Here is a 57,671-nt window from a genome sequence, read left to right on the forward strand (position 1 = left end):
CTGGTAAATGCAATTGGCAATGGCGTGGCTGACGACAAGGCAGTGTATGCCTATGTACCCGCCATGATCCGTTACTACCTGAATGAAGAGCCGATCCTGTCCAATGTTCCTACCTACCAGCTGGCCGACCCTGATGCCAGAAAATTTACATTTGACCATATCCGTGAAATGGTAATCAAACGTACCAATCAGTCGGGCGGTTATGGCATGCTCATGGGCAATTCAGCCACCGATGAAGAAATTCACAGCATGATACAATCCGTTGAAGAAGACCCGCGCAACTTTATTGCTCAACCGATTATTCGTCTCTCCACCGTCCCTTGTTTTATCAACAACCGATTTGAGCCTCGACACGTAGATCTGCGACCCTTTGCGTTATTCGGTCCGGGCGGCGTCAAAATTGTACCCGGTGGCCTGACCCGCGTTGCCTTACGGGAAGGCTCACTCGTAGTTAATTCCTCACAGGGCGGAGGCAGTAAAGACACCTGGATCATCAACTAAACAACCTTAGAAACATCTATGTTAAGCAGATTAGCAGACTCCTTATACTGGCTCAACCGTTATCTCGAAAGAAGCGATGCCATCTTACGTATCCTGCATGTGAACTATACCTTATGGCTTGATAAAGGTGATCATGCTGTTCATTTCTGGCCACAACTGACCAATATGTTCAGTACAGCAGCTGAAGCAAAAAAAGAATTCTTCGATCAGCATCCACTGCAATTGGTACAACACCTGATCTATGATACTTCCAACGGAAATTCCATCCGAGCGATGGTAATACGGGCAAGGGAAAATGCAAGAGGCGCACAGGACCATATAACGAAAGAAGTTTGGGAACAGGTGAACCAGTTTTACCACCTGATCAACAATCCCCTGTTACAACAAAAACTGATGCGAAACGATGCGCTGAATGTATTGGCTGAACTAGGCACCCAAATGACACTCTACACCGGTATTACTGACAGCACAATGCCCCGGAATATGGGATGGAATTTTATGACCCTGGGGAAATTCATGGAAAGAGCAGTTATCAGTATAGAACTGGCAGACCGCTTTTTTGCTGAGGTTGATTATTCGCTTGAACAATCAAGAGATGTCCTGTTCTGGCGAACCTTGCTGCTCTCCTTGTCGGGATATGAATTATACCTGAAAACCTACCGTAGTCCTTACCATAACCAGCATGTAGCTTCGCAGGTATTGTTCAGTAAACAGTTCACCCGTTCAGCCAGTTATTGTTTCGACCGCATTGGCTTTTACCTGGATAAAGTAATAAAAGACAATTACAGTGAAGAAGCAGGTAGCCTTTACCGTGAGTTTGGCAGACTGCATAGTAAAATTGAATACGCCGATTTATCGGTATTAAAGGAAAAAGGATTACAACAATATATGCAGGAAATAAAACGCGACCTGTTTGATTTCAACCAGCGTTTCAGTCAGCTCTTCTTTTCATACGCTTAACTTAGCTCATGCCAACATTTAAGATACATCATATCACCAGTTACGAATACGATCGCCCAGTTACCGAAAGCCATAACGAAATCCGGATCTTCCCTTATGCCTGCGAAGAGCAGGAAATACTGGAGCATGACCTGCAGATTACCGGAAATCCCTCTATGTTGAACTACACCGATTACTGGGGCAACCGCATCGGGCAATTCAATCTTAACCAGGCACATTCGGAACTGGTCATAGAGAGTAAACTGGTGGTTCGTACCAAGGTTCCGGTGGACCGTACCTTGGTGTACAATACGGGCTTCGAACAGTTGCAACAGGAGATCAGTCAATCCTTGCATTTATTGGAATTAACCAAACCGGAATTGATACAGCGCCAGGAAGCCATACAGGAAATCGTTCGCCAAATTTACCAGCCCTGGAAATCCGTTGCCGCTACCGTTCAGGACTGCAGCCAGTTTATATATCAATATTTTCAATACATCAAAGGCATCACGGATATCGAAACAACAGTAGATCAGATCATCGAACATCGCTCGGGCGTTTGCCAGGATTTTGCCCATGTCATGTTGCAGGTCCTGCGAACCCTGAAGATCCCGAGCCGATATGTAAGCGGCTATATCTGTCCGAATAAAAACGGCTTACGCGGTGAAGGTGCCACACATGCCTGGGTGGAAAGCTGGATACCAAATTATGGCTGGAGTGGGATTGACCCCACCAACAATATCTGGGTCAGTAATACCCATGTAAAACTGGCAGTAGGCCGAAATTTCTCCGACTGTTCACCCGTAAAAGGAACTTTTAAAGGTCCGGCTCATCAAAACCTGTATGTATATGTTTCGGTTGGTTATGAAGATGGTCATCGCTTTGAAGAACGGAACCAGGTAAATACGCCCCCCGGCAATGGCAACCAGGATTTCCGGCCAACAGTAGATCAGGCCGGCAGACACCAGCAATAGAATGGTATAATCCGGCTATTCCAGTACATTTGTCCACTAAGATTTGTACCATGCCGGTTCCATTAGCAGAGCGATTACGCCCCCACAAGCTGGATGAATTAATCGGGCAGGAACACCTCACGGGAAAGGGCAGTATCCTGCGGAATGCCATTGAACAGGGAAAGGTTCCGTCCATGATATTATGGGGACCACCCGGTGTGGGCAAGACAACTATTGCCAATATCATTGCACATACACTGGATTGTCCATTTTATACCTTAAGTGCGATTTCATCCGGCGTAAAAGAAGTGCGTGAAGTAATCGAGCTGGCTAAATCACAGGATCGCGCCATTTTATTTATCGACGAAATTCATCGCTTCAATAAATCGCAGCAGGATGCACTGTTGGGTGCAGTCGAGAAAGGCACCATTACCCTGATTGGCGCCACTACTGAAAATCCTTCTTTTGAAGTGAATAGTGCCTTACTAAGCAGGAGCCAGGTATATGTACTGAAAGCCTTGACTGAAAAGGCTATGATTCAGTTGCTTCAGGACGCACTGAAACGGGATGAATGGTTACAGCAAAAACAGATTCAGTTAAAGGAAACAGCCGCCCTGATCCGGATTTCGGGTGGAGATGCCCGTAAGTTACTGAATCTACTGGAGCTTGTGGTACAAGCGGCGGGTGATGCGAGCCCGGTAATAATCACCGATGAATGGGTGATGCAGGTAGCTCAACAGAAAATCGCGCTCTACGATAAACAGGGAGAGCAGCATTATGATATTATTTCCGCGTTTATAAAATCTATTCGCGGCAGCGACCCTAACGGTGCTGTATACTGGCTGGCGAGAATGCTTGCAGGAGGAGAAGATATCAAATTCATTGCCAGGCGGATGGTAATACTGGCTTCTGAGGACATTGGTAATGCCAATCCGAATGCGTTGTTGTTAGCCAATGCCTGTTTCGATGCCGTTCACAAGATTGGCAACCCGGAAGCCAGGATTATTTTATCACAATGCGCGGTTTACCTGGCGGGATCAGCTAAAAGCAATGCGAGTTACCTGGCAATAGATGAGGCCATCGCACTGGTGCAACAGCATGGTGATTTGCCGGTTCCCTTGCATTTGCGCAATGCTCCCACCAAACTGATGAAGAACCAGGGATATGGGAAGGGTTACCAGTATTCGCATGATTATGAATTGAATTTTTCGCCACAGGAATACCTGCCGGATGCGCTAAGCGGTCGCCCTATTTACAAACCCGGCAGGAATGCGAGAGAAGAGGAAATCCGTAAGTTCCTTAAACAAAGATGGAAGGATAAATACAACTATTAATAACTTTCCGGTTATGAAAAAAGCTCTGATATTGTTAGCCTTAACGGCTGCAGGTTATGCAACTGTTGCGCAAACTATTGTAAGTCGCGACCCCCTGATTGAGAAAATGGTTTCACAGGTTTCTGCTGATTCATTACAAGCCTATATAGATCAGTTAGTGAAGTTTGGCACCCGCCATACCATGAGCTCTACTACAGACCCCAAACGGGGAATTGGGGCGGCCCGCAACTGGGTGGTTCAGAAATTCAACCAGTTTGCAGTTAAAACAAACGGAAGAATGACCGCCTATGTAGACACCACTACCCTTCAGCCAGATGGTCGCCGTATTAATCAGCAGGTTAACCTGGGCAATGCTATGGCCGTATTAAAAGGTACCGATCCGAATGATAAGCGTATATTTTTAATCAGTGGTCATCTCGACAGCCGGGTTACAGACGTTATGAATGCAAAAGCGGATGCGCCTGGTGCCAATGATGATGCCAGTGGTGTAGCAGCAGTAATTGAATCTGCCAGAATTTTAAGTCAAACAGCGTATCCTGCGACCATCATTTTTGTTGCAGTAAGCGGGGAAGAGCAGGGTTTATTGGGTGCAGGTTTTCTCGCCGAAAAAGCCAAAAAAGAAAACTGGCAGATTGAAGCCGTTTTAAATAATGATATCATGGGCAGCAATAACAGCAATGAAACCAATATCATTGATAATACCCGGCTGCGTGTGTTCAGTGAAGGACTTCCTGCCTACGAGCTTGATAAAAAAGCAGGATCCATTCGTGGTATGGGCCTGGAGAATGATGGCCCCTCCCGGCAGTTGGCACGATATGTAAAAGAAGTTGGAGAACGTTATGTGGATCATCTTGAAATCAAACTTATCTATCGCAACGATCGTTTCCTGAGAGGCGGTGATCATACTCCCTTTGTGCAAAGAGGATTTGCTGCAGTCCGGATTACAGAAATGAACGAAAATTTTCTACACCAGCACCAGGATGTAAGAATAGAAAAAGGTGTGCAGTATGGCGATCTGCGTGAATTCATGGATTTCGAATACCTGAGAAAAAATACAGCTGTAAACCTCGCCTGCCTGGCGAATCTCGCGGGTGCACCGGGTGTTCCGGCAGAAGTGAAGATTGATGTAAAAAATCTTACCAACTCCAGCTATCTGTACTGGAAAGCTCCTGTAACAGGGAAAACCAAAGGCTATTATATATTAATGAGAGAAACCAGTGAAGCTCATTGGCAGAAAAAAATATTTACAACAGAAACATCGATCCGTCTACCTTATTCCAAGGATAATTATTTTTTTGCGGTTCAATCGGTAAGTGAAAACGGACAGGAAAGTTTACCGGTAGTTCCAACCGTTGGGAGATAAAACAGCAACATGAAGATTCAATGGCAACTCAAATCCTTTGAGGAGTTAACCCCGCATCAGTTGTATCAATTATTAAGACTTCGAAGTGAAGTATTTGTAGTAGAACAGCAGTGCATCTTTCTCGATATGGATAATAAAGACCAGCACTGCTTTCATTTATTGGGCTGGAAAGGGGAATTACTGGCAGCCTCTACCCGATTGGTGCCACCGGGAATTTCCTATCCCGAAATGTCTATCGGCAGGGTAGTAAGTTCTCCTCAGGTTCGGGGAACAGGGATTGGACGGGAACTGATGGAAGTATCTGTCAAAGCCTGTTACGAACTTTGGGGTAACGCTCCCATTCGCATTGGAGCACAATGTTATCTGGAAAAATTTTATCAATCATTAGGCTTTGAGCCGGAAGGAGAAATCTACCTGGAAGATGGGATTCCTCACATAGAAATGGTAAAAATGCCATCGTAATATCGGAGCGTAGTTTTACGAAGGTTAAAAAAAAGATTACGAAGCTTATACGAGAGCCGACCAAACCTCGTTAATAGTAGTAATCCAAGTAACCGTTCGAAAACAAAATCTGATATTCATGAAACAGCATTTACCCCTATTCCTGCGTAAATGTGCCTTATCTCTTGTTGCTCTTGTAACTACGCAGGCAAGTTTTGCACAACTCGGAATCTTCAACGAGTTCGAGGCAGGCATAACAATTGGACCCTCCAACTTCCTGGGCGACCTGGGAGGAAACAGCGGAAAAGGAACTACTTTTCTAAAAGACAATAACTTTTCACAAACCCGTTTTTTTGTTGGTGCACATATAACTGCGTACCAGTCTCCATTACTTGGACTGAGACTGGCCGCAAACTATGGTACCATTGCAGGAGACGATGCCGCAATTAAAGGACAGGGGGGCTGGGAAGAAGCCCGCCGTTTTCGCAATACTGATTTTCGTTCAAGGGTTTTGGAAGGTATGTTGGTAGCAGAAGTTTATCCAACTGTATTATTCGAATGGGATCCGGAAGACCTGTATCGAAAATTTCGCCCCTATGGCGTAATCGGTGTGGGTGTGTTTAATTATAACCCCCAGGGTACAGACCCCCTTACCGGTGAATATGTAAACCTGAAACCACTGAGCACAGAAGGGCAGGGATTTGCCGAGCATCCTGATCGTAAGCCTTACAAATTAACCCAGCTCAATATCCCGATGGGATTAGGTGTAAAGTATTTCCTGAGTGATAAAACAAGTCTCTCTTTGGAAGTACTTCACCGTAAAACATTTACCGACTATATTGACGACGTAAGTACCAATTACATTGATCCGGATTTGTTTGACCAGTATTTTGGAGTAGGTACTCAAAAGGCACAGCTTGCCCGGAGAATGGCCAATAAAACAGACCAGACAAATGGAGCATCGGCAGGTTATGGCCCAGGTGATAAAAGAGGTACGCCTACACAGAATGACGCCTATTATTCATTCAATTTCAAACTCAGTTTCAAACTGGCAAGAGCTACGAACTCGGATCGACAAATGAGGTGCCCGACATTGCTGCGTTATTAATCAACGATGTAATCAATAATCCGTTCCCATGAAATGCAGGATCCTGAAACGGCAACTGTGGATGATCATGGCGAGTTGTATGGGAAGCATAGTTGCGATGGCTGGAAACAGTCATCAACCGACAGACAGAGACAGTATTATTATTCAAAAACTAAACAACAATCACCGGCATTCAGTTAACATCTACACTAACACTTCTCAAAAGGTATTATTCTTCAGTGCACAGGGCGACGACCAAAGCACTTACAAGTTGCTCCTCTTCAAACAGAAAGGAGTACTGGTAAAGCAGAGTAAGATCAAGAACCGCGAGACAACGGTAGTCAGCAAACCGGAAAAGGGACGCTACTATTATGAAGTATTCAGTGATGATGTCCTGATTGAAAGCGGAACCATTGTAGTACAATAACATGTATCCATAAGCTTACCGATAAGAAGGCAGGGAAATTGATAAAATCCAATAATCCGGTTTTAGAACCTGATCCGTTCCCTATTGTTTGTACCCTTTATATGCAACGATTTTATTAAGACTACCTGCCTCCCCTTATCGGAAAAAAAGTGAGATGTGAGATGTGAGACGTGAGAAGGGATATATCTTTCGTTTTACATCTCACTTCTCACTTTTCACTTCTCACATCTCACGTCTCACTTCTTCTTCATCTCCTCCTTCAAAAACCTGGCAGTATGGCTTTCTTTCACTTTTATGAGCTCTTCGGGGGTGCCTTCGAATAAAACCTGGCCACCACCATCGCCGCCTTCGGGACCAATATCGATGATATGATCAGCAACCTTGATTACATCCAGATTATGTTCAATAACCAGAACCGTATTACCACGATCCACTAATTTATTGAGAACATCCAGCAGGTGCTGAATATCCTGAAAATGCAGACCGGTAGTGGGTTCATCCAGTATGTAAAAGGTTTTGCCTGTATCTTTCTTTGATAATTCAGTTGCGAGCTTGACACGTTGTGCTTCTCCCCCACTAAGTGTAACTGCACTTTGCCCGAGTGTGATATAACCAAGTCCCACTTCCTGCAACACTTTAATCTTCCGGTACAGATAAGGTACTGCCTGAAAAAACTCCACTGCTTCATCCACCGTCATATCCAACACATCACTGATGGATTTACCCTTGTATCGGATCTCCAACGTTTCCCGATTGTATCGTCTGCCATTGCATTTTTCGCAATGCACATACACATCCGGAAGGAAGTTCATTTCAATCACCCGCATGCCTCCACCCTCACACATATCACAACGACCACCTTTTACATTGAAGGAGAACCGTCCCGCTGCATAGCCCCTGATTTTAGCCTCTGGTACAGCGGCAAAAAGCTGCCTGATTTCGGTAAAGAAACCGCAGTAGGTAGCAGGATTGCTACGCGGTGTGCGGCCAATCGGCGACTGATCGATCTCAATCACCTTATCAATATGTTCAAGTCCTTTTATGGATTTATATTCCAGGGGTTTCTGTTTGGACTCATAACAATACTGTGATAAAATCGGATAGAGTGTATCATTGATCAGTGTACTCTTACCACTTCCGCTCACACCTGTCACCAGGATCAATTTTCCCAACGGAAACTTCACTGAAACATTCTTCAGGTTATTCCCTTTGGCACCTTTGAGATCAAGACTGGCACCACTTCCCTTTCTGCGCGCCTCCGGCACATCAATATTTTTTTTACCGCTTAGGTATTGCGCTGTTTCAGAATTGGAATCCAGCACTTCTTTAGGTGTTCCCTGGGCAACAATTTCGCCACCGAATTTACCAGCACGCGGACCAATATCAACCAGGTAATCCGCTGCCATCATAATGTCTTTATCGTGCTCTACTACCAATACACTATTGCCAATATTGCGCAGGTTCTGCAATGCTGTAATCAGCCGGTGATTATCCCGTTGATGTAAGCCAATACTTGGTTCATCCAGTACATAGGTGATGCCCTGCAACTGAGAACCAATTTGCGTGGCTAACCGGATTCGCTGGGATTCACCCCCACTAAGGGTTTTCGTAGCACGGTTCAGTGTTAGATAAGAAAGCCCTACATCCAGCAGAAATTGAAGTCGCTCACGGATTTCTTTCAGAATATCTTTTGCGATCACCCGCTGTTTGGGTGTAAGTCGTTGTTCAAGACCATTGAACCAGATAAGCAGTTTATCCAGGTTATACTGACTGATCTCTGCGATATTTTTCCCATCCACTTTAAACCAGAGACTTTCTTTTCTCAAACGGGCACCAGCACACGAAGAACAGGTGGTGAGGTCCATAAAACCTTCTGCCCACTCCCGAATGCCATCGGAACTGGCGGAAGCAAACCAGCGCTTCAGTTGTGGAATAACACCTTCAAATTCTTCAGCGTATACCCGATCGGCGGCACTGAGCTCATCAAAATCGAAATCAGCTTCTTCTCCCGGTTTTTCAGTAGCATAAAGTACCATATTGAGCTGAGCATCCGGTAAATCTCGAACCGGTTTTTTCAAATCAATTTTATGTTTTTTTGCCAGTTGCTGTACCTGTTTGTAAACATAGGCTTCCCGCTCTTCACCCAGAGGCGCAATGGCTCCTTCTTTGATGCTTTTGCTCCAATCGGGGATGATCTTCTCCATACTCACCTGGTAAACCGTACCAAGGCCTTTACAGGTTGGACAAGCACCATAGGGAGAGTTAAAGGAGAAACTATTGGGAGAGGGTTCTTCATAGGAGATGCCGGTGTCTTCACACATCAGCTGGCGACTGTATTGAACTACCTGGTTACTGTCGTTTAACAAGAGAAAGAGCAACCCCTTTCCTACCTGCATGGATTTCTGCACACTCTGACTAAGGCGCAGTTTCATATCGGGTGTAACAGCCAGTCGATCCACCACTACTTCAATATCGTGAATCTTATAGCGATCCACCTGCATCTTCGGCACCAGGTCTTTCACTTCCCCGTCTACCCGCACTTTGAGGTATCCTTTCTTGCGGATATCTTCAAAAAGTTCGCGATAATGCCCTTTCCGGCCTCGAACCAGTGGTGCCAGCAGTGAAATTTTTTGCTTGGCGTATTTACTGAAAATATTGTCAACGATCTCCTCTTCGGAAAACTTGGTCATCTGTTTTCCGGTATTGTAGCTATACGCATCGGAAGCACGTGCATATAGCAGGCGCAGGAAATCGTACACTTCGGTGATGGTACCCACAGTGGAACGAGGGTTCTTGTTGGTCGTTTTCTGTTCGATCGAGATAACCGGAGAGAGACCGGTAATGCGATCGACATCCGGACGTTCCATATCACCCACAAACTGGCGGGCGTAGGCAGAGAAACTTTCCATGTAACGGCGTTGCCCTTCATTATAGATAGTATCAAACGCGAGGGAAGATTTTCCGCTACCACTGACACCGGTAAAAACCACGAGCTGGTTTTTCGGCAATTGTATATCGATATTTTTCAGATTATGTTCTCTTGCGCCGGTAACTTCGATCATTTCCAACACTTCTGTAGCGCCCACCTTCTTTTTTTTCATAATGCAAATCTAAGACCTCAGACAGATGAATAAATAAGTATCTGACAGCTATAAATACAGTTGTCGGGATGCTAAAGTTTGGAAATATCAACTAATTCTCCCTACCTTTGCGCCAGTTCTTTAGAGCATCGCTTATCAAGAAAGGCAGAGGGAAATGGCCCGATGAAGCCTTGACAACCTGTTCTCCGTTTAACAATGGAGAGTAAGGTGCCAAATCCAGCCCGTAAGGGGACAGATAAGTCAGATGAATGGCTTTTGCAGAAATACAACTTCTTCATAGAGCTCTTCTGATGATTTATCGGGAGAGCTTTTTTTATACCTGCTCCTCCCGATTTTGCTTGGTAGGTGGTGTCGCTAACAACCTGTTTTTCAATTTTAAAACTGTTTAACAATGCAAGCGACAACACAATTATTGCACAGCATCCCGGTGGATGCACAAACCGGCGCTATCGCCGTTCCGATTTACCAAACCAGCACTTTTGTGCAGGAAGCTCCGGGCGTCAACAAAGGATTTGACTATAGCCGGACCAACAATCCAACCCGCCAGGAATTGGAAAAAATTGTAGCCAAACTGGAAAAAGGTTCCGTAGCTGCAGCTTTCTCAAGCGGACTGGCAGCCATTGATGCAGTAATCAAACTGCTGGAATCAGGAGATGAAATCATCGCCGTAAATGACATTTATGGAGGCGCCTTCCGCCTGTTTGAGAAAGTCTACAAAAAGTTCGGTATCCGGGTGAGCTATGTAGATATGACCGACCTCTCCGCAATTCATCGGGCCATCACCTTGAAGACCAAACTGATTTGGTTGGAAACGCCTACTAATCCCACTTTGAAAGTGGCTGATATCCGGGCAATCGCTGCCATTGCCAGGCGGTACAAATTGCTCTTTGCCGTTGACAATACATTTGCCTCCCCGGTTTACCAGCAACCCTTGTTGCTGGGAGCGGATCTCGTGGTGCACAGTGCTACCAAATTTATTGGTGGGCACAGTGATGTCATAGCCGGACTGGTAATTGCCAAGGATCCTGAAATCGGTCAGCAGATCAAGTTTTATCAGAATGCCTGCGGAGCGGTATTGGGCCCGTTTGACAGTTTCCTCCTGATACGCGGACTCGAAACGCTGCACATCCGGTTAAAGCAACATACAGAGACTGCCAGCCGGGTTGCTGCTTATTTGAAAAATCATCCGGAAGTTGGAGAAGTTTTTTATCCCGGTTTCGGAGGAGTAGTGAGCTTCCGGTTGAAGAAGGACAGCAGTGCCGCAGCACTTCGATTTGTTGGCGCAACCAAACTATTTCACCTTGCGGAAAGCCTGGGAGGTGTAAAGAGCCTCGTAAGTCATCCGGCCAGCATGACACACAAAACGGTTGATCCAGAACAGCGCAAAGCAGCTGGGGTTACAGACGGACTCATCCGGCTTAGTGTTGGCCTGGAAGACGCCACCGACCTGGTAAACGACCTGGAAGATGCTTTCCAGGCAGTAGGAGAAAAAAGCAGCTCCAGAAAAAAAACTAAAACAGCCTTACTATCTATTTAACTTTAAGCAAGAGAACCCACCATGAGTTATCACAAACAATTAACGATCGGATTATTCGGATTTGGTGTTGTTGGAGAAGGATTGTACAAAGTGTTGCAACAGACGCCTTCCCTGAGTGCCCGGATAAAAAAAGTTTGTATTAAAGACGCAACAAAGCAGCGAAATGCGCCTGCCAGTTTATTCACCACAGATCGGGAGGAGCTATTGAATGACGAAGAAATCAATGTAATTGTGGAAGTAATCAATGAAGCGGAACCCGCTTTTGAAATTGTGACCCGTGCGTTGAAAAACGGAAAATCAGTGGTGAGTGCAAGCAAAAAAATGATTGCAGAACACCTGCCTGAACTGCTTGAGATACAGAAAAATGTTTCAACCAGTTTTCTCTATGAGGCAGCGGCCTGTGCATCGATTCCGGTTATCCGGAACCTGGAAGAATATTACGACAATGACTTGCTGCATGGCATCAAAGCCATCGTAAATGGATCTACCAATTTCATCCTGACCAAAATGTTTGAGGACAAACTGGATTTCCAGCAAGCACTTTTACTGGCACAACAACTGGGCTTTGCGGAATCGGATCCATCCCTCGATGTGGAAGGATATGACGCCCTTAACAAATGGACCTTCCTCCTGACACATGCATATGGAATTGTGGAGCATCCGGACAAACTGCTGTTTACCGGCATACAAAATATTCACGCCATGGATGCCCGGGTAGCAGGGGAAAAAGGTCAGCAGATCAAACTGGTGGCACAGGCGCAGAAGTTACACAATGGTAAAGTAGCCAGCTTCATATTACCGCAATTCATTCAGCAGGATGATCATCTCTCTTTTGTAAAAAACGAGTACAATGGAGTGGTAATTGAAAGCGGATTTGCCGACAAACAATTTTTCTATGGAAAAGGGGCCGGCAGTTTCCCCACTGCATCTGCAGTACTGAGCGATTTGTCTGCACTTCGTTATGAATACAAATACGAATACAAAAAACTTTATCATCACCAGCCTAACAGTTTAACGAACGATTTCTACCTGCGGGTATACCTGAGTTTTACCGACTGGAAATATGTTCCCCGGGAAAAATTCGAATGGATCGAAGAATGGCATGCCAGGGAAGAGCGCAAGTACCTGGTGGGTGTATTGCACGTAAAAGAGCTGATCGAAAATGACTGGTGGAAACAGAACAACACCTCCCTGATCCTGACGCCTCAACCTATCATTGAAGACGTTGCGATTCAGCAACTCAAGAAAAAAAGCCTGGAACTTGCAGGAGTAGCCTTCTAGCGAAACAAGAGATAAGCAACAATCAACGTAACCAATATATTAAATCCCTGTGCGATCAGAAATCCGTACAGGGGTTTTTTATTGTCCTGGTGGAAGAGATCAGCAAATTTAGTTTCCATTCCAATACTGGTAAAAGCCAGCACAAACCACATGGTCTGGATATTTTTAAGCGGTTCTTTTACAGCAGTTATCGTTTCACCAGAAAGCACAAACGAAAATAACAGAGAGGCAAAAACGAAACCAAGCACAAATTTTGGAAATCGCTCCCAGATCACTGAAAGCGTAGGTTTTTCTATGGCCTGATTTTCCTTTCGGGAATAGGTCCAGTAGACAGAAATAGCAAATGCTGCCAGTCCGAGTAATACATTCTGCGAAAATTTTACAATGGTGCTGATCTTTAATGCCTCCTCTCCTACCAGGGTGCCGGCGGCCACAACAGCACCGGAAGTATCAATACTGCCACCCAGCCAGGCACCGGTAACCGCTTCCGGCAGTTGCAACCATTGAGCGATATAAGGCATGCCAATCATCATGGGAATTGCCGTCACCAGTACCAGGGAGATTACATAAGAAAGTTTTTTAGTATCGCCACTGATGGCACCGGCGGTAGCTATAGCCGCAGATACACCACAAATGGAAACGGCACTGGAAATCATCATGCGCATATCATCTTCCACGCCTAATTTTTTACATACCCAGAATGCAAAATACCAAACGGATAAAACCACGATCAGTGCTTGCAGCAACCCGAGCGACCCTGCTTTCAGCATATCACCGAAAATGATGCTGGTACCCAATAATACCAGTCCGATTTTCACAAACAATTCCGTTTGCAATGAATTCCTGAACCATTGTGGCAGGTTAACAAAATTCCCAATGAGTAAACCCAGGCAAAGGCTAAAAATCACCGCTTCCAGGTTGAGGTCTTTTATCTGTTTGTTTCCTGCCAATATCATGGCAAGGATGGAAACAAAAAACACAACAGGAAAACTTTGAACAAGCGCACGAATGGGTTTCCCAGCAAGCCAGGTGCCTGTTACAGCGATTGCATACATGATGAGAAAAAGGCCTGCAATTGCAACTATGTTATCCGAACTCAATAGTTTGGCCACAAAGGCAGTTGAATCGGACCAGGAGAATGCGGGTTTAGGAATCGTGAATCCTGCAACAGCGAGCAGAATGATAATGGCACCCAGCCAAACGGCTGTCCAGTCTTCGTTTAAAATAGGTTTTGCTACTTTTTCCGCCATAATTAACCTTGTTTAAAAATATCTTGTAAAACCTGATTTGCTGCATGATAACCACACATGCCGTGCACACCTCCTCCTGGTGGAGTGGAAGAAGAACAAATATAGAGACCTTTTGTACTGGTACGGTAGGGCGACCAGCGCAAGGCTGGCCGGGTAAACAATTGAAAAATATCCTGCACACCACCATTGATATCGCCGCCGATATAATTCGGGTTATAGTCCTGCATGGCTTTTGTATTCATGGTATGCCTTGACAGGATTCGATCTCTGAAACCAGGCGCAAAACGCTCCACCTGTTTTTCGATTGCTTCTGTCATATCTTTCTGAGAACCAAAAGGAACATGGCAATAGGCCCAGGCAGTATGTTTACCTTCCGGTGCCCTTGTATTATCAAAAAGGGAAGGCTGCGACAGCAGAACAAAAGGTTTTTCAGGATGAATACCTCTTGCGGTTGCCGCTTCATTCCAACTGATTTCCTCAAATGTATTTCCAATATGCACCGTACCCGCCAATTTGATTTCTTCATCCTGCCAGGGAATGGGAGCATCCAACGCCCAATCTATTTTGAAAACGCCCATGCCATACCGGTAGCGATTGAGCTGCCATTTGTAAAAATCAGAGAATTTATGACCCGCGATTTGCAAAAGCTGCCGTGGCGTGCAATCAAAAAGAACGGCTTTCGAAGAAGGTAATTGTTGTAGTGAATTTACCTCAAAGTTGGTTTCTATAACACCCCCGAGTAACCGAAAATGAGCCGCCATGGCATCGGCAATGGATTGAGAGCCGCCAACAGGGATAGGCCAGCCAACTTTATGTCCTGCTGCCAGCAATACCAGCCCAAATGCACCAGTAGCCCAATTCGAAAGGGGTTGCATGCTATGAGCTGCCATTCCTGCTACCAAAGCTTTTGCCTCCGCAGATTTAAACCTATTGGCGATCCAACTGGAAGGCTGGATTGCTTTCAATCCGAATCTCAGGATAGTTCCGGGTTGATTTGGCCAGCTAACCGGTGAAAGAATAAATCTCTTCACCGCTTCAAAATCATTCAACAGTGGCTTGATGAGGTTGGTGTATCGATCCTGATCAATACCCAAGGTCGAAGCAGTAAGTTCCATGGAGGATCTTAAAAAGACCGTCCTTTGATGATCAAGCGGATGAGCACCACATATCCCGGGATTCACCATTTGAAGTTGGTAATCTGACCACTTAACAGAAGCAAAAAAGGGTGAGATAGCGAGTAAAGGATGAACAGCGGAACAGATATCATGTTTAAAACCAGGAATAGTACATTCAACAGTACGCATCCCTCCTCCGATCGTTGCTTTAGCTTCCAACAGAAGCACTTTACAGCCAGCCTCCTGAAGAGTAATAGCAGCAGCAAGCCCATTCGGTCCTGCGCCAACGACTACAGCATCAAACTCTGTTGAAGCAATCATATCAGGCGGGCTGGTAACGGACCTCAGTTGCTTTTCCTGATTGTCCGGTTGGGGTAATGATATAGGCAACAATGACCAGTTCGGCTCCTTCAAAATGCATATCGGTACGCCAGCCCCATTGTTGCGGAGGCTCCTGTTGATCGGGGAAGGAACCCAGTACTTCAAAATCCTGATCGTTTGGATTTCCTTTACTGAACATAATGGCTGTACTCATATGAAAGCTGTCAACCCAGGCCACCTGGAACTGATTGGACTGCAAATCAAATCCAATGAGATAAAGTCCTTCAATATCGCGGTCTTTAAATCGAGTGGTATACCGATGCAGTAAAAACCGTCCATCCAGGACCGGCTCAATGGTTCCTTCAATGGGAGATTCATCCGATAACTGACCTGCTTCCAGCCATACCCTGCTGACACCTTTCCATTTACCAACAAAGGCCTGCAAGTCCTTGTGTTTTCCTCTCTCCTGAGAGATGGCAAAGCTCATTTTTTCCATACTTCAAGTTAAGCATGTTTCGGTATTATCGGCTTATAAATGATCACATGCTTTCTTCTTTTATTCCACCAGATCAAAAAACCGGTCAGTGGTAAACTCGCGCAAATCAGGCTGGCAATGAACGCCAGTATTTTCCCGGGCAAACCGGCAATGGCACCAATATGAATATCATAATTAGCTTCCACCAACTGTTCTCCGGCATTCTTTTCGATATCCATACGTTTGCCTAGCAATTTGCCACTGAACTGATCAAACTGAAGCTCATCGCGGTTATGATAAGTTTCTTCATGGCCATAACCATTTATTTTCAAAACAGCGGAAGGATCAGCAGCAGCTGGTAATACATTAAACCTTTTGGCATTCGGCAATATTAGTCGGGCTTCAGCCAACGCTTTGTCTAACGCGGTCTGGCTTAGAACTGCCGCTGGTTGTTGTTTCAGTAATAAGCTGTCCGCAGAAACTGTTTTCAAAACACCTGGTGCAGCAGTAGTACGGGCAGCAGCTACATATACAGTTTTTTTAAACCATTGAAACGACCATACCATTCCTGTAAGCGCCAGTATAAGTGAAGGGATAAGCAGGTAGAAACCCAATACATTATGGAGATCATAATTCAGGCGTTTGAATCTGGCTTTCCATTTTACCGTAAAAGCCTGTTGCTGCTGTTTTTTATTCCATTTTTTAGGCCACCATAAAATAAGTCCGGTAATCAGCAATACCACAAAAATAAAGGTACTCCAGCCGACAATCGGTTGGCCATACGGCGTATTCAACAATAAACTCCAGTGCAGGTATTTAATGATGATAAAAAACTCCTCAAGGTAGTTTGTTCTACCGGTAACCTCGCCTGTATAAGGATTCAGGTGTACGCTTTGATAATATTTTACTGATCCGGCAAACGTGATCGCGTCTTTATCACCTCCTTCGAAAGCCATAAATTCCCAGGTCTTACGCGGATCAGTGGGAATAGTGAAATTCCGGATTGTAACACCTTCTCCAATTTCCTTACGGGCAATCTCAAGCAAGGTGGAGGCAGGGAGCGTATGGCTCCATTGTCCTTCAGGAACATAGAGTTTTTCCCTGTAAACCACCTCACTGATTTCTTTCTGGAATACAAAAATGCATCCCGTAATACTTACGATAAAAACAACCAGCCCGGACGCGAGTCCGAGCCAGAGGTGTAAGTTTGCTGCCCACCAACGGGCACTAAATTTTCTATTTTTTCCCAATTGAATATATTTATAATCCAATACTAACTGTCATCAATAAGCGACGAGGCATTTGTGGCTCAATGGTAGTCCAGCCTTTGTAGTACCTGGTATTAGCCAGGTTATCACCCTTCAAGCCAATACGGAACAGTTTTGCCTGGTAATACACAGTTGCATTAAGAATTGTGTACTCTGGAAGTATGAACTGACCGGTGGTGCTATTGTTGGTTACAATATTTTCACTGGCATAATTAACTCCCATTCCAATTCCGAATCCTGCCAGTTTGCCTGATGGCTGTGTATAACTGGCCCAGGCATTTCCTAAATGTGCCGGTCCGGAACCAACTACCCTACGACCATCCAGGGTTGGGTTTGTTTTTTCATTGCGACTGTCATTATACGCATATCCTGCAACTACTGATAAACCGGGAACGGGATTTGCCTGGAGTTCCACTTCAACCCCTTTACTTCTTTGTTCTCCGTTTTGCACTGTAATATTGTAAACTGTACCTTCCCGTTCAACACTTTCCGGACGTGTGATATTGGTAACATGAATATTGTAATAGCTGGCTGTCAGGAATAATTTACGGTTGAACAATTCCATCTTTACACCCGATTCAAACTGGTTGGCCTGCTGGGGGTTAAATGTTCCATCAATATCAGGTAATGGCTGCACCACCGGCGCCAAATTCCGGAAACCATTCATATAGTTGGCGAACAGGCTGATTTTTGAAGGAATCACCTGGTAAACCAATCCGAATTTGGGTGATAGAGCATTTTGAGAATACGCTCCTATTGCGTTACCATCACTCATAAAATTGCGGGTACCCTTATTTTCAAAATGGTCGAAACGAAGACTCATCATGGCCATCAGTTCCGGGGTAATATTTACCACATCCGATATATATACGCTATAGGTGTTGTTAAGTGCTTCATTCTTCACCGTGCCTCCCTGTGCAGCCAGTCTTGCATCCAGCGCAGGCCGGGTCAAACTTCCATAGGTTGATCCTGCTACACCAGGGGCTTTCACATTCAACACATCAAATACTGCATAACCGGTATTATTATTGGTTGTTTCCAGACGCATGAAATCAAAACCAACCACTACCCTGTTCCGGATCTTGCCAATGGTAAAATCACCATTGAAATTCTGTTGGAAGTCAAAGCTATTTCCCTGACCATTTTGGCGGGATGCCAATCTTGACAGGAGTGAATCATTGTCGGCCCCAAGAAACATAACATAGGAATAGTACCCATCTGTACGCCGGTTACTTGTTGAAACGACGGTTTGGGAGGTCCAGCTTTTATTGATTTTATACAATGCTTCCGCCTGTAAATTGGTGGTAGGTGTTTTGATCGTCAGATCATTGCTGGTATAGGAACGGGAGAAATCCATGTTCAGTTGATCGGGTGTTCTGGCCTGGAGATTTCTTGCCCGATTCAAAAATACCATCAATGGATTGGTGCTTTCTCCATGGAAGAATTCGGTATGCAGGTTCAATTGGAGTTTATCACTAACCTTATGTGTTAAGGAAGGAGCAACATAAAAGTTTTTTCTGAAGCCCGCATCCTGCCAGCTATTTTCTGTGTGATAGGCTGTATTAACACGCATCAGTGTTTTACCTTCTTTATCAAGTGGTGTATTGATATCAGCAGTAACCCGATGTAATCCAAAACCACCGGCGGTGTAACTGATTTCACCTCCAAAGCGCTCATATGGCTTCTTGGTAACGATATTAATCAGACCTCCAAATGAGATCAGTGAACTTCCAAACAAGGTACCTGAAGGACCTTTGATTACTTCTATGCGTTCAACACCTGCAGGATCGAGTCCGCCGTTGGTAAGTCCGGGTAAGCCATTCACCATTGTTGGCTGCACAGAAAAGCCACGTAGGGTAAAATAGCCGGCACCATCACCCGCACGCCCCGTAGCACTCCACAAACGATCCATTCCCGTTGTATTTTTTAATGCATCGTCTACATTCACCAGCATCTGTTCCTTCATTAGCGCCTTGTTGACAGTGCTGATGGATTGCGGATTTTCAAGAACAGCCAGTGGCATTTTAGCAGCATGAAGAGAGGCAACCGGAGCAAACCTGTTTCGGGCGGATTTAACCACAATTTCTTCCAACTGGGCATTGGAAATTTCCAATTGCAGTTGCACGTTGGTTGTTTTACCCTCTTCTACTGTTACTGATTCTACCAGGGTTTCATAACCAACAAGTGAAACTTCCAGTGTATACTTTCCAGGCTTAAGCCGGCCAATAGTAAAAGAACCATTATCACTGGTAATGTACGACTTCCCGGTTTCACGAATGAACACAGTAACCATGGCGGCTGCACGCTGATCATTTGTCTTTATTTTTCCTTCAATCCTGCCAAAATCATCTTCTGCTACAGAACCAGTTGATATAGTAGTTGCTACCGGTAACTTCGCTGCATCCGGTGTTGCGAGCTGTTGTGCGTGTAAGTCTATCCATGAAGTAGTACCAATCAATCCCATTAATGTTGAGGCTATTGTTCTGCGTATTCTAAATTTTGTATATATCATCTCAGGTTTTAATTTGTTATAAGTAATTGAAAACAAATGCTGTTTAAATCGTTTGCAAAACTCGCCAACCACCAATAATGAGCTGTTTCGAAATCGGGAAAAGCCAGTTACGAAATCGGGAAAATAAATCGTGCGTGATTTGTAAAGATTCGAACGCAAAATGATCCTATTTATCTCCCATGGTGATGTTTTATAAGTAGGCATATCGCTTAAATTTGACAACATAGAAATAATTCCAATACCTCCCTGTAACTCCAAATTGCCCTTTACATTCACGCATAAAAAAACGGACATGAAAAATTGGTTAAGTGGCTTGCTGGCTGCAGTACTGGCAGTTGGTCTTACCGGATCAATAATGGCTCAGGCTCCTCTGGTTGAAGACCTGGGATACAAAGGAGGAAACATCAAAGGCATCAAAAAACTGGACAAGGCGTTACATTTCCTGGTAATTGGCGACTGGGGCCGGAACGGAGAAAACTACCAGAAAGAAGTAGCAGCTGGTATGGGTAAGGCGGCCCATGATCTGGACGCTGATTTCGTTATCGCTACGGGTGATAATTTTTATCCCTATGGTGTAGCCAGCACCAGGGATTATCACTGGATCAGTTCCTTTGAATCCATTTATCGTGCGCAATCACTTCATGTACGCTGGTATCCGGTACTGGGCAATCACGATTATATATCTAACCCCGATGCACAAGTGGAGTATAGCCAGATCAGCAGTCGCTGGAGCATGCCATCCCGCTATTACAGCAAAAAATTCCGGGAAGCTGATACGGCAAATTCTGTATTAATACTTTTCCTGGATACGGATCCAATTGAAAAGGAAATGCGCGGGCATGCTTACGACTCAATTAAATACCGGAAAGGATATGTGCAGCAACAAAAGGAATGGATAATACGTGAACTGTCCCAATCCAAAGCAAAATGGAAAATCGTAGTAGGACATCATCCGCTCTATACCGGTGGATGGAGAAAAGATTCAAAAGATGTAGCCAACATGAAGGCTTTCCTGGAGCCCTTGTTTCACCAGTACAAAGTAGATCTGTATATCGCCGGGCATGAACATCACCTGGAGCATGTTAAGCCAGCCGGACCAACGCATCATATCATTTCAGGTGCGGGATCAGAAGCAAGACCGGTTCAATTACATCCGAACGGCGGAAAATTTGTAGCTGCCACCCAGGGATTTGCCACATTTTCTGTTACCAACAAGGAGATTCTTGTACAATTCATTGACTATAAAGATCAGATCATCCACACCGTAAGTTTACCAAAATGAAGAAATTAGTTGCGCTTTTACTAGTGGTATCCGGACTACTACCAAACCCGTCAAAAGGCCAGGAAAATCAACCAGCCTATACGATCCATTCTCATAACGATTACGAACAAACGATTCCATTCTGGACCGCTTATTATGCGAAAGCAGGTTCCATAGAAGTGGATATCTACCTGGAAATGGGTCAGATTCTTGTTGGCCACGACAAAGAAGATCTACGCCCCGAAAGAACCATCCAGGCATTGTACCTGGATCCTATCCGCCAGCAACTGAAGCAGCACAAAGGGTGGCTGGGAGCCGACAGCAGCTACCGGGTACAGTTACTGGTAGATATCAAATCACCTACGAATCCCTGCCTCGATACTTTAATTGCCATTCTGAAAACCTATCCCGAGATCATAGGCAGCAGGCAAATACAAATCGTATTATCTGGAAATAAACCACCGGTAGCGGATTTTGGCAAGTATCCGGCATTTATTCTGTATGATGGATTGCCCTGGGAAAAATATGATCCTTCTATAACCAACCGTGTACCCTTACTGAGCGCTAATCTTCGTAAGTATACCAATTGGAACGGGAAGGGAATCATCCCTGCAACTGAGCGGGCAGCATTGGAAAAAGTGATCAGGGAAACCCATCAGCTCGGAAAAAAAATAAGGTTCTGGAATGCCCCGGATTTTATCAATGCCTGGTATGAGCTTGGTAAACTAGGAGTGGATTATATGAATACGGATCATATTCCGGAACTGGCCGGTTTCATGGAAAAATTTAAAAACTCAACTTTCATCAATAACCAACCAGCCAGTTCGGTTTATCAACCCAGCTACCTTTCTGATGGCGCTAAAAAAGCGCCCAAAAATATTATCCTGCTGATTGGCGATGGAATGGGATTAGCGCATATTCATGCAGGTTATACAGCAAATTTCAACAAGCTGAACCTTTATCAGTTCAGGGCAACCGGTTTATCACTCACCAGTTCATACGATAGTTATATCACCGACTCTGCACCCGGCAGCACCGCTTTTTCTGCAGGCATCAAAACTAATAACAGGGCTGTTGGGGTGGATCATACAGGGGTGGCTGTTCCCCTGCTGCCTGTTTTTATGAAAGCAAAAGGGAAAAAGACTGCCGTTATTACTACCGGCGACGTATCGGATGCCACTCCTGCTGATTTTTATGCGCACCAGTCGGAACGCAACAGCAGCGAGGCAATATTGAGAGACCTGGCAAAGGAACCGATTGATCTGCTGATGGGAGCCGGACAAAGTAATTTTCCATCCATTATAAGTTCAGCATTGCCAGCATTTAAACTGTCCGAAACGGTAAGCGCATTATCCCCTACAGCCAGTGGAAAATGGATCGTGCTGGAAGAACGTGCCGGAAAATCCATGTTAAGAGGAAGAGGGAACTGGGCTGTTGAAGCATTTAATAAAGCGATTCAGTTTTTATCCGGCAGCCAAAAAGGATTTCTGCTGGTACAGGAAGGCTCCCAGATTGACAATGGTGGACACAACAATCATCTCCCAACCCTGGTAGCAGAACTACTGGATTTCGATCAGGTAGTAAAAGCGGCCCTGGAGTTTGCCGATAAAGATGGAGAAACCCTGGTAATTGTAACAGCCGATCATGAAACGGGAGGGCTTACATTGGTAAATGGAGATCCGGCAAAAGGCAGTGTTAGCGGTCATTTCAGCACCAATGATCATACTGCCACACCGGTACCTGTATTTGCTTATGGCCCACGTTCCTATTTATTTACCGGTATTTATGAGAACACCGCGATTCATCACAAAATCAAGGAAGCGCTCAAATAAAAAAATGGCAGGAAGTATTCCTGCCATTGCTAAAGAGAATTAATATCCGGGATTCTGAACCAGGTAATTCGGAATGTTGGAAGCACCGTCGATCGCAGTTTGAGGAATCGGGAAGATTCTTTTCTGCGGATTGTTATCGGTTTTCTCCGTCCAGGTTCCTTCATATTTACCAAAGCGGATCATATCGGTACGACGCACCATTTCCCAATACAATTCAAAACCTCTTTCGCGGTACAGAATATCCAGGTTCATTTCTGTAAGCGCCGGAATGGTACCACGGGCAGTCCTGGCAGCACGAACGATATTTACGTCTGCGAGTGCACCTGCCGCATCTCCTTTCCTTAATTTGGCTTCTGCTCGCATTAAGTAAATATCAGCGAGGCGCAGAATAACAATATTCGCTTCACCAAAGTTCCGACCACTAACAGACTTGCGGCTAAACTCATATTTCTCTACACGATAACCAGTGGGGTAATTGCTGCCTTCTGTACTGAAATCAATTTCCTTGGTAAAGTTTACTGCCAGTGTTGGGCGATTACGGGTATCGTGAAAAAGAGGCCCCACTTTCATATCACCATTCGGACAACGGAGGAATACCCCATTGCGACGAATGAGTCCGTATTGCTGACCACGCAGTATTCCGCGGTTGATATGAAAATTTGCTGCTGGCACACAAGTATCATTTGCATTGGAATAAATCGTGAGATTTTCTTTGTAAAAACGCTGATCTGCTGCAGCAGGATCAACAGGTCCGTAGGCATTCTCCCAGGTTTCATAAAAATCAGAAGTAATACCAGGGCCATCTGTTCCATTTGCTCCGGGAAACTCCGGCAAAGGAAACTGATCGCCTGAAAGTGAGAAATAAGCAAGACGGTTGTGACCATTCAATTCTGCCCGCTGATCAACAGCAAAAATGATTTCCTTGTTGGTATTATTATCATCATCGAAGATGTCAAAATATTCCGGGGAGAACTGGTATGTTCCACTGCTGATAATCTTATCACAGTATTCGATTACTTTATCCATATCTGCCGCTCCGAAATTGAATTGATTGGCATAAATGTCAGAATATACAGGAGCGTTCAGATGTAATCTTGCCAACAAGCCCCATACAGCAGCTTTACTAAGTCTTCCATGGGTAGGCGTATTACCCAGCAATGGCTCAACTGCCAACAACTCAGACTTTATGTATTCTACAGCTTCTGCTCCGCGAAGAATGGTGGAAATATCTGACGGATTATCCTTCACGAAGATCAACCCATACAGGTCGAGCAACATCCAGGAGTAATAGGCGCGCATGCCACGGGCTTCAGCCAGGTAGGCTGGAGCAGATGGATCTGTATTAGCAGGAAGTGCATTAATTGCAGTAATACAACGTGACAGACTCTGCACCAGCTCATTAAACACATTCCGAATATTGGGATCAGTGGTGGAGAAATTATGGGTGTGCATACCGATATAGATACCATTGTCACCCCAGTCGGTACCTCCCCGGTAAGGAAGGATGGCCTCGTCAGTAGAAATTTCCTGCAAAGCAAAATAACGGGTATGCTGGAAAAGAGAAGGTAACAGTGCGTAAACAGGAGCAATTGCTCCTTCTGCGGCCTGTTTCGGAGTTAAGCCGGTAGCGGAAGATTCATCCAGCACCACTTCATTCAGCTTGGTACAACCACTCAACACCGTAGCAGTTGTAACAGCAATCATAAGGATCTTACTATATTTAAACATAACCGATTTTTTAAAATTGAACATTAATTCCCAGAATGAACGAACGGGCCCTGGGATAACTCAGATAATCAACACCGTAAGAAAGTACGTTATCAATGTTACGGTCAGCATTCACCTCCGGATCAAATCCGTCATACTTGGTTATTACGAAGAGATTCTGTCCGGTCAGTGAAAAACGAATCTGCTTGATAAACTGTCCGTTTCCGACTTTAGTCATGGGCAGGGTATATCCAAGTGCCAGGTTGTTCAACCGGAAGAAACTTCCATCTTTCAGGAAACGGGAGGATACCCGGGCATCGTTGGTTGTGGACTCTTCAGGGTATTTCACTGCAGATGTAAACGTATTCACACCCTTGGCGATGAGTGCCTTGTAAGAGCCGGCATTTTCAGTATTATCATAGAGTTTATTACCAGACACACCATTGAAGTTGATGGCTAAATCAAACGCTTTATAACCCATTGTTCCATACAAGCTGAAGATTCTTTTTGGAAGTGCTGTTCCTAAAACCACGCGGTCGCGATCATTTACAAAACCATCCTGGTTCGCATCGCGGTACACACTCAGTCCGTCCCGGTCAAATCCGGTAAAATCCAATAGGTAAAAAGCACCAATCGGTGAACCGTTGATATAACCATTAATAGTAGCCGAAGTAAGTCCCGAGCCCGAAGCAGAACCGGATGGAATTACGGTATAGGGAGAATTCTTCACTACGTTGTCAATAAAAGTGATATTACCACCAATGGTGTAATTAACAGGTCCTTTTCTATGCTGATAATTCAGATCTATTTCCACACCCTGGTTGACAATATTCATATCCTTGATATTGGACCAGGTAGTAGCGGCTGGCTGAACGGGATCTGCCGGCGGAACCTGCAGCAGGATGTTATTCGTCACTTTGCGGAAATAATCAACCGTACCATTCAAAGCTCCATTAAACAGACCAAAATCAAATCCGAGATCGATTTGTGTTGAAACCTCCCACTGAATATTAGGGTTAGCCAGGCGGGTAAAGAATACACCGGCAGGATAAGTAGTACCGGCATCCAGCGGATAACTGGCATTACCGGAAACGGTAGCAGTGAACAGCGGCTGGGTGATTTTTGCAGGAATTTCCTGGTTACCGGTTTGTCCCCAACCACCTCTCAATTTCAAACTGGAAATCCAGGTGCTATTGAAGAATTTTTCCTGCGCAATGTTCCAGGCTGCTGAGAAAGATGGGAAAATACCGTACTTGTTGTTTTCACCAAACTTCGAAGAACCATCAGCACGAAGGGTAGCAGTGAACAAATAGCGGTTGTCAAAATTGTAATTCAGACGTCCAAAAAAGGACTGCAATTCATTTTGTACTGCATAACCGGAAGGTCGGTTATTCGCCAGCGTTAGTTCCTGTCCGGTACCTGGATTATAGATAGGCTCTACACCTCCAATCGGGAAGCGGTTGATACTGCTACCGCGGCCCTGCAGGTAAATATCCTGGAAGGAATAACCGGCAAGCGCGGTAAACTTATGCAGGTTATTGATATTGAAATTATAGGTGAAATAATGCTCCATCAATACGTTTTTATTATACGTATTGTAGGTTTCCAGGCGGCCATCGCGCTGCGGAACTGCATTTGGAAGCGACTGCACATCACGTACACCGGTAGAGTTATCGATACCTATGTTAACTTTATATTCCAGTCCTTTGATAATTTTCAAGGTGGCTGCAACATTTCCTATCACCCGGTTAATAGTTGACCAGTCTTTTTCCAGTTCCAGTGTTTTGAGCGGATTGATACCGTTTTCAAAAACATAAGGAGTACCATCTGCATTACGGGCGGGAATGGTGGGGTTGGTGGAAATGGCACCACCAATCAGACTTCCAATATTTGGACGCCTGTTAACTGTATTATTGGCATTCAGGTTGATATCCAGTGTTAGCCGATCGTCCCAAAGTTTCTGCGTGATATTGATACGTCCGTTATAACGTTTCAGGTCGTTCCGCTGAATAACACCTTCCTGCAACTGCATACCAAGGCTTGCATAATAGGTCAGTTTATTCACACCACCGGAAACTGCCAGGTTATGATTCTGAGTGAAGGCCGTTCTGGTGATCTCATCCTGCCAGTTGGTGCTGCCACCGAAATCTTCCAGTTCTCCACCCAGGGCAACGACCTGTCTTTTATACTCTTCCGTAGAGAACAGCGGCAGCGGATTCGCGATTTTACTAACACCGGCAGTAAAATTGTAGTTCACAGATGAAAATCCGGATCTGCCTTTTTTCGTGGTGATCAGCACTACTCCATTGGCACCTCTCGCTCCGTAAATGGCTGTTGCTGATGCGTCTTTCAACACATCCATAGACTCAATATCCTGTGGGTTCAGGAAAGTAAGTGGGTTGACAGCTCCTCCCGTTGAAGAATTATCAAGCGCCATACCATCAATTACAAAAAGCGGAGTACTTCCGGTACGTACACCACCCGGGCCACGAATCGTAATGCTCTGGGGAGCACCTGGCTCACCGCTGGAGGCTGTTACATTCACACCGGCCACTTTACCCTGGAGCAGTTCCTCGGGTGAGTTGATAATGCCTTTGTTAAACTCTTCGGCTTTGATGGACTTCACCGCACCGGTCAGGTCGCGTTTACTGGTTTTACCATAACCCACCACTACCATCTCATCCAGGCTCTTGGCAGACTCTTCGAGCGCCTGCTGAATCCTTAGAAGATTGGCACTACTGTGGTTCAGGCCGGAAATTACTTTGTCGGTATATCCCACATTACTGATGGTGAGTCGGTAGCCATTAGCAAACGGAACATCCTCAAACCGGAAATTTCCGTTGGCGTCGGCCTGGGTACTTCTTGAAAAACGATTGGAACTGTTTTCAAGCTTGACAGTAGAGCCGGGCAAAGGTTCCGACTGGGCATTTCGAACGGTACCGGTTACAGCACCGCCGGGAGACTGGGCCTGAATTTGCGCCAGCGTGCATAGAAGCAACAGGCAACAAAGACTCCAGCTCAGCAGTTTTGATTTGGTTGTCATGTTAGAAGAATTAAAAATTGGGTATAAAAGTAGATGGGACGTTTTGGGCAATCGTTACGAACAGGTTATTTAATAGTTAACTAAATCGTTAAACTTACCCCACGAATATGTTCCATTTCGGGCAATCTTTTGTATAAAATAGTGCCATAGTACTTATTCAAACAACCCCGTTAAAGCTTAAAGAAGACTTTCTTTTTGTAGAGGAAAAAACAGAGATACCAAAGGATAAAAAGAGTGACCAGCGACGCCAGAACAGGCTGCTGCACGAAGATAGCTACCACTCCGTTGAGCCATTGATGGCCGACGGTTTCAAAAAACAGGTAGATAAAAATGGCATTCATACCCACGACGGAAAAAATCCAGGCATATCGGTTCGCCTGCCGGATATCGGTCAGCCAGTATAAAAAGGCCATGAAAAGCAGAATCCAGCCACCCGATACCAATACAAAGGAGCCGGTGCAGATGCGTTTAATGATGGGTGATAGTCCGCCCAGGTCTGCTGCATATCCTACCAATAGCAGCACAGTGCCGCTACCTACGAGGTACCGGAGTTTCTGTCCTGCCTGAAACCGCTGATCCACAAACAGTTTCCCGGCCAGTACACCCCAGATCGTATGTGCACTGGTTGGAATAAAATTGACAAATACCCATCCCCCGGAATTGATCTTACCCATCACGAGCATATCGGTATAAGATCCGAAGTTCTTTCCCATCACGAATGGCTGATTGAATTCACCCACCAGCACAGTCCGGTAAAGAACCTCCGAAAGCAGGATCAGGCCGAAGCTCACTATTAACTGAAACAAGTAAGATTTTCGGATAATCAGATACGCGATAAGGGTGGTGAACGCAAGCTGTGTCAATACATTCCAGAGTTCCCATACCAGTTTGCCACTATATACACAATGCAGGGCCGTTCCAAAAAGAAAAAGCTTCAGGCACCGGGACAGAATATGAGGAAGATTGTCCTTCCAGGTAATTCCCTTTTGTTGTTTGAAATAAAATGAAAGAAACATGGCTGAACCGGCCATCGTCATAAAGCCGGGCTGAATCAGATCCCAGAACCGAAGCCCATGCCAGTCGTGGTGAAAGAACTGCTCTGTCACCCGCTGCAACCAGGTTCCTGCTGCGGCTTTATCCAGCCGGCTGTAAAGTGAAGTACTTTCGGCAGCAAGCAGGATCATGATCAATCCGCGCATAACATCCAGGGATAGCAATCGTTTTGGCATATACTTCAGAAAAGATGGTAAATCTGTATAATTTATGTTTGTTTTAGCGAATTCGCAACAGGCAAACGTTTGTGTTGAATTTATTTTGAGTAATTTTCCGGCGCCGAATGAGCTGGTTGAAAAAAATACGGGTTTCCTGCCTGCTGTTAGTAGTACTGACAGTTCTTGGCTTTCATGCAGAAGCTGAAACACTACATTCTACCCAGGGCAGGTTTCACCAGGAACAAGTTTCTACCCAGGATGCAGCCCTCTCCCATTCCGATTATCAGTGGATCAATGCACCGCTTCCAGAAAGACCGGAAGAGTTGCTCTTTATTGAAGAATCCGAAGACAAACAGCAGTATTGGATACTCGAGTTAGGCAACCGGCAGTTATCCATCTGCATCAGCATTTTATTTGGACAGCCCGATCCCGGATTTGAACTGGAAGCTGTACCATTTACCGGCAGTCTGCCAATTGCCCAGCTTTCCACCAGTGAACGATTGAGTTCCCTGCAAATCTTCCGCATTTAATACAGCGCTCCTCCAAGCTTTCTCATTTATTACTGCCTTTTATTTTATTGATTAAATCTCCTATTTACATGAAGCAAATTTTCGTGCTTGCTGGTCTGTATGCAATACTGGCCAGTACAGGATGTGGCCATAAAGCGGAAGAAAAAGAAACCACTACCCATTTTATCGTTACCCAACCACTTATTATAGATACCGTACTGGAAAGAGAATATGTAGCCCAGATCCGTTCGATTCAACATATTGAAGTTCGTGCCCAGGAAAGAGGTTATCTGCAGGATATATATATCGACGAAGGGCAATCTGTAAAAAAAGGACAGTTGCTCTTCAAAATCATGCCTCAGTTATATGATGCAGAGGCGCAGAAAGCCAAAGCAGAAGTTGAATTTGCTGAGATCGAATACCAGAACACTCAAAAACTGGCCGAATCGAATATCGTTTCTCCCAATGAGCTGGCAATGGCTAAAGCAAGACTGAACAAAGCAAAGGCAGAACTCAATATTAAAAATGTTCACCTGCAGTTTACCAGTATTTATGCCCCCTTCAATGGCATGATCGATCGCTTTCTTGTCAGGAAAGGCAGTCTGCTGGATGAAGGAGATCTGCTCACGCATCTTTCTGATAATAGTCACATGTGGGTGTATTTTAATGTGCCGGAAGCAGAATACCTGAATCTCTTTAACAACAGTGATATCAAAAATCAACCTGTTGAATTACGCATGGCCAACCAGCAAATTTTTCCGCAAAAAGGAAAGGTAGAAACCATTGAGGCGGATTTTGATAATGAAACCGGGAACATTTCTTTCAGAGCCACTTTCCCTAACCCAAAAGGACTTTTAAGAAATGGAGAAACAGGAAATATACTGGTGAAAGAAGCATTAAAGCAGGCCATCCTGGTACCACAAAAAGCAAGTTTTGAAGTGATGGATAAAATCTTTGTTTACATAGTAGATAAAGACAATACCGTTCATACGCGAGAAATCAAAGTAGGTGCGGAACTGGAAGATTTATTTGTCGTAAACGGCGGCTTGAAACCAGGAGAAAACATCCTGCTGGAGGGTATCCGAAAAGTGCAGGACGGCGATAAAATTCAATTCCAGACAGAAGATCCGAAAGCCGTACTGAATTCCCTCAAACTGCCCGTGCAATAATCCCGAACCTCAAAACTGAAGAACATGTTTAAAATGTTTATGCAGCGACCGGTACTCGCGATTGTAATCTCCGTGGTGATTATTTTCATGGGTATTCTGTCGATTGAAACCCTTCCGGTTTCGCAATTCCCCTCTGTAGCCCCACCGATGGTGGTGGTAAACGTTGCCTACCCCGGAGCCAGTGCCAATGTGTTGGTGGAATCTGTGCTCATCCCGATGGAAAAAGCCATCAATGGAACACCCGGTATGAAGTACATGACATCCGATGCTACCAGTGCTGGTGAAGCCACGATCCAGGTAGTGTTTGACCTGGAAACAGACCCCAGTCAGGCAATGGTGAATGTTAAGACAAGAATCGAACAGGTAACCAACCGCCTGCCGCCTTTGGTACAACGGGAAGGACTGGTAGTTAGTTATACTTCTCCCAACATGCTGATGTACGTGAACGTCTTCAGCACCAACAAAAATGTGGACGAAAAATTCGCCTACAATTTTGCCAATGTCAATATTATTCCGGAGTTAAGCCGACTGAAAGGAGTAGGTAGTGCTAAAATCCTGGGTAGCCGGCAATATGCCATGCGAATCTGGCTGAAGCCGGATCGCATGCGAGCCTATAATGTATCCACAGAAGAAGTGATGGAAGCGATGGCGGAGCAAAGTGTAATCGGATCTCCGGGCCGACTGGGCCAAAGCACGGGTAAACGATCTCAATCACTGGAATATGTATTAACCTACCCCGGCCGTTACAATAAACCAGAGCAATATGAAGATATCATTGTACGTGCTACTCCCGATGGAGAAATCCTGCACCTGAAAGATGTAGCTGAAGTTGAACTGGGCAGCGAGTTCTATGATATCTATTCCAACCTCGACAATCACCCTTCTGCGGCCATTGTATTGAAACAAACCTATGGCAGTAACGCAACAGAGGTAATTAAGGAAGTAAAGGAAAAACTGGAGGAGATTAAGAAGACATCTTTCCCTCCGGAAATGGAATACCAGATCAGTTATGATGTATCCACCTTCCTGGATGCGTCGATTGAAAAAGTAATCCATACCCTTACAGAAGCTTTTATACTGGTAGCGCTTGTAGTATTTGTTTTCCTGGGCGATTGGCGATCGACCCTTATTCCTACCCTGGCGGTACTGGTTTCCCTGGTTGGTGCTTTTATGGCGATGAAGTTTTTTGGTATTACGATCAACCTGATTACACTCTTCGCCCTGGTATTGGCCATTGGTATTGTGGTGGACAATGCGATAGTTGTAGTGGAAGCAGTGCATGCCAAAATGGAAGAAGAAGATTTAAACCCTTATAAAGCTACCAAACAGGTATTGAATGAAATCAGCGGTGCGATCATCGCCATTACCCTCTTAATGACAGCGGTATTTGTGCCGGTTGCCTTTATGAGTGGACCGGTGGGAGTTTTCTATCGCCAGTTTTCCATTACCATGGCCAGTTCCATCGTGATCTCGGGTATTGTGGCACTTACCCTTACACCGGTACTCTGTGCAATGATCCTGAAAAACAACCATGGAAAACCAAGAAAGAAAACACCCATCAACCTGTTTATCGACTGGTTTAACCGGAAGTTCAATGGACTGTTAGGTTCTTACACGAAGTTCCTGCGCGTGATCACTCATCGCAGGGTATTAACCTTTGGTATGCTGATTGCCTTTTGTGCCAGTATTCTCTTTACCACAGCAGCGCTTCCTTCCGGATTCATTCCGGGAGAAGACCAGGGTATGATCTATGCCATTATCCAAACACCACCTGGCTCAACGCTTGAACGCACCAATGATATCGCCCGCAAATTGCAAGAGATCTGTGAAAAAAATGAAGGAGTGCAATCTGTATCTGCATTGGCCGGTTATGAAATCATGACAGAGGGCCGCGGTTCCAACGCAGGAACATGTCTGATCAACCTTAAAAACTGGTCGGAAAGAAAGCAATCGGTTCACGAGATCATTGAAGAACTGGAATCGGAAGCCAAGACAATACCAGGTGCCACTATAGAATTCTTTGAACCACCAGCGGTGCCGGGTTATGGTGCAACAGGTGGTTTCTCCCTTCGTTTGCTGGACAAAACCAACACGGGTGACTATAAAGCATTCGGTGAGGTGAATACTGCTTTTATGGAGGCACTTGAAAAAAGAAAAGAGTTAACCGGACTCTTTACTTTTTTCGCTGCGAATTATCCGCAGTATGAGTTGGAGATTGACAACCAGGCTGCCATGCAGAAAGGCGTTTCCATTGGTAAAGCAATGGATAATCTATCAATACTTATAGGAAGTACGTATGAACAGGGTTTTATCCGTTTTGGTACTTTCTTCAAAGTATATGTGCAGGCAGATGCGAAATACCGGGAAATGCCCAGCGACCTGATGCAACTCTACGTGAAAAACAACCGCGATGAAATGGTGCCTTATTCGGCCTTTATGAAGATCAAAAAATCTCAGGGCATGAATGAGATCACCCGGTACAACATGTATACCTCATCCGCCATCAATGGATCTCCTGCATCCGGCTATAGTAGCGGACAGGCAATTGATGTGATCAAAGAGGTTGCCAAAGAAACATTACCTAAGGGTTATGATATCGACTGGCTGGGACTTTCCAAAGATGAGGTACAGCGAGGCAATGAATCACTTTATATTTTTCTGATTGTACTAGGATTTGTTTACCTGGTACTGGCGGCCCAATATGAAAGTTTTATCATCCCACTGGCGGTTATTCTTTCTTTACCTGCCGGAGTGTTTGGAGCTTTCCTGTTTTTGAAAATGATGGGACTCGCGAATGATATCTATGCGCAGGTAGGGCTGGTAATGCTGGTCGGATTACTGGGTAAAAACGCCGTATTGATTGTAGAATTTGCTATCCAGAAACGACAGGAAGGATTTACTGTATTGGAAGCGGCGATTGAAGGAGCGAAAGTGCGTTTCCGACCGATCCTTATGACCTCCTTCGCATTTATTGCGGGCTTGTTACCGCTATTAGTGGCTACTGGTCCGGGTGCGATCGGCAACCGTACGATCGGAGCCTCCTCAGCAGGTGGCATGTTGCTAGGAACCGTGTTTGGAGTAATTGTAGTACCTGGACTCTACTATGTTTTCGGAAGCCTGGCAGACGGACGCAAACTCATCAAAAAAGAAGAAGACACCCCATTAACTGAAGAATTTTCACATCATGCAAAAAAGAAACATCCAAAAATACAGCTGGATCGTACTGACGACCCTGCTGCTGGGCAGTTGTAAACTACCGGCACTGGTAAACAGAGAGGTCAGCAATACTGTACCAGAAAGTTATACAGGACCTGCAACTGACAGCACGAACAGTGCCTCTATTAACTGGAAAACCATCTTTACTGATCCGGATCTGAGTGCATTAATAGATACAGCACTGGCGCATAACCAGGAGCTGAATATCCTGCTCCAGGAAATAGAAATCAGTAAGAATGAAATCCGTGCAAGGAAAGGTGAATACCTCCCCTTTGTTGGAGTAAAAGCCGGTGCGGGAGCAACAAAAGTTCCGAGGTATACCAATATTGGAGCGCTGGAGGCAACTACGGAAATCAAGCCCGGAAAAGAAATGCCGGAACCCCTGGGCGAATTTGGTATTGGTGCCTATGCCAGCTGGGAAGTGGATATCTGGCACAAATTGCGCAATGCTACAAAAGCAGCAAGTATTCGGTACCTGGCAAGTATGGAAGGAAAAAATTTCATGATCACGAACCTGGTTGCTGAAATTGCCAGCTCTTATTATGAATTGCTGGCACTTGACAAACAACTGGAAATCCTGCAACAGAATATTGCCATTCAGCAGAATGCGTATGAACTGGTTAAAGTGCAGAAAGAGGCGACCAAGGTAACGGAACTGGCTGTACGCAGATTTGATGCACAACTGGCCAGTACGCGTAGCATGGAATTCAACATACGGCAGCAGATAACGGAAACGGAGAACCGAATTAATTTTTTATTGGGTCGGTTTCCACAACCCATTCCAAGAAACCGGGGTGATTTTGAACAAAGCCTGGTACCAGCCCTGCAAACAGGACTCCCTACTCAATTGCTGTTTAACCGTCCGGATATCCGGCAATCCGAATTGGAATTGTCTGCTGCCAAACTGGATGTCAGTGTGGCAAGAGCACAGTTTTATCCATCGCTTGGCATCCAGTCGGCAATTGGATTTGGAGCCTTTAATCCGGGATACCTCTTCAAAGCGCCGGAATCCATGCTGTTCTCATTGATGGGAGACCTGGCAGCTCCGCTGATCAACCGGAATGCGTTGAAAGCCTCTTACCTGAATGCCAATGCCAAACAAATGCAGCTGGTATATGAATATGAACAGAAGCTGTTAACCGCGTTCCTGGAAACCAAAAACCAGGTATCCAATATCAGTAAGCTGGAAAACAGTTACCTGCAAAAGAAACAGCAGGTGGAGGACCTCGTGCTATCGGTGGACATTTCGAATCGTTTATTCAATGCAGCAAGAGCGGATTATACCGAAGTCCTGTTTACCCAGCGGGAAGCACTGGAAGCCCGTTTTGAACTGGTAGAAACCAAATTAAAACAATGGCAGGCTTCTATAAACCTATATCACGCCCTTGGGGGTGGCTGGAAGTAAAAATCACATCAATATGCGCAAAGCAATGGCAGGTATCTGTCATTGCTTTTTATATTTCCTATTTTACGGCACTGGTTAACAAAACCATTTGCCATGAAAGTCAGCAGCATACTTGCAGGATGTTTTCTCCTGGTTGGAACAAACTGCTTTGCACAGCAGGAATCGATCCTTTCAGAAAAAAATAAAGGAAATAAATTACCCGTTAACCATCTGCGCTTTAACAATGATACCAACCTGGTTCAGTTTGCCATACTGAGCGACAGAACTGGCGGAATGTTGCCTGGCATTTTTGAAGACGCCGTTAAGAAAGCAAATCAGTTACAACCTCAGTTTGTTATGTCTGTTGGAGATCTGATCAATGGATACTCTACAGATTCCGTGCTGATTGATACACAATGGAAAGAATTCAACCAACTACTTGAACCACTTACCGTTCCATTTTTTTATGTATCCGGCAATCATGATATCAGTAATTCCTGGATGCAGCAGGAATGGATCAGACGATATGGTCAATCCCATTATTACTTTGTATATAGAAACACCTTGTTTCTTTGCCTGAACTCTCAGGATAACGGCTCTTATGGAATGTCGGAATCGCAGATTACGTATTTCAGAACTGTTTTGCAGGAACATCAAAAAGTCAGGTGGACTTTTGTGTTCATGCACCAGCCCATGTGGACATCCAACAAAAGCGGATTTGAGAAAATAGAACAAGCATTGGAGAGAAGAAACTTCACCATATTTGCGGGTCATACTCATAACTACCTGCTTAGCAAGCGGAACAACCACAAGTATTATATCCTCGCTACTTCCGGAGGCGGAAGCGAACGAAGAGGCGAACAGTTTGGCGAATTTGATCATATTACTTGGGTTACCTTACAGGATAACAAGGAGCCAATAGTTGCCCATATCAAACTGGATGGAATTATTGATGAAAACATCGTCACAGAAGCAATTGCCAAAAAAATCCGCCCTCTTAAATCAGGTAGCTGGATGCAGCCAATTGCCTATCGCCATTCAACTGGTAATTCAACAGAAATTACTCCCACTGTACAATTCAATAACCCCAATCAAACGCCCCTCAGCATCAGCGGTCGCCTTCCCAATAGCGCTCATTTCAAATCCATTCCTGAACATATCGATACCATTCTTGCTCCAGGCGCAAGCATCAACTATGCTTTCAAAATCGAACACGCAACAAAGCGTGGATTCCAACTGATGGATTTGCCACCCATTGAAATTGAGCTGCAGGCCAGTCAGGAACTGGAGGGTAAAACCTATAGTCTGCCTGCTAAAAAACGATTACTCATTGACTGGCCATATTCAATAGGGAAAAATGAAATGATCCGGCTGGATCATCCGGAGCAGGTTTTCGAAGACTGGGATTGGTCCGGAACACAGGATCTTGATTTGCGATTCACGGTAGGAGAAGACGAAAATTATCTGGACCTGAAGTATTTTATAAAAGATGACAACTTCATATTTCAAGCAGGGGATTACCAGGACCAGCTGCTGGTATACCTGGAAGATAAAAATCAGGAAAAATTGTTACTGACGATTCATCCAGATCCGAAGCAAACTAATAAGTACAGGCTCACTACGTTGGATGGGCGCCAGCTTAAGAAAAAACTACAGATTTCAAGCACACTGAAGGAGGGTGAATTAACAGTAACCGTAAGACTTCCAAAGAAAGATTTCCTGAAAGCAGATGGATCGTTTAGACTAAATGTTGGCTATATGGACCAGGACGATCCAACCAGTACGGAAGCTGCCACTTTATTCTGGAAACCCAAATGGGATTCAAAAGAAAACTATCCCGGTTCAGGTACCTGGGTAAAATAAAATCAAACTGCTGCCAGCGCAATTTTCTTTCTTTTTTTCCGGCTCCTGTCTGCTGCTTCCATAAAAGAAATGAGCTCAATCGTTTCTTTTGCTGAAACAGGTGCCCTACCCGTTTGGAAGAATTTTACGATTTCTTCCAGCAATGGTACATAGCCCGTAAAGGGGCCTAACTGTACATTGGCTTTTTCACAGAAAGCAGTTCCGCCAAAATCAGCCTTGCCTTTTCTGGTTCCACGAAAGGTTCCAATGCGGCCATCGGCCCATTCACCAATTACAAGGTCGGCATCAGGACTATAAGAACGATATACAGAACGACAACCGGTTCCCATTACCGCAAATAACATTTCTATGCCATGAATACCATACCAGAAAAGATCCGGATGTGTTTTTTCGATGGTAGCCGGACTGAATGTATCAGCACCCAATACAGCTCCAAAATCGCCTTTTGCCACCAATTTGGTATTGGCTGTATAACGAAGCGAAGAACTTGAAAACACCGGCACTTTATACTGCTCAGCAGCCTCGTAAACTGCGATGGCATCTTTTAAAGAAGCTGTTACCGGTTTGTCGATGAAAACGGGTTTGCCTGATTTGAATACTTCCAATGCCTGTTCAAGGTGACGTCGGCCATCATTGGTTTCAAGGCAGACTAGATCCACCTGGTTCAGCAATTCTGCAATAGAGGATGTAATTACTACACCCAGTTTTTTCATTTCCTCCGTATTTGGAGCAATACGTGACGTTGATGAAACAATATCCAGGCTGCCATGTGGATAGGCTGCAACAACCTTATACCCTCCGGTTTCGGCTTCCACATTTTCCCTGTTAAACCATTTGGTAAACGCGATGCTATGGGATGTATCCAGTCCAATTATACCAATTCGTTTTCCTGCTAGTGCGCCCTCTTCTTTTGCGGCCAGTAACCATCCCGGGCTTACAATGGCAGCTCCTGCAAGTGAGGACTGAAGTAAAAAATTACGTCTATGCATAATCGTTTGTTTAACTTCTGGGCCAGTCAAGTTCAATGCCCTGTCCCTCTATAAATTGTTGAAATTCTTTTAGTTTTTGTTCGCGTATCTGCCTGGGATTCAGCTTCAGCTCTTTTGCATAGGCAACCAGGCAACCCACGGCTTCTCCGATACTCCATTCAACGGGGTGCAGCCTAAAACAGCCATTGGTTATATGGGTGGTTCCAATATTCTTATTAGCGGGCAGCAGGTTTTCCATGCGAATTGGAATCAAAGCGCCCATGGGTATCTGAAAAGGAAGAGATCCAAAATCCACATAATTCACTTTGTTACTGGAAGGATGCAGATCAATATGATAATAACCCACGCCAACACTGTCTGCAAAAGGGGCAGCCCATTTCACATCAGGATCGCCCACAAGCTGCGCCCGCTGGTCCTTTCCAACATGTTCTTCCGTAACGGTGAATACCGCTTTTATTCTTCTTGATTCCCGCACATAAGGATATTTTGCCAGACCGTCTTCCGTACCCATAACGTCCTTGCGTAACCGAAGTCCGGGCCAACCCTTACCCCCATCCGGCCTTGGTGCTTCTTTTTGTAACCAGTACAATAATGACAGACTCAATTGTTTGGCCTGATGAATATGCCGCAGTTGCTCTTTTTCACTTACATCAATGATATTTCCCAGCATATAATCGTTCTGTGGCCAGTTCACAATGGTGATATCGCCGGAATAAGTTCCGGGTACAAAATTGTCTTTATTGATTATTCTGCGATAATTCCACAGATTCAATAATTCCCCCGTTGTAATGCCTTCGGGATGAAAGCCAAGTTTTTTGGGCTTTAGGGTACGCGGATCCGAATAGTGCAGGTCCAATAGTTTACCTGCCCATGCCGGCTTCAAATCCGGAATATGATTTTTCCAAAATTCATAGGTTGCAGGTTTGGGAATGGTATGATCTTCACCCGGCACATAATCCATGGCAAAACACATAGTGAACGACTGGTTATTTATCGGATCTGGCTGATCAGGCGCATGCAGTTCACCGGTTTGTGCTTTTGATTCCGTTCCGGTCACATATTCTGTACCCGTCAAGGGTAGCAAATCACCCAACTCAGTTGCATCAATAAAATAGGGCGCCTTCAATTCCTTACGCTGACCGTACCTTCCCTTCACAACAAGCGAGACTACTCTATTCCCTACCACCTCAGCTTTTACGGCTTTGTATTCCAATAGCAGGATCAGTTTACCTGAACTGATATAGGGTGCTAGCATATCCATGAAAACGGCTACGGCTACACGTGGCTCATGGCAAATTCTCGACACAGCACCATCACCCGGATTCAGATTCGGCTTTTGCTTTGCGGCTTCGGTTAAGGGATAGTGTTGGCGGTAGTAATCCCGAACCCTGTTACGGTATTCGCGATAGAGTTTGGTTGCACCATGTGTTTCAATCCACATATGCTCATCTGGTGGCACTCCCTGCTGCGATACCTGTCCGCCTACCCAATCTGTTTCCTCCGTAAGGATTACATGCTGACCATTCCGAAGTGCCGCCAATGCTGCAGCAAGTCCCCCCATTCCAGCACCTGCAATCACGATATCTGCAGACAGGCTTTCCAATTGTCCTTTCTTCTTTCGATCAGCAGCATGTTTAATGGATGCAGGCTCATCTGCCAGGCTAGACAGAGGTGCCGTAATCAGAGCAGTACTACTCAATGCAAGACTTTCCAAAAAATTTCTTCTTTTCATACAGCGAGCATCAATTATTGTAAAAGAGATGATTTTCCCTGGTGATGATATCGATCGGCATAAAATGAACGCTCTTCACGGGCTGGTTCAATACCAGCTTATCATAAAGTGCCATCATGCCCAGGTAGGCCTGTTCCTGGGGTTTCTGGCAGATCAGGAAATCAATCACATTTTTTTTCAGGTAGGCGATGGAGTCTTCCAGGAAATCATAACCGATCAGCAGCAGATCCGTGCGATCCAGTTCTTCCAGCACTTTCGCTACTGCCGCCACCCTTGAATTGGTAACAAAGAGTACCCGTATCGAAGAATTTTTCAATTGCCTGCTGATATGATGGCGAATGGTTTCGGTATCGGTCTGGCCAATATGCAGGGTGATCAATTCGTGTGTATATCCCTGCTGTTGCCAGTACGCACGAAATCCTTCTTCTTTCCGAAGCAGGTGGTGATCCATTTCCAGTTCACGGGTAATATGCAACATCAATATACTGTCAGATGGACGAACCAGGTAACTGATCAGATGAGCACTCAGATAACCGCTCTGATAAAGGTCCGGGCCAAAATAGGCAAGTCCCGATTGTCCCGGCAAATCCGAGTTAATAAAAACAACCGGAATGGATTGCTCCCGGCACTGCTGCATAAACTGGTTGGATTCTTCTACAAACATGGGAGCGAGCAGAATACCATCCGGTTTTTGTTGCAGTAGCGTTGCCGATTGCTTTACAAAGGTTTTTCGGTTGTTTTGATCAAACAGATATTTTTCTACGCTGATTCCATACTGCCTCAATTCCTGTTCTGCTTGTAGTACGCCATCCAATGGCGCCTTCCAATAACTGGTTTCTTCGGAGCTGGCCGGTATGATGATGGCGAACTTTAATTTTTTACGGCTTGCCAAGGTGCGGGCCACGATATTCGGCTGATAGTTCAGCTCTTTAATTATTTGCTGGATCTTTTCCTTTGTTTTGAGTGAAACACCGGGACGATCATGCAGCACCCGGTCTACCGTTGCAATGGAGACATTCGCGCGACGGGCAATTTCCTTAACCCCAACCAGTTCTTCCGATTCTTTTTTCATAAGCGTCAGTTATGGGATGGCATTAAAGCTGCACTATCCCTGTCTAAAAATAAGACAACCGCAGGATGCTTCCGCAAAAGGGTGGAAGGAAAAACCGGACTGATTGCCTCCTCCATCGTATGCAGTACTGCCTGGGCCTTGTTTTTACCTGGCACCATGCAGAAAAGATAGCTTCCACTAAAAAGCGTCGGAAGGCTAACGGTAATGGCTAGTGCCGGTACCCCTTCCAGGGTTTCGAAACAGCCATCATTTACCTGTTGTTGCCTGCAGGCGGGATCAAGATCCACCAGTTTCACCAGGCAGGGATCCTGGAAATCTGCTACATGCGGATCATTGAAAGCCAGGTGGGTATTCTCCCCAATTCCAAGACAAATGATATCCATCGGTGACTCAGATAACAAGGCGGCATATCGATCCGCTTCCTGCTGCGGATCGTCAACCTCTCCATTAATGAGATGAATTTCCCTGAAGGGTACCAAATCAAAAAGATGGCGGTTCAGGAAGTTTCGAAAGGAGGCAGGATGAGAAGCAGGCAACCCGATGTATTCATCCATATGAAAAGCAACAATGCCCTGCCAGTTGATTGACTCTTTGATCAATGCCTGCAAAAATTCCAGTTGCGAGGGTGCGGCAGCAAACATCATCCGTAACACCGGTTTCTCCTGCTGCAGTTCCCGGATCTTTTCTGAAACCCGTTTTGCTGCTGTAAGACCCATCTCTAGCCTGGTATCAAGAATTACTACTTCCATTTTTGAATCATAAAACCGGTTTCCCGTTTATAAATGTTTGCTGAACCCGGATGCCATCATCAAATAATACCAGGTCTGCCATTTTTCCAATTTCAATACTGCCAAACTGATCAGCTACTCCCATTATACGTGCCGGTGTAGTGCTCATCATATATACCGCATCCGGGATACTAACCTCAGCCAGCTGCACCATGGTACGTACCAGGCGGTCAGCTGTTGCTACACTTCCTGCAAACGCAGAACGGTCGGATAGTTTAGCAACATCGTCTTCAATAATCACTTCGAGTCCGGATGTATTACTCCCCAGAATGGATTTCGTTACAGTGGTTCCCGCGGCACGCATGGCATCTGTTACCAGGGCAATTTTCTCTTTCCCTTTTATTTTCACTACCAGTTTCAACAAGGCCTCCGGAAGATGCACGCCATCCGCAATCAGCTCCACATCAATTTCATCCAACAGCAAACTCGACTCAATTGCTCCGGCTATCCGGAATCCGTTTCGGCGGGTTAGTCCCGACATGGCAGAATACAAATGCGTCGCCAAGCAATAGCCATGCTTCACTCCTGTTTTCACCTGCTCATACTCCGCGTTGGTATGAGCTAATGCGGGAAGTATTCCTTTTGAGCGACAAAAATCTGCGAAGGCCAGCGCACCCGGCAGTTCAGGAGCAGCACTCCATCTTCGGACATGTATAGATTTTTCCTGGATCGCCCGGTATTCTTCAGGATCTGGATTCCGGATATATCGCTCATCCTGTGCACCCCGCTGCTCCTTTGAAAAATAGGGTCCCTCAAGGTGAAGTCCCAGAAAACGCGCTCCATCATGTGTGTGAGTAAGCGCTTTTTCATAACAATCAATCGTTGCATACAGATCGGGCAATTCACTGGTTAGTGTTGTAGGGAACATCGAAGTGGTGCCATGTTGTGCATGTAATCTGGCTATTGCCAGGAAGGCTTCAACAGTATTATCCATGAAGTCAAACCCTCCCCCACCATGTACATGAATATCAATGAAACCGGGAGCAAGCCAGTTACCGCCGGCATCCAGTACCGGACCATCCGGTAGCGCTGCTCCAGCTGGTTGGAGCTGATGGATCTTTCCGTCTTTTATTACCAGGCAAGCATCTTCCAGCACTCCGGCAGGTGTGATTATACGGGCATGTATGATCGATAACTGAGCCATATCAGGGTTTCGCAATAACCAGTGATTGAGTGGTGATAAAATATTTCGACAATAAAAAGGACCATTCCCAATCGGGCATACGGCCTGCTTTCAGATACCTAAGAAATTGTTCTGTCACTTTTACAAAATGTGCTTCATGTCCGGCTCTGTAATGATCCGGCACCAAAATCTTCCAGCCGTTTCCATCTTTTTTAAACCGGATATCAGGATAAACCCGCTGGATTTCTTTAATTGCAGCGATCAGCTTTTCTTCATTCAGGGTTTTTCCTTTCACAGGCTCTACATACAAACTGGCACCAAACCGATCTGTGGGCGCCTGTCGAATTACGAGCTCGCAACCGGTTCCGCGAATCAGGGAATAATGTGTGTCACCAGCACCAATGGTTGATTCATAGTTCCATTCCACTTTAATACGCACATGAACCCCCTTTAAAGCATACACCATTTCCCCATTCGAGGGAATAAGAATGGAATCACCTTTACGGTACGTATCAAGAAAATCCGGAAAGCGGGCTGCTCCGGTAGAGGCGCTGTATTGCGGCAGACTGATGGCTGTAGGCCATAACCTGGCACGTATCGGTTGTACGTCACTGTTATAGTTAAGTACCTGTTCCGGAAAACAGGTCCACTGTACCTGGTCTACCAGGTGCGTGGTAACATCCACCAGCCCACTGCCCGCCTGTTTGGGATCGTATTGCCATTCGGTTCGTTTAAGGGGTACGCCTGCCACCAGTTTGTAATAATGATGCAGGCTTTCTTTTACAATGGATGGATTATCCGGACTTCCTTTTTCCAGTTCACCAAAAAGATCCTTTTGCTGCATCAATAAACGCTGCAGGATATTCAGAATTTCATAACGTTCCGTCATGATATCATATACCAGTTGTCCTTTGTTCTTCGCAGTTGTTATTGCCAGTTCCAGTTTGGCAAATCCTTCCGGATCAATAGCCATGGGCTTGTCGGCCAACACTGCATATCCCCTGTTCACTGCTTCACTGATCCAGGCTGTTTTGGTGCGATTGTTTCCGGCCAGCACCAGAATGCTTCCCTTCGGTTGGTTCCAGATCTGTTCCAGGTAGTCTTTTACCTTATACCAGACCGTGTTCCAGGAAGTTGGGTTTTGTTTTCGTGTGTTGAAATTTTTTATAAAATCCAGGTATTGTTGTGTAGCCGCATTATCCGGCGCATACAGATAACAGGTAGTATCAATCTGCGGATTTGATTCCTTCATAACCAGGGCCGCATGAAAATGGCCGGGTTCAAGCGTGAGTATACGATATTTTTCAACAGGATTATAATTGGTTTGTGTCATAGCAGGATATATGAATAGCAGGTTTGCCAGAACTGTATATAGAATTTGTCGCTTCATGCCTTTCTCCAGTTTCTGAATTGATGGCCTCTAACTGCATAAAAAATCAGGTAAAGGTAACAGGGAATCAATACCGCATAGGCGAGTCGTTGTCCCCATACATCCGCAGCCCATCCATACAACAAGGGCATTAGTGCATTTCCACAAAGTCCCATAATCATCAGGGAAGCACCTATTTTTGTGAACCTGCCCAATCCATCCAGTGCCAGCGGCCAGATACCCGCCCACACCAGTGAGTTGGCTAGGCCCAGTAACACCACAAACCAGATGGAGAGATCAGCGGTATGTCCCAGCAGGGTTATATTCCCTTTCGCCAGCAGGATCAGCACAGAAAACAACAATCCCAACAGGGTACAGATTCGTAGTGCCGTTACCTGGCTGATTAATTTCGGAATGGCTATGATACCAAGGATATAACCGACGATAGTTGCTGCGAGCGTATAACCCGGGAAGGTTTTGGCTTCCAGCAAATCAATCTGCATGGAACCGGCATAAGGAATGATGGTATCAATTGCAATCACCTGGGTTCCTACATGCACAAAAATCGCAATGGCCCCCAAAACCAGGTGCGGAAACTGCAATACAGATGTTTTAGTAGAATTTTGCAAAGCCAGCTCACCCGTTTCTTCGTCGGTATTGATTTCCGGCAAGGGAGAATACCGAATGGCGATACCCAGCAAAAAGAGCACCGTTCCAACAACAGAATAGGGTACAATCACCCGGCGGATCAATTCATCCAGGGCGGCAGTTCTGCCTGCTTCATCCATCAATGGAATCTGTTTAAATAATTCAGCATCCGTTGGACGTAAAATAGCAGCAGCAAATAACAAAGGCGCCAGTATACCGGCGAATTTGTTGCAGATCCCCATGATACTGATCCGTTGAGCGGCACGTTCTTTGGGCCCCAATACCGTGATATAGGGATTGGCAGCGGTTTGAAGAATCGCGAGTCCCGCTCCCAGAGAAAACAAGCCCGCCAGGAATATGCCATAAGTTCTGCCATATGCAGCGGGCACAAAGAGAAAAGCGCCCATCGCCATGATCCAGAACCCGATCATCATGCCTTTTTTGAATCCTGCTTTTTTGAGTAAAAAAGAAGCCGGCACTGATAACACGAAATAGGAAATATAAAAGGCAAATGCAACCAGGTAACTTTGCAGGTGGGTGAGTTCACAGGCCAGTTTGAAATAGGGAATCAGGATGGCATTCACCCAACTCACCAGTCCGAATATGAAAAAAAGTCCGGCTATGATACCAATAGAAACGACCGTTGATTGTTTCATGAACACAGCTTAAATAGTGGGTTCCCAACCCGGTTGATAACTGCGTTTCCAAAGTGCTTCAGCCTTCGGATTGTTTTTAATCCTACCCGTAGCGGAATCAATTTCCAGAATCGTACCGGTACGCTGCGCGATATTCCCCAATTGAACAAGCAGCGTGCTTTGGTGACCGCCAACGATTTCCGCATTCAACGGACTGCCTTTACGGATAGCATCCAGGAAATTATTCAGGTGGATGGCATCCAATTGTTGAGAAGGACTAGACAAACTGCTGGTATTAATGGTAGCATCGTTGCGCACTTCTTTAACCAGTTTGTTTTTCAGGTCATAAATGGAATAAGCATTGGTACCATCAAATTCCATGGTGCCGTTTTCGGCATAAAAAATAACTCCAACACTGGCTCCTTCCACATACCGCGGGTTGCAGCTTCTGCCCTCCCAGGTAATGGTGGAACGATTGCCAAACTCAATGCTGATATTCTGCGTATCGGGTGTTTCCCAATCATCCTGGTAACGGTAACGACCACCCGAAGAGAGTACTCTTGTGGGATATGTTTCCTGCAAGCCCCAGCGTGCGATATCCACCATATGGGTTCCGTTGTTCAGAGCTTCTCCCGTACCCCAATGCCAGAACCAATGCCAGTTGTAGTGGATCAGGTTATCCTGGTAGGCTTTGCGGGGTGCAGGGCCTTGCCAGAGCTCAAAATCCAGCCAATCAGGAATCGCTGTTTTTTTGCCGGTTCCAATACCCGGACGATTATTTGAATACCAGGTCTTGGCCATATAAGGTCTTCCGATAACACCCTCATGCAGGGCTTTTATACCAGCTGCAACATTGGGCCAGGAGCGGCGCTGGTTACCCATCTGGATAACGGTTTTGTATTTTTTCTGAGCAGCTATCAGCCATTCTCCTTCCTGTGGATTGTGGCTGGCGGGTTTTTCCAGGTATACATGTTTACCTGCTTTGGCGGCAAGAATGGCAGCAGGCGCGTGCCAGTGATCGGGAGCTGCTACCACCAGGGCATCAATCGATTTATTTTCCAGTACTTTACGTATATCCTTCTCCGTTACAGGCGACTGTCCTTGTACTTTTGCCACCTCCGCCTGGGTTTTCGCAGCTGCCCGGCTATCCACATCACAAATGATGCTTACCCTGGAATTCGGTTGTACTGCAAAGTTGGTAGCGAGTGCGTTCCCCCTTGAGTTCACTCCCATAACGGCGAGGTTCAAGCGCTCATTGGAGCCCAGAATATTGGCATAACTGGAGGCGCTGAATCCTGGAAGGATCCCGCCAACCGTGAGCAGGGCTGCTCCCTGGGTAGCGGTTTTTAAAAAGCGACGACGACTGTTTCGGGATGCTGACATGACAGACTGCGGGTTGTTGGTTGATAATTTCGTGTACGTACCCGAATATAAGGAAAATTGATATAAAACTCAACCTTCCAAAAATTTTCTGCCTTCTGCAGAGATGCGGCTGGCATTCCAGGGTGGGTGGAATTGAAGCGCTACAATAATCTCAAAACCAGGGAAAGCATTTTCCAGGCGATGCCGGCAATTAGCACGGATCGAACCACCCATTGGACAAAACTGGGTAGTGAGCGTCATAGTACAATAGATCTTTTTTTCCTGTTCATCAAAATCAAGCTGGTAGATCAGTCCGAGATCTACTATATTCAAACCAATCTCGGGATCTTCCACGTCTTGCAAGGCAGCCAATGCAATCGTTGCCATCAGTTCATTATTGGTTGTGATATCCCTCATGATTGCGCTTTGTGATTCAATAAATACAAAACATTCCAATTGTATAATATGGCGGTGACCAATAGAAGAATTCCTCCTAACCGTAGCAACAAGACCGATTCCCACAGTATACCCATAAAAAACAGTCCTAATCCTGCGAAGAAACAATACAACATTGCTTGTACGATTTTGTCATTGAATAACTCCCTTGGATTAGGTGCTTTGACTTTACCAAGAAGCCGGTGATAAACTTTGTTCCAGATAATAAAGGGTAGCGTTTTAAAGGTCATACCCAGTATGATGGCAGTAAGCCATCCAAAGAATACGAGGAATCCATAGGCCATTACCAGCTTTGAAGGGGCCTGTTGCATTCCTGTCAACATACCCAGTAATACGATCATCACAAGTGCCGGAAGGGCCAGCAGAAGAATCGATACCAGCGAAAGTTTCATGGGATCATCCACTTTTTTTCGAATTCGTTCGCGGTAAGCCTGGTAACAGTAGTATATAAACAGAAAAAGTCCGGCCAGTATCATAAGCAGCGGTATGAAAAACAGGTAGGCGGCACCGTTATACAGGAAGAAACCGGCAAAAGCAAGTAGTCCGCCATTTACCAAACCAAAGATCCACCAGAGTATTCCATACTGCTGGTATTTGGAGATCAGGAACATTGGGATCAGCCTGGAGCCTACTCCAATGACAAGGAGCAGAAACCAACCAACGATTCCAATATGCGCATGAAAAGAAAGATACTCCACAGAGTTTCGTTGTAACAGTGGAATAGTGAAATTGTAAACCAATAACAGGCCAACAATCGTAGTAATAAGCAACCATAGACTGGCAGACAGAATAAAAGACGACTGAACAGCTTCTTTTCCGCTTTTCGAAATACTGAGTCCAAGGTTCACCGCATAGGACAACACTGCCAACACAATGAGAATACCACCCAGCTTTGCAGGCCAGCCCATATTGAACTGGTAGAATCCGTAAACAAGCAAAGGAATACCAATCGCAGATAGAACAAAGGAACTCATTGCCAAAACCGGACTGTAGAGACTCCCTTCAATAATCACTGGTACCAGTTGATGACTGGCTCCCAGAATAATCATAGTACACCAGCCCAGGGCCATGATATGGGTGATGGCTAAAATATGCGGATTGAAAAAATGACCGGTAAAATCCTTCACTGAAATCAAGAGTAGGATGGCCGCGGTCAGAAAGGACAGGGCTGCATACAAATAAAACGGCAAGACCAGTTTTGCCGGGGTAGTTTTGGCGGGATCCGTATGATTACCAGAAGGAAACATTTCATTCTTTGAAGATTAGCAGCTGTACTTCCGAATCACTGAGTTCCTTTACCCTATAACTTAACTGACGGTCTGCCAGTTCTGGCAATAAAAATACCGGGATGCGTTTATGAAATACAAAGAGCGCATGATCCTCGGGTAATTGATCCAATCGCTTTAAAATGGCCTGCATGGGCATTGGCATCGGCAGGTGCTGCACATCAATCAGATCCAGTTTTCCGGCAAACCGATTCAGGGTTTCATCAAAATCTTCTCTCGCTGTTATTACTGCTGATGATTCTTCACCTACGTTTTCAGTGCGATAAAAATAACTGTGAATGCAATCCGGTTCAATGGTTTCAACATACGCATCAAATCCCTGTTTTTTCAATAAATGGATCAATGGGGTCGGTTCAAAACCATTGATGATCAACAAAGCGTGCCCTTGTTTTACCTCTTTTAGTTTTTGCAGAATAAGTGAAAGCGGGTCTTTGCCCGCATCAATTACCGGTCGTACATCCAGGGTATGTAGTTGTTGCGGGCTCAGTTGGGAAAGGATTGCAGGTTTCGGCTTCTGCATTTCGGGGGAACTCGCAGCTCTTTTATTATCTACCTCAAACCCCAAGGGAACCAGTAACCTGAAAAAATCATCTACTGTACATCCTCCCATTTTAGCTGCGGTTGCGATACTGGTTCTGCCTGCCATCAGCTTACGCAAGAGTGGGTTTCGCAAGGCATTAAATTTGGCAGAAAGGCTGATGATCGCATCCATTGCTTCCGGATGTTGCTTCAGGATAGCTGCAATTTTTGTTTCGGCATTGATAAGCATGGTGGGTCAGATTTGCATCCTGGTTTCGATCCTAGTCAGCACTTCCGCAGCTTCAACCGGATCAAAATCTTCATGCTGCTTTTTTCGCACACCGAAGACCGTTAGTTCAAAATGATGATCTGGTATCAGCTGATGGTTGGAGAGGCAGGCTTTGGCACAGGCGAGCGGACAACCATCGATTACTATGATCTTCCGCCCGGACTGTGCCGTTTTGACCAGCTTTTTTACATTTCCTCCGACACCCGCAATGCAGGACATTTCAGCAACCCCTCTGCGATCCAACTGAAGTGCAATATAGTTGGCCATCTGGGCAGCACTGCTGCAGCCCGAGCAGGAGTACACCAACGGTTTCTCTGCACCATGTTCGGATCTCATCGTTAAGGATTTAATTCAAAAGAGATTTCTCCAGTTCAATTGCTGCAGGGAAGAGAATATTGTTTTCGAGATGCACGTGCAGGTGCAGATCATCTTCAAATTCACTCAGCATACGATACAAAAGATCGTAACTGGCACAGGCATCTTCAGGCAAGGCATAGTTATCTGTCAATTGACGAATCTGCTCCAGGATGCTGCCGGCTGTATCGTGTTCATGCTCCATCATGTGTACCGGGTTTTCAATACTGCCAAAGCGGGAAGCGGTTAATCCATCCATCTGATTTTTAACGGCAACCAGTTCCTTTATATAGGGAAACAGGATTTGTTCTTCTTTCACCAGATGTGAACTCAATTCATTGGCCAGGGCTTCTACCAGGGGTTGAATCGTATTTAATTCGGGATGACGACCACCATGTACCCGTTGCACTTTTGCCGCATAATGTCGAATATCCGGTAGTACCCGCTTTACATAACTGTGATGGGTATTCACAATATAATCCGCCAGGAAATCGCTGCTCCAGTCCTGGTAGGGAATTGGCCTGGTGGATGCAGCGAGATGATCTGTTTGCTGCAGTTCTCTTTCTACCGCCAACACATCCAACCCTTTTTCGGCACAGGCCTGGTCCAGTGTTTTTTTACCACCGCAACAAAAATCGAGACCGTATTTTTTAAACACCTGCGCTTTGCGAATGTCTTTGGCAGCTATTTGTCCCAGTGTTTCTTTGGACTCTCCTGCCGAATGTTTACTGATCCTCACTTTCCACCATTCCGGTCCCTGCTCCAGGTATTCCCAGTTAAAACTGTTTCCTCTTTCGCCCAGTAACTGATAGTACAGCGGTTTGGGGTCATGGTCATTGTGAATAGTAAAACATTCTCCCTGATCCAGCGCATCAAAGCGGGCAAAAATGGTGGGATGTTTCTGACGTGGTTCCAGGAGCGTTACATCCAGGATATTGTCGGTTGTTGCAGTAGCCATATAAAGGGTTTTATTGTTTGATGCAATAAAGATAGGGATTCTTTTTCTATAAAAGTATTTATTTACTTTTATTTAGTAAATCAAACCATTTTGTTCATCATAACATACCGAACCAGCTCTGCTTAGCCGGGAAATTTCACTCCGCTATATTTTTCGCAAAGTTGCAGCAACTGCTCCTGAAGATCAGTCGCCTCTGTTAAGGGATGTGCCTTCCTTTCCACCCGGTGATAAAAATATTTCCCGGAAACGCAGGCATTGGGTTCCATACTGGTGGCCAGCCAAACCTGTGTCTCATATCCTTTGTCCAGGTTATCAGGGGCACCGCTTCCTCCCATTTTAGTAGGCACCCAACCCGGGTCGACGGCATTGGAGAAAACAGCCGGCCATTTCCGGGCGATCGCTTTAGCCAACAGCACCATATGAAATTTCGAATCGGAATAGGTTAGTTGATTGGTTGCAGCTTCAAACTGTGCGGAATGCAATCGCCCCTGCAGATGCATGTTGGAGCACAGGTAAATCAGGCGTTGAGGCGGTTGAATCAAACAGGTTAGTATATACGGTGCAATGGTATTCACATGCAGAATAGTCTGCTGGTTTACCTGGTACACGCCAGCGTTGTGAATGATGACATCAAAACTTCCAGCCTTGTTAACTGCATTTGCCAATTCGATGGTTTGCTCCATATCTGAAAGGTCGCCGGTAACAAGCTGTATTGGAGCAGTCAGTTTATTGCGAAGTTCCTGGGCACGTGCTGCGTTGCGTACATGAAGCAACACCTCATGGCCTAAAGCAAGCAGCCGACGGGCGGCTAAGAAACCGAGCCCATCGGCTGAACCTGTTATAAAGATTCTTGCCATCTTTATTACTGCTTCAGAGATGCCATATCAATCACAAAGCGATATTTCACATCCCCTTTCAGCAGTCGCTCATAGGCTTCATTAATGTCCTGCATGCGGATCATTTCGATATCAGAAACAATATTGTGTTCTCCGCAGAAATCCAGCATTTCCTGTGTTTGTGCGATGCCACCGATCATGGATCCGGCGAATGTCTTGCGCATTGGAATCAGACTGAAAGGAGCAACCGGCAGTGGATTTTCGGGTGCACCAACCAATACCAGCGCACCATCCACCCGTAACTGGCTGAGATAGGAATTGATATCATGCTGTGCGGATACGGCATCTAAAATAAAATGCAGTTTACCGGCATACCGTTGCATCTGCGCTTCGTCTTTGGACAAGACCACATCATCTGCCCCAAGCCTTTTGGCATCCGCCACTTTAGAAGGAGAAGTGGTGAAAACAATCACTTCCGCACCCATTGCTTTAGCGATTTTCACTCCCATGTGTCCCAATCCGCCTAACCCAACAATACCCACTTTTTTACCCGGGCCCACCTTCCAATGCTTCAAAGGAGAATAGGTGGTGATACCGGCGCAGAGCAAGGGTGCGGTTGCTGCGAGATCGAGATTTTCAGGAACCCGTAACACGAATGCTTCATCCACTACAATGCTTTCAGAATACCCGCCATAGGTGGCCGTTCCAAGATGTTTATCAGGCGAATTATAGGTTTGAGTATGACCGGTACTGCAATATTGTTCGAGGTCTTCCTTGCAGTAATCACATTCTCGGCAGCTATCCACCAGGCAACCAACTGCAGCATGATCACCTACTTTGAAATTTTTCACATGGGCACCTACGCTAACCACGCGGCCAACGATTTCATGTCCGGGTACACAGGGATACACCGTTCCATGCCATTCATTTCTGGCCGTATGTAAATCAGAATGACAAACACCACAATAGAGAATTTCAATTTCCACATCGTGGGGCTGTGGTGCACGACGGTTAATATTAAGCTGGTCCAAAAGCGCATCAGCAGCCTGGGCTCCAAAGGCTTTGACAGGTTTGGTAGGGATGGAGGAGGTTGACATAACTTATATTGAGCGTTTTAAAATTCGTTGAGTGATGGGATAACAACAGTACAATTGTAAAGTTCGGAATTAACTCGCCTCAATAGCAGCAGTATATAAATGAAAAAGGAGCTGCAACACTGCAACTCCTTTTTTCGGTCGGGAAGACAGGATTCGAACCTGCGACCCCCTGGTCCCAAACCAGGTGCGCTACCGGCCTGCGCTACTTCCCGATCTCTTTTATTTCACCCGACCGGTGGCACCGGTCGGGTGGGTTAAGAGGGTGCAAAGGTAGGGATACAGGTGATTGCTTCCAACAGATTGCAAAAATTTATTCGAGCGAACTGATTTCCACCAGGATATCCTGGTTATTGCCATTGCTGGTGCAGAGGTAAACCCGGCCAGCCGGACTTACACATACATCCCTAAGGCGGCCCCACCGGGTGCGGAACAATTGCTCGGTAGACTGGATCGCGGTTCCATCCGCATTCAACTGGTGCCGAAACAGGGTAGCGTTTTTGAGGCTGGTCATCAGCAGGGAGTTTTTCCAGCCAGGGATGCGATCGCTCCCATAATAATCCAGGCCACAGGCGGCTACGGTGGAAGCTCCGCTCGACCATATCGGTTCCTTTACCTGGTTGGCATCACAAAAGGCCTGCTCTCCCGGGTCACAGGGGCCATTCACGGATGGCCATCCATAATTCCTGCCCTTTTCAATGATGTTGATTTCATCTTCAATATTGGGACCATGTTCCGATGCATACAGCTTGTTATTGGCCCAGACCAGTCCCTGCGGATTCCGGTGGCCCAGCGACCAGTAATAATTCCCCGCAACCGGATTATCTCCAGGCACGGATCCGTCCAGCAAGATGCGCAGTACTTTGCCGGCCAGTGATCCCGGCTGTTGCGCCAGGGCTGTATTGGCAGCATCACCCGTGGTCATATACAACACAGCAGGATTCCCTTCCACTATCACCAGCCTGGATCCATTGTGAATGTTGGCAGCGGGGATATTATCCAGTAGCACTTTAGCATCAGCCAGGGCCCCACCGGTAAACCGATATCGCACCAGTTTCTCCCGATAGGCATCCCCCTCCAGGTAATTGTGTACAAAATAAATCCAGCCATTCTGCGCAAAGGCGGGATCCTGCACCATACCGAGCAAGCCTCCCTCCCCTCTTGCCACCACTCCATCCAGGGTAGTGCTGAACAGGGTTTCCCCGGTGCGGGGATCTATTCTTGAAACCCGGCCACCCCGCTCGGTCAGCCAAAGATGTTCATCCTTGCCCCATACAATTTCCCAGGGAAAATTCAATCCGCCTTTCAACACCCGGATACTGTCCGATGGCCAGTTGTCATCTGGGTTGGTAACAGGCGGATCATCCTCCCGCGAGCAGGAGAATAAAACGGTGCTTAGAACCGCCAACATACACACACTGAAAAAGGATCGATTTCGCATAACCGGTATTTCCCTTAATTACGCAAAAATCCTGCCCGAGGTTCAGGCAACTGCCTTTCGTTCGTGAAAGAAAAAGATAAAATAAAGCAATACGGCGGCGGCAATTGCTGCGGGTATTAACCAGATGGATTGCCAATCATGCCCCTCTCCCACTACATAATGATCCGCCACCAGTCCGGAGAACCAGGTACCGATCACCATGCCCAATCCATAAGTGGCAAACGTGAACAAGCCCTGCGCGGCATTTTTATTTTTCTCACCGGCTTTTTTCTCGGAATACATATAACCGGTCACAAAGAAGAAATCGTAACAAACCCCGTGTAAAATGATGCCGAGGTAGATCATCCAACCATTCGGTTCCCCATAACCGTAAGCAAACAATACATAGCGGAGAATCCAGGCCAGGATACCAATCAGCAAAATATTTTTTACCCCGATCCGGTTGAATAAAAAGGGAATTGCGAGAATGAACAGTCCTTCGGAAAATTGACCGAGAATCATCTTCTGCGCCGGCTTATCCATACCGATTTCGTTCAGGAAAGGATTCGCAAATCCATAATAAAATGCGAGTGGAATACAAACCAGGATTGCGGCAATAAAGAAAATAGAATAGGAACGATCCTTGAATATGCTAAGTGATTCTTTGCTGAAGAGCGCCGTCGACTCACCTACTTCCCTACCCTTAGGAGGTGTATTCGGCAAGGCAAAACTCAGCAATCCCAGCGCCACGGATACTCCCGCTGCGAGATAAAAGGTTTCAGGTGTTTTCTCAATCTCCCAGGTTCCAACTAATAAACCAGCCACAATCCAACCCAATGTTCCAAATACCCGGATCCAGGGAAACTGTTTTCCGGGGTCGGTCATCTGGGCAAAGGCAACACTGTTACTAAGCGCCACGGTTGGCATATAAACCAGTGAATAAGCCAGTATTACCCAATAAAAAAGTTGGCTGTTCTCCACCTTTGTAGCCAGTACTAGCAGGATGGCTCCCACAAGGTGTAATACGCCCATGATCTTCTGCGCAGCAAAGAATCGATCTGCAATCATCCCTACAAAAAAAGGAGAGATCATGGTTGCCAATGCCAGCGCACTGAATGCCTGCCCAATATCCTGTCCGGTTGCTCCCAAACTGGATTCCATATAGGTTCCCATGGTTACATACCAGGCGCTCCATATAAAATACTGGAGGAACATCATCAGGGAGAGCGAAATTGCTATGGAGGTTTTCATGCAGTCTGTTGCTTATAGTTTATAAGCCTGCCGGGCAAACAATTTCCAACCGGATTTTTCTTTTTTCCAAACTGTCATCACGCCAATCCGGATCGTTTGCTCCTGCCCATTATTGGTGGCTTTTGCTTCAAATATAAAACGAATCATTGCGTTTTTCTCCACTAGCTGGATCTTTCTGTCGGTTGCTTCCAGGGTGATAAAATCTACCGGCCCTTCCATCACATCCTTGATAGTAGCCAGTTTATCATCGAGCCTGCCACTGGAATGGCCATACCACATGTTCGCGTGGAAAATATCCTCCAGCACAGCCAGGTTTTTGTCCACCATCGCTTTGTTCAATCTATCCAGCTGCGCAGCTACCGCCACTTCTTCTTTCGATTGCGCATTACCGGTAGTGGCCAACAATAGGAAAATATACAGCATAAAAGCCCTAACCATAACCGTTATTTTAAGGAATGAGTTAATTCGGCAGATTCCAGGGCTTCAATGGGATCATATCCCTCCGGTACTTTTTTGTGCCAGTAAGATGCCAGAATAGATCCAGTGACATTCATCAACGGACCAAATACTGCAGCTGCCAGTCCCACCGTTGCAATCTTGCCCATCTCTTTGGCTATGCCGGAGGCCAATCCTCCATTCTGCATGCCTACTTCAATAGCAACCGTCCTCGAATCACGCTCATTCATCTTAAGCAACCGCGCAAACCAATAACCCAGGAAATAACCAAAAAGATTGTGAATAAGGACCAGCAATATCAACAAGGGACCAATATTTAACAGGCTATCCCGACCCGCAGCAGTGATCACCACTATAATCAGCGCAATCCCCAACATAGAAAGAACCGGCATAGCCTCATCCAGCCATTTCGACTTACCTCGTAGTAATTTATTTACAATTAGCCCCAAACCAATAGGCAGGATGATCATCTTGGAGATATCCCACATCATGTTCAGCACGTTGATCTCAATAAAGGCACCTGCCAGCATCTTCATGAGCAAAGGCGTCACAAAAGGCGCCATCAAAGTAGTAATGGAGGTGATGGTGATGGATAAAGCCAGGTTCGCTTTTGCGAGATAAGACATCACGTTGGAGGCAAGCCCACTGGGTGAACACCCAATCAGAATAATACCTGCCGCGATCTCTGCACTAAAGCCACTTATACTAGCCAGTGTGAAACCCAGCAATGGCATGATCATGAACTGACTGACAACACCGATCACAACGCCCTTTGGCGTTTTCACCACACTCACAAAATCTTTTACGCTCATGGAGGTTCCCATCCCAAACATGATCAGTTGAATTAGTGGCGTAATCAGGTTGGTGTATTTAAAATCGCCCCAGGAAATAAAATACTGCGGATAACAAAGCGAAGTGGTTACAGCCGCGAAGATCATCAGCGTATAAGTATAGCGCTTCAATGTTTCATATCCTCTGAACCCAATGGCCAATAAAACAAAAAAGGCAATGGCAGCCGGACCAGCAACGGTCCAGTTACCCTGGAAGGCAAAAAGCAGCGTTAACGCAAGCAATACCAGGGCAAGTCCGATCAGTGTTTTTGATAAGCTTAGTTCTTTCACCAGGTTCTTTTTTTCATGACTTCATCCAATTCCTGTTTGGTCATCTTACCTTCTTCCGGATGTTGTTCCAGCCATTTCAGGAAAGCGAGTTTGATTTCCTCGGTCCACTGGCTATCGATTTGTCCGGTATTATAGCGACCCGTTTTCAGCATCTCTTTGCCAAACTTGTCTTTGCGACCAATAAACTCGGCGGTCAATATTACCTGCTCCGCCATATGAGCCGGTATAAAGAGCACCCCTTCTCTTTCTGAAATCACCAGGTCGCCAGGCAATACAATGGCTTTGCCTATCCGGATCGGTGTATTCAATCCCATCAATACCATTTCTTTCAGGAAGGAAGGATCAAAATCACGTACAAAGGCATTGAATCCTTTGATCTTTGCAAGTCCGCTTAAATCGCGCGCACTGCCATCGAAAATGACACCGGTTCCGGTTTTATTAAAGATGGCAGTTCCCAGGTTATCGCCAATCAAGGTGCCTCCCTCTATCTTGCCAAATCCATCTGCTACATACACATCGCCTTTCACAAGGGTTTCTATTGGCCAGGCATTGGTATTACCTACCCGACCCTGTTTAGCACCCCTTTCCTTAATCTTTTTTTCAATATCCGGCCGCGATGGCATATACATGGCTGTTACCGCCCTGCCCACCACTGGCACATCATCATGAATCATTTTCCAGTTGCGTTCAAACTGATTCACATAACCCTCATTCATGAGTACCTGCCAGGCTTCTTCAATACCGATCTTTTTGGCGCGTTCCACCAGGTCATCACTTACCTTGGGGCGACCATCCGCAAACCGTTCTCCTTTC

46 protein-coding genes, 1 tRNA gene and 1 riboswitch (2 of these 48 only partly in view) are annotated in these 57,671 nt (G+C 45.6%); of the genes, 17 read left to right on the forward strand and 30 right to left on the reverse strand.

What is annotated here, in order from left to right:
- From L0U88_RS05600 to L0U88_RS05635, 8 genes are all read left to right on the forward strand, one after another.
- On the forward strand, nucleotides 1-501 hold the end of the coding sequence (locus L0U88_RS05600; RefSeq protein WP_234864621.1) for a circularly permuted type 2 ATP-grasp protein. It extends 945 nt beyond the left edge of the window; only the last 501 of its 1,446 coding nucleotides appear in the window; the start codon falls outside the window, past its left edge; it ends in the stop codon at nucleotides 499-501.
- An 18-nt stretch (nucleotides 502-519) separates the two neighbouring features.
- Nucleotides 520-1,461, forward strand: coding sequence for an alpha-E domain-containing protein (locus tag L0U88_RS05605; RefSeq protein ID WP_234864622.1), 942 nt, complete (start codon nucleotides 520-522; stop codon nucleotides 1,459-1,461).
- Nucleotides 1,462-1,469: 8 nt separating this feature from the next.
- Complete coding sequence (locus tag L0U88_RS05610; RefSeq protein ID WP_234864623.1) at nucleotides 1,470-2,414, forward strand: transglutaminase family protein; 945 nt, start codon at nucleotides 1,470-1,472, stop codon at nucleotides 2,412-2,414.
- 50 nt (nucleotides 2,415-2,464) lie between these two features.
- Nucleotides 2,465-3,727, forward strand: a complete 1,263-nt coding sequence (locus L0U88_RS05615; protein WP_234864624.1) for a replication-associated recombination protein A — start codon at nucleotides 2,465-2,467, stop codon at nucleotides 3,725-3,727.
- Nucleotides 3,728-3,740: 13 nt separating this feature from the next.
- Nucleotides 3,741-5,090, forward strand: a complete 1,350-nt coding sequence (locus L0U88_RS05620; protein ID WP_234864625.1) for a M28 family metallopeptidase — start codon at nucleotides 3,741-3,743, stop codon at nucleotides 5,088-5,090.
- A 9-nt stretch (nucleotides 5,091-5,099) separates the two neighbouring features.
- Nucleotides 5,100-5,552, forward strand: coding sequence for a GNAT family N-acetyltransferase (locus L0U88_RS05625; protein WP_234864626.1), 453 nt, complete (start codon nucleotides 5,100-5,102; stop codon nucleotides 5,550-5,552).
- 118 nt (nucleotides 5,553-5,670) lie between these two features.
- Nucleotides 5,671-6,639 carry a DUF6089 family protein gene (locus tag L0U88_RS05630; protein WP_234864627.1) on the forward strand — a complete coding sequence of 323 codons (969 nt, stop codon included), beginning with the start codon at nucleotides 5,671-5,673 and terminating at the stop codon, nucleotides 6,637-6,639.
- A 28-nt stretch (nucleotides 6,640-6,667) separates the two neighbouring features.
- The gene (locus L0U88_RS05635; RefSeq protein WP_234864628.1) at nucleotides 6,668-7,045 is read left to right on the forward strand and encodes a hypothetical protein; all 378 of its coding nucleotides are present in this window, start codon (nucleotides 6,668-6,670) and stop codon (nucleotides 7,043-7,045) included.
- Between the two features lie 236 nt (nucleotides 7,046-7,281).
- On the opposite strand, the gene uvrA is transcribed toward L0U88_RS05635, so the two are convergent.
- Nucleotides 7,282-10,146 (reverse strand): excinuclease ABC subunit UvrA, encoded by a 2,865-nt coding sequence (uvrA, locus tag L0U88_RS05640; RefSeq protein ID WP_234864629.1) that lies wholly within the window; start codon nucleotides 10,144-10,146, stop codon nucleotides 7,282-7,284.
- A gap of 129 nt (nucleotides 10,147-10,275) precedes the next feature.
- Nucleotides 10,276-10,388, forward strand: a riboswitch (SAM riboswitch).
- Nucleotides 10,389-10,537: 149 nt separating this feature from the next.
- Here uvrA and L0U88_RS05645 point away from each other — a divergent pair.
- Together L0U88_RS05645 and L0U88_RS05650 are read left to right on the forward strand one after the other, a co-directional pair.
- Entirely contained in the window at nucleotides 10,538-11,683 is a 1,146-nt protein-coding gene (locus L0U88_RS05645; RefSeq protein ID WP_234864630.1) for a trans-sulfuration enzyme family protein, read from the forward strand.
- A gap of 21 nt (nucleotides 11,684-11,704) precedes the next feature.
- The gene (locus L0U88_RS05650) at nucleotides 11,705-12,964 is read left to right on the forward strand and encodes a homoserine dehydrogenase (RefSeq protein WP_234864631.1); all 1,260 of its coding nucleotides are present in this window, start codon (nucleotides 11,705-11,707) and stop codon (nucleotides 12,962-12,964) included.
- On the opposite strand, the gene L0U88_RS05655 is transcribed toward L0U88_RS05650, so the two are convergent.
- From L0U88_RS05655 to L0U88_RS05675, 5 genes are read right to left on the reverse strand one after another with little or no spacing between them, the layout of a single operon-like run.
- Nucleotides 12,961-14,214, reverse strand: coding sequence for a YeiH family protein (locus L0U88_RS05655; RefSeq protein WP_234864632.1), 1,254 nt, complete (start codon nucleotides 14,212-14,214; stop codon nucleotides 12,961-12,963). The genes L0U88_RS05650 and L0U88_RS05655 overlap by 4 nt on opposite strands.
- Nucleotides 14,215-14,216: 2 nt before the next feature.
- Nucleotides 14,217-15,650, reverse strand: coding sequence for a phytoene desaturase family protein (locus L0U88_RS05660; protein WP_234864633.1), 1,434 nt, complete (start codon nucleotides 15,648-15,650; stop codon nucleotides 14,217-14,219).
- Between the two features lies 1 nt (nucleotide 15,651).
- A complete protein-coding gene (locus tag L0U88_RS05665; protein ID WP_234864634.1) occupies nucleotides 15,652-16,146 on the reverse strand; it encodes a DUF1579 family protein in 495 nt (164 codons plus the stop codon).
- Nucleotides 16,147-16,154: 8 nt separating this feature from the next.
- Entirely contained in the window at nucleotides 16,155-17,375 is a 1,221-nt protein-coding gene (locus L0U88_RS05670) for a PepSY-associated TM helix domain-containing protein (RefSeq protein ID WP_234864635.1), read from the reverse strand.
- Nucleotides 17,376-17,385: 10 nt separating this feature from the next.
- Nucleotides 17,386-19,905 carry a TonB-dependent receptor gene (locus L0U88_RS05675; RefSeq protein ID WP_234864636.1) on the reverse strand — a complete coding sequence of 840 codons (2,520 nt, stop codon included), beginning with the start codon at nucleotides 19,903-19,905 and terminating at the stop codon, nucleotides 17,386-17,388.
- 292 nt (nucleotides 19,906-20,197) lie between these two features.
- On the opposite strand from L0U88_RS05675, the gene L0U88_RS05680 reads away from it, so the two are divergent.
- A complete protein-coding gene (locus L0U88_RS05680) occupies nucleotides 20,198-21,187 on the forward strand; it encodes a purple acid phosphatase family protein (RefSeq protein WP_234864637.1) in 990 nt (329 codons plus the stop codon).
- Nucleotides 21,184-22,998: an alkaline phosphatase gene (locus tag L0U88_RS05685; RefSeq protein WP_234864638.1), complete on the forward strand. Its 1,815-nt coding sequence runs from the start codon at nucleotides 21,184-21,186 to the stop codon at nucleotides 22,996-22,998. The genes L0U88_RS05680 and L0U88_RS05685 overlap by 4 nt, the downstream gene beginning before the upstream one ends.
- A 39-nt stretch (nucleotides 22,999-23,037) precedes the next feature.
- Here L0U88_RS05685 and L0U88_RS05690 read toward each other — a convergent pair whose 3' ends face one another.
- The 3 genes from L0U88_RS05690 to L0U88_RS05700 form a co-directional block, all read right to left on the reverse strand.
- Nucleotides 23,038-24,726 carry a RagB/SusD family nutrient uptake outer membrane protein gene (locus tag L0U88_RS05690; protein ID WP_234864639.1) on the reverse strand — a complete coding sequence of 563 codons (1,689 nt, stop codon included), beginning with the start codon at nucleotides 24,724-24,726 and terminating at the stop codon, nucleotides 23,038-23,040.
- A gap of 10 nt (nucleotides 24,727-24,736) precedes the next feature.
- A complete protein-coding gene (locus tag L0U88_RS05695; protein WP_234864640.1) occupies nucleotides 24,737-27,748 on the reverse strand; it encodes a SusC/RagA family TonB-linked outer membrane protein in 3,012 nt (1,003 codons plus the stop codon).
- Nucleotides 27,749-27,918: 170 nt separating this feature from the next.
- On the reverse strand, nucleotides 27,919-28,977 hold the full coding sequence (locus tag L0U88_RS05700) for an acyltransferase family protein (protein WP_234864641.1): 1,059 nt from the start codon (nucleotides 28,975-28,977) through the stop codon (nucleotides 27,919-27,921).
- A 107-nt stretch (nucleotides 28,978-29,084) separates the two neighbouring features.
- On the opposite strand from L0U88_RS05700, the gene L0U88_RS05705 reads away from it, so the two are divergent.
- The 5 genes from L0U88_RS05705 to L0U88_RS05725 all read left to right on the forward strand — a co-directional run bounded on the left by L0U88_RS05705 (nucleotide 29,085) and on the right by L0U88_RS05725 (nucleotide 37,100).
- Nucleotides 29,085-29,489, forward strand: coding sequence for a hypothetical protein (locus L0U88_RS05705; RefSeq protein WP_234864642.1), 405 nt, complete (start codon nucleotides 29,085-29,087; stop codon nucleotides 29,487-29,489).
- A gap of 68 nt (nucleotides 29,490-29,557) precedes the next feature.
- Nucleotides 29,558-30,637: an efflux RND transporter periplasmic adaptor subunit gene (locus L0U88_RS05710; protein ID WP_234864643.1), complete on the forward strand. Its 1,080-nt coding sequence runs from the start codon at nucleotides 29,558-29,560 to the stop codon at nucleotides 30,635-30,637.
- Nucleotides 30,638-30,661: 24 nt separating this feature from the next.
- A complete protein-coding gene (locus L0U88_RS05715) occupies nucleotides 30,662-33,889 on the forward strand; it encodes an efflux RND transporter permease subunit (RefSeq protein WP_234864644.1) in 3,228 nt (1,075 codons plus the stop codon).
- A complete protein-coding gene (locus L0U88_RS05720; protein ID WP_234864645.1) occupies nucleotides 33,822-35,258 on the forward strand; it encodes a TolC family protein in 1,437 nt (478 codons plus the stop codon). The genes L0U88_RS05715 and L0U88_RS05720 overlap by 68 nt, the downstream gene beginning before the upstream one ends.
- 93 nt (nucleotides 35,259-35,351) lie before the next feature.
- Entirely contained in the window at nucleotides 35,352-37,100 is a 1,749-nt protein-coding gene (locus L0U88_RS05725; protein WP_234864646.1) for a metallophosphoesterase, read from the forward strand.
- Nucleotides 37,101-37,102: 2 nt separating this feature from the next.
- On the opposite strand, the gene L0U88_RS05730 is transcribed toward L0U88_RS05725, so the two are convergent.
- From L0U88_RS05730 to L0U88_RS05830, 21 genes are all read right to left on the reverse strand, one after another.
- Nucleotides 37,103-38,089: a Gfo/Idh/MocA family protein gene (locus L0U88_RS05730; RefSeq protein WP_234864647.1), complete on the reverse strand. Its 987-nt coding sequence runs from the start codon at nucleotides 38,087-38,089 to the stop codon at nucleotides 37,103-37,105.
- Between the two features lie 10 nt (nucleotides 38,090-38,099).
- On the reverse strand, nucleotides 38,100-39,821 hold the full coding sequence (locus L0U88_RS05735) for an FAD-dependent oxidoreductase (protein WP_234864648.1): 1,722 nt from the start codon (nucleotides 39,819-39,821) through the stop codon (nucleotides 38,100-38,102).
- 10 nt (nucleotides 39,822-39,831) lie between these two features.
- Nucleotides 39,832-40,893 carry a LacI family DNA-binding transcriptional regulator gene (locus L0U88_RS05740; RefSeq protein ID WP_234864649.1) on the reverse strand — a complete coding sequence of 354 codons (1,062 nt, stop codon included), beginning with the start codon at nucleotides 40,891-40,893 and terminating at the stop codon, nucleotides 39,832-39,834.
- Nucleotides 40,894-40,898: 5 nt separating this feature from the next.
- A complete protein-coding gene (locus L0U88_RS05745) occupies nucleotides 40,899-41,642 on the reverse strand; it encodes a glucosamine-6-phosphate deaminase (protein ID WP_234864650.1) in 744 nt (247 codons plus the stop codon).
- A 7-nt stretch (nucleotides 41,643-41,649) separates the two neighbouring features.
- Nucleotides 41,650-42,825 carry an N-acetylglucosamine-6-phosphate deacetylase gene (nagA, locus tag L0U88_RS05750; RefSeq protein ID WP_234864651.1) on the reverse strand — a complete coding sequence of 392 codons (1,176 nt, stop codon included), beginning with the start codon at nucleotides 42,823-42,825 and terminating at the stop codon, nucleotides 41,650-41,652.
- A 1-nt stretch (nucleotide 42,826) separates the two neighbouring features.
- Nucleotides 42,827-44,194 (reverse strand): putative oxidoreductase C-terminal domain-containing protein, encoded by a 1,368-nt coding sequence (locus L0U88_RS05755; protein ID WP_234864652.1) that lies wholly within the window; start codon nucleotides 44,192-44,194, stop codon nucleotides 42,827-42,829.
- On the reverse strand, nucleotides 44,191-45,477 hold the full coding sequence (locus L0U88_RS05760) for a sugar MFS transporter (protein WP_234864653.1): 1,287 nt from the start codon (nucleotides 45,475-45,477) through the stop codon (nucleotides 44,191-44,193). The genes L0U88_RS05755 and L0U88_RS05760 overlap by 4 nt, the downstream gene beginning before the upstream one ends.
- 9 nt (nucleotides 45,478-45,486) lie before the next feature.
- Nucleotides 45,487-46,839, reverse strand: coding sequence for a Gfo/Idh/MocA family protein (locus L0U88_RS05765; RefSeq protein ID WP_234864654.1), 1,353 nt, complete (start codon nucleotides 46,837-46,839; stop codon nucleotides 45,487-45,489).
- 69 nt (nucleotides 46,840-46,908) lie between these two features.
- Nucleotides 46,909-47,235, reverse strand: a complete 327-nt coding sequence (locus tag L0U88_RS05770; RefSeq protein WP_234864655.1) for a metal-sulfur cluster assembly factor — start codon at nucleotides 47,233-47,235, stop codon at nucleotides 46,909-46,911.
- Nucleotides 47,232-48,521, reverse strand: coding sequence for a cytochrome C oxidase subunit I (locus tag L0U88_RS05775; RefSeq protein WP_234864656.1), 1,290 nt, complete (start codon nucleotides 48,519-48,521; stop codon nucleotides 47,232-47,234). Before L0U88_RS05775 ends, L0U88_RS05770 begins: the two co-directional genes overlap by 4 nt.
- 1 nt (nucleotide 48,522) lies before the next feature.
- Nucleotides 48,523-49,329, reverse strand: a complete 807-nt coding sequence (locus tag L0U88_RS05780) for a DUF2249 domain-containing protein (RefSeq protein WP_234864657.1) — start codon at nucleotides 49,327-49,329, stop codon at nucleotides 48,523-48,525.
- Between the two features lie 6 nt (nucleotides 49,330-49,335).
- Nucleotides 49,336-49,704 carry a putative zinc-binding protein gene (locus tag L0U88_RS05785; protein ID WP_234864658.1) on the reverse strand — a complete coding sequence of 123 codons (369 nt, stop codon included), beginning with the start codon at nucleotides 49,702-49,704 and terminating at the stop codon, nucleotides 49,336-49,338.
- A 10-nt stretch (nucleotides 49,705-49,714) separates the two neighbouring features.
- Entirely contained in the window at nucleotides 49,715-50,680 is a 966-nt protein-coding gene (gene ric / locus L0U88_RS05790; RefSeq protein ID WP_234864659.1) for an iron-sulfur cluster repair di-iron protein, read from the reverse strand.
- A 122-nt stretch (nucleotides 50,681-50,802) separates the two neighbouring features.
- Complete coding sequence (locus L0U88_RS05795; protein WP_234864660.1) at nucleotides 50,803-51,537, reverse strand: SDR family NAD(P)-dependent oxidoreductase; 735 nt, start codon at nucleotides 51,535-51,537, stop codon at nucleotides 50,803-50,805.
- A gap of 5 nt (nucleotides 51,538-51,542) precedes the next feature.
- Nucleotides 51,543-52,613, reverse strand: coding sequence for an NAD(P)-dependent alcohol dehydrogenase (locus L0U88_RS05800; RefSeq protein ID WP_234864661.1), 1,071 nt, complete (start codon nucleotides 52,611-52,613; stop codon nucleotides 51,543-51,545).
- A 138-nt stretch (nucleotides 52,614-52,751) separates the two neighbouring features.
- Nucleotides 52,752-52,825, reverse strand: a tRNA-Pro gene (locus L0U88_RS05805).
- A gap of 98 nt (nucleotides 52,826-52,923) precedes the next feature.
- Nucleotides 52,924-54,051, reverse strand: coding sequence for a PQQ-dependent sugar dehydrogenase (locus tag L0U88_RS05810; protein WP_234864662.1), 1,128 nt, complete (start codon nucleotides 54,049-54,051; stop codon nucleotides 52,924-52,926).
- A 42-nt stretch (nucleotides 54,052-54,093) separates the two neighbouring features.
- Entirely contained in the window at nucleotides 54,094-55,281 is a 1,188-nt protein-coding gene (locus L0U88_RS05815) for a nucleoside permease (RefSeq protein WP_234864663.1), read from the reverse strand.
- A gap of 12 nt (nucleotides 55,282-55,293) precedes the next feature.
- Entirely contained in the window at nucleotides 55,294-55,719 is a 426-nt protein-coding gene (locus tag L0U88_RS05820; protein WP_234864664.1) for a nuclear transport factor 2 family protein, read from the reverse strand.
- 5 nt (nucleotides 55,720-55,724) lie between these two features.
- Entirely contained in the window at nucleotides 55,725-56,858 is a 1,134-nt protein-coding gene (locus tag L0U88_RS05825) for a bile acid:sodium symporter family protein (protein ID WP_234864665.1), read from the reverse strand.
- Nucleotides 56,855-57,671 carry the 3' portion of an RraA family protein gene (locus tag L0U88_RS05830; protein WP_234864666.1) on the reverse strand. The gene runs 116 nt beyond the window's last position, so only the last 817 of its 933 coding nucleotides appear in the window; its start codon lies beyond the right edge, outside the window; it ends in the stop codon at nucleotides 56,855-56,857. Before L0U88_RS05830 ends, L0U88_RS05825 begins: the two co-directional genes overlap by 4 nt.

It is taken from the genome of Flavihumibacter fluminis (assembly GCF_021491375.1).
Taxonomy (GTDB): Bacteria; Bacteroidota; Bacteroidia; order Chitinophagales; family Chitinophagaceae; genus Flavihumibacter; species Flavihumibacter fluminis.

Coding starts and splice junctions, on each gene's coding strand:
- L0U88_RS05695 (WP_234864640.1), bottom strand. CDS start 27,748: ATGACAACCAAATCAAAACTGCTGAGCTGGAGTCTTTGTTGCCTGTTG.
- L0U88_RS05785 (WP_234864658.1), bottom strand. CDS start 49,704: ATGAGATCCGAACATGGTGCAGAGAAACCGTTGGTGTACTCCTGCTCG.
- L0U88_RS05730 (WP_234864647.1), bottom strand. CDS start 38,089: ATGCATAGACGTAATTTTTTACTTCAGTCCTCACTTGCAGGAGCTGCC.
- L0U88_RS05620 (WP_234864625.1), top strand. CDS start 3,741: ATGAAAAAAGCTCTGATATTGTTAGCCTTAACGGCTGCAGGTTATGCA.
- L0U88_RS05630 (WP_234864627.1), top strand. CDS start 5,671: ATGAAACAGCATTTACCCCTATTCCTGCGTAAATGTGCCTTATCTCTT.
- L0U88_RS05710 (WP_234864643.1), top strand. CDS start 29,558: ATGAAGCAAATTTTCGTGCTTGCTGGTCTGTATGCAATACTGGCCAGT.
- L0U88_RS05815 (WP_234864663.1), bottom strand. CDS start 55,281: ATGAAAACCTCCATAGCAATTTCGCTCTCCCTGATGATGTTCCTCCAG.
- L0U88_RS05780 (WP_234864657.1), bottom strand. CDS start 49,329: ATGCTTATCAATGCCGAAACAAAAATTGCAGCTATCCTGAAGCAACAT.
- ric (WP_234864659.1), bottom strand. CDS start 50,680: ATGGCTACTGCAACAACCGACAATATCCTGGATGTAACGCTCCTGGAA.
- L0U88_RS05810 (WP_234864662.1), bottom strand. CDS start 54,051: ATGCGAAATCGATCCTTTTTCAGTGTGTGTATGTTGGCGGTTCTAAGC.
- L0U88_RS05800 (WP_234864661.1), bottom strand. CDS start 52,613: ATGTCAACCTCCTCCATCCCTACCAAACCTGTCAAAGCCTTTGGAGCC.
- L0U88_RS05605 (WP_234864622.1), top strand. CDS start 520: ATGTTAAGCAGATTAGCAGACTCCTTATACTGGCTCAACCGTTATCTC.
- L0U88_RS05635 (WP_234864628.1), top strand. CDS start 6,668: ATGAAATGCAGGATCCTGAAACGGCAACTGTGGATGATCATGGCGAGT.
- L0U88_RS05645 (WP_234864630.1), top strand. CDS start 10,538: ATGCAAGCGACAACACAATTATTGCACAGCATCCCGGTGGATGCACAA.
- L0U88_RS05770 (WP_234864655.1), bottom strand. CDS start 47,235: ATGAGGGATATCACAACCAATAATGAACTGATGGCAACGATTGCATTG.
- L0U88_RS05660 (WP_234864633.1), bottom strand. CDS start 15,650: ATGATTGCTTCAACAGAGTTTGATGCTGTAGTCGTTGGCGCAGGACCG.
- L0U88_RS05820 (WP_234864664.1), bottom strand. CDS start 55,719: ATGGTTAGGGCTTTTATGCTGTATATTTTCCTATTGTTGGCCACTACC.
- nagA (WP_234864651.1), bottom strand. CDS start 42,825: ATGGCTCAGTTATCGATCATACATGCCCGTATAATCACACCTGCCGGA.
- L0U88_RS05705 (WP_234864642.1), top strand. CDS start 29,085: ATGAGCTGGTTGAAAAAAATACGGGTTTCCTGCCTGCTGTTAGTAGTA.
- L0U88_RS05720 (WP_234864645.1), top strand. CDS start 33,822: ATGCAAAAAAGAAACATCCAAAAATACAGCTGGATCGTACTGACGACC.
- L0U88_RS05615 (WP_234864624.1), top strand. CDS start 2,465: ATGCCGGTTCCATTAGCAGAGCGATTACGCCCCCACAAGCTGGATGAA.
- L0U88_RS05650 (WP_234864631.1), top strand. CDS start 11,705: ATGAGTTATCACAAACAATTAACGATCGGATTATTCGGATTTGGTGTT.
- L0U88_RS05715 (WP_234864644.1), top strand. CDS start 30,662: ATGTTTAAAATGTTTATGCAGCGACCGGTACTCGCGATTGTAATCTCC.
- L0U88_RS05795 (WP_234864660.1), bottom strand. CDS start 51,537: ATGGCAAGAATCTTTATAACAGGTTCAGCCGATGGGCTCGGTTTCTTA.
- L0U88_RS05655 (WP_234864632.1), bottom strand. CDS start 14,214: ATGGCGGAAAAAGTAGCAAAACCTATTTTAAACGAAGACTGGACAGCC.
- L0U88_RS05725 (WP_234864646.1), top strand. CDS start 35,352: ATGAAAGTCAGCAGCATACTTGCAGGATGTTTTCTCCTGGTTGGAACA.
- L0U88_RS05690 (WP_234864639.1), bottom strand. CDS start 24,726: ATGTTTAAATATAGTAAGATCCTTATGATTGCTGTTACAACTGCTACG.
- L0U88_RS05665 (WP_234864634.1), bottom strand. CDS start 16,146: ATGGAAAAAATGAGCTTTGCCATCTCTCAGGAGAGAGGAAAACACAAG.
- L0U88_RS05610 (WP_234864623.1), top strand. CDS start 1,470: ATGCCAACATTTAAGATACATCATATCACCAGTTACGAATACGATCGC.
- L0U88_RS05740 (WP_234864649.1), bottom strand. CDS start 40,893: ATGAAAAAAGAATCGGAAGAACTGGTTGGGGTTAAGGAAATTGCCCGT.
- L0U88_RS05765 (WP_234864654.1), bottom strand. CDS start 46,839: ATGTCAGCATCCCGAAACAGTCGTCGTCGCTTTTTAAAAACCGCTACC.
- L0U88_RS05735 (WP_234864648.1), bottom strand. CDS start 39,821: ATGAAAAGAAGAAATTTTTTGGAAAGTCTTGCATTGAGTAGTACTGCT.
- L0U88_RS05775 (WP_234864656.1), bottom strand. CDS start 48,521: ATGTTTCCTTCTGGTAATCATACGGATCCCGCCAAAACTACCCCGGCA.
- L0U88_RS05675 (WP_234864636.1), bottom strand. CDS start 19,905: ATGATATATACAAAATTTAGAATACGCAGAACAATAGCCTCAACATTA.
- uvrA (WP_234864629.1), bottom strand. CDS start 10,146: ATGAAAAAAAAGAAGGTGGGCGCTACAGAAGTGTTGGAAATGATCGAA.
- L0U88_RS05685 (WP_234864638.1), top strand. CDS start 21,184: ATGAAGAAATTAGTTGCGCTTTTACTAGTGGTATCCGGACTACTACCA.
- L0U88_RS05680 (WP_234864637.1), top strand. CDS start 20,198: ATGAAAAATTGGTTAAGTGGCTTGCTGGCTGCAGTACTGGCAGTTGGT.
- L0U88_RS05755 (WP_234864652.1), bottom strand. CDS start 44,194: ATGAAGCGACAAATTCTATATACAGTTCTGGCAAACCTGCTATTCATA.
- L0U88_RS05625 (WP_234864626.1), top strand. CDS start 5,100: ATGAAGATTCAATGGCAACTCAAATCCTTTGAGGAGTTAACCCCGCAT.
- L0U88_RS05760 (WP_234864653.1), bottom strand. CDS start 45,477: ATGAAACAATCAACGGTCGTTTCTATTGGTATCATAGCCGGACTTTTT.
- L0U88_RS05700 (WP_234864641.1), bottom strand. CDS start 28,977: ATGCCAAAACGATTGCTATCCCTGGATGTTATGCGCGGATTGATCATG.
- L0U88_RS05745 (WP_234864650.1), bottom strand. CDS start 41,642: ATGGAAGTAGTAATTCTTGATACCAGGCTAGAGATGGGTCTTACAGCA.